Origin of the sequence: Vibrio sp. CAU 1672 (assembly GCF_029223195.1) — a bacterium.
Taxonomy (GTDB): domain Bacteria; phylum Pseudomonadota; class Gammaproteobacteria; order Enterobacterales; family Vibrionaceae; genus Vibrio.
On record NZ_JARHUF010000025.1, the window covers coordinates 1 to 57671 of the forward strand.

The 57671-nt window shown below is 49.6% G+C and carries 58 protein-coding genes (1 of these 58 running past the window's edge); 22 read left to right on the plus strand and 36 right to left on the minus strand.

Features of this window, described 5'->3' with window-relative positions; translation table 11 throughout:
• Nucleotides 1-387: 387 nt before the first annotated feature.
• From P2G85_RS17605 to P2G85_RS17615, 3 genes are all read right to left on the minus strand, one after another.
• Complete coding sequence (locus P2G85_RS17605) at nucleotides 388-1521, minus strand: flagellin (RefSeq protein ID WP_275865377.1); 1134 nt, start codon at nucleotides 1519-1521, stop codon at nucleotides 388-390.
• A 168-nt stretch (nucleotides 1522-1689) separates the two neighbouring features.
• Nucleotides 1690-2592, minus strand: a complete 903-nt coding sequence (locus P2G85_RS17610) for a Dyp-type peroxidase (RefSeq protein ID WP_275865378.1) — start codon at nucleotides 2590-2592, stop codon at nucleotides 1690-1692.
• Nucleotides 2593-2639: 47 nt separating this feature from the next.
• Entirely contained in the window at nucleotides 2640-3119 is a 480-nt protein-coding gene (locus P2G85_RS17615; RefSeq protein WP_275865379.1) for a DUF2919 domain-containing protein, read from the minus strand.
• Between the two features lie 134 nt (nucleotides 3120-3253).
• On the opposite strand from P2G85_RS17615, the gene P2G85_RS17620 reads away from it, so the two are divergent.
• Both P2G85_RS17620 and P2G85_RS17625 read left to right on the plus strand, forming a co-directional pair.
• A complete protein-coding gene (locus tag P2G85_RS17620; protein WP_275865439.1) occupies nucleotides 3254-3610 on the plus strand; it encodes a DUF2956 domain-containing protein in 357 nt (118 codons plus the stop codon).
• Between the two features lie 2 nt (nucleotides 3611-3612).
• The gene (locus P2G85_RS17625) at nucleotides 3613-3945 is read left to right on the plus strand and encodes a DUF4156 domain-containing protein (protein ID WP_275865380.1); all 333 of its coding nucleotides are present in this window, start codon (nucleotides 3613-3615) and stop codon (nucleotides 3943-3945) included.
• 38 nt (nucleotides 3946-3983) lie between these two features.
• On the opposite strand, the gene P2G85_RS17630 is transcribed toward P2G85_RS17625, so the two are convergent.
• Entirely contained in the window at nucleotides 3984-4271 is a 288-nt protein-coding gene (locus P2G85_RS17630; protein WP_275865381.1) for a helix-turn-helix domain-containing protein, read from the minus strand.
• 237 nt (nucleotides 4272-4508) lie between these two features.
• Here P2G85_RS17630 and P2G85_RS17635 point away from each other — a divergent pair, with 237 nt between their 5' ends.
• The 4 genes from P2G85_RS17635 to P2G85_RS17650 are packed head-to-tail and all read left to right on the plus strand — an operon-like array spanning nucleotide 4509 to nucleotide 6933.
• Entirely contained in the window at nucleotides 4509-4859 is a 351-nt protein-coding gene (locus tag P2G85_RS17635) for an ArsC family reductase (RefSeq protein WP_275865382.1), read from the plus strand.
• Nucleotides 4860-4878: 19 nt separating this feature from the next.
• Nucleotides 4879-6015: a succinyl-diaminopimelate desuccinylase gene (gene dapE / locus P2G85_RS17640; RefSeq protein WP_275865383.1), complete on the plus strand. Its 1137-nt coding sequence runs from the start codon at nucleotides 4879-4881 to the stop codon at nucleotides 6013-6015.
• 16 nt (nucleotides 6016-6031) lie between these two features.
• Nucleotides 6032-6730 (plus strand): M15 family metallopeptidase, encoded by a 699-nt coding sequence (locus P2G85_RS17645; protein ID WP_275865384.1) that lies wholly within the window; start codon nucleotides 6032-6034, stop codon nucleotides 6728-6730.
• Nucleotides 6727-6933 (plus strand): DUF2897 family protein, encoded by a 207-nt coding sequence (locus P2G85_RS17650; protein ID WP_275865385.1) that lies wholly within the window; start codon nucleotides 6727-6729, stop codon nucleotides 6931-6933. Before P2G85_RS17645 ends, P2G85_RS17650 begins: the two co-directional genes overlap by 4 nt.
• A 48-nt stretch (nucleotides 6934-6981) precedes the next feature.
• On the opposite strand, the gene bamC is transcribed toward P2G85_RS17650, so the two are convergent.
• Both bamC and dapA read right to left on the minus strand, forming a co-directional pair.
• The gene (gene bamC, locus P2G85_RS17655) at nucleotides 6982-7998 is read right to left on the minus strand and encodes an outer membrane protein assembly factor BamC (RefSeq protein ID WP_275865386.1); all 1017 of its coding nucleotides are present in this window, start codon (nucleotides 7996-7998) and stop codon (nucleotides 6982-6984) included.
• A gap of 51 nt (nucleotides 7999-8049) precedes the next feature.
• Nucleotides 8050-8928, minus strand: coding sequence for a 4-hydroxy-tetrahydrodipicolinate synthase (gene dapA, locus P2G85_RS17660; protein ID WP_275865387.1), 879 nt, complete (start codon nucleotides 8926-8928; stop codon nucleotides 8050-8052).
• Between the two features lie 416 nt (nucleotides 8929-9344).
• Between dapA and P2G85_RS17665 the strand changes: the two genes are divergently transcribed.
• Both P2G85_RS17665 and bcp read left to right on the plus strand, forming a co-directional pair.
• Entirely contained in the window at nucleotides 9345-9887 is a 543-nt protein-coding gene (locus tag P2G85_RS17665) for a glycine cleavage system protein R (RefSeq protein ID WP_275865388.1), read from the plus strand.
• Nucleotides 9888-9902: 15 nt separating this feature from the next.
• Entirely contained in the window at nucleotides 9903-10373 is a 471-nt protein-coding gene (gene bcp / locus P2G85_RS17670; RefSeq protein ID WP_275865389.1) for a thioredoxin-dependent thiol peroxidase, read from the plus strand.
• Between the two features lie 63 nt (nucleotides 10374-10436).
• Here the strand turns inward: bcp and P2G85_RS17675 are convergent, their stop codons facing one another.
• Both P2G85_RS17675 and P2G85_RS17680 read right to left on the minus strand, forming a co-directional pair.
• The gene (locus tag P2G85_RS17675) at nucleotides 10437-11507 is read right to left on the minus strand and encodes an AI-2E family transporter (RefSeq protein ID WP_275865390.1); all 1071 of its coding nucleotides are present in this window, start codon (nucleotides 11505-11507) and stop codon (nucleotides 10437-10439) included.
• A 1-nt stretch (nucleotide 11508) separates the two neighbouring features.
• A complete protein-coding gene (locus P2G85_RS17680; protein WP_275865440.1) occupies nucleotides 11509-11745 on the minus strand; it encodes a sulfurtransferase TusA family protein in 237 nt (78 codons plus the stop codon).
• Between the two features lie 251 nt (nucleotides 11746-11996).
• On the opposite strand from P2G85_RS17680, the gene P2G85_RS17685 reads away from it, so the two are divergent.
• Genes P2G85_RS17685 through P2G85_RS17700 form a run of 4 tightly spaced genes read left to right on the plus strand, consistent with a single transcriptional unit; the run spans nucleotide 11997 to nucleotide 14845 of the window.
• Entirely contained in the window at nucleotides 11997-13448 is a 1452-nt protein-coding gene (locus tag P2G85_RS17685; protein ID WP_275865391.1) for a M48 family metallopeptidase, read from the plus strand.
• A gap of 16 nt (nucleotides 13449-13464) precedes the next feature.
• Complete coding sequence (gene arsC / locus P2G85_RS17690; RefSeq protein ID WP_275865392.1) at nucleotides 13465-13815, plus strand: arsenate reductase (glutaredoxin); 351 nt, start codon at nucleotides 13465-13467, stop codon at nucleotides 13813-13815.
• Nucleotides 13816-14394 carry an NAD(P)H:quinone oxidoreductase gene (wrbA, locus tag P2G85_RS17695; protein ID WP_275865393.1) on the plus strand — a complete coding sequence of 193 codons (579 nt, stop codon included), beginning with the start codon at nucleotides 13816-13818 and terminating at the stop codon, nucleotides 14392-14394.
• Nucleotides 14395-14404: 10 nt separating this feature from the next.
• Complete coding sequence (locus P2G85_RS17700; protein ID WP_275865394.1) at nucleotides 14405-14845, plus strand: DUF2069 domain-containing protein; 441 nt, start codon at nucleotides 14405-14407, stop codon at nucleotides 14843-14845.
• Nucleotides 14846-14891: 46 nt separating this feature from the next.
• On the opposite strand, the gene P2G85_RS17705 is transcribed toward P2G85_RS17700, so the two are convergent.
• Nucleotides 14892-16094, minus strand: coding sequence for a DUF2066 domain-containing protein (locus P2G85_RS17705; protein WP_275865395.1), 1203 nt, complete (start codon nucleotides 16092-16094; stop codon nucleotides 14892-14894).
• 237 nt (nucleotides 16095-16331) lie between these two features.
• Here P2G85_RS17705 and P2G85_RS17710 point away from each other — a divergent pair, with 237 nt between their 5' ends.
• On the plus strand, nucleotides 16332-17585 hold the full coding sequence (locus tag P2G85_RS17710; protein WP_275865396.1) for a uracil-xanthine permease family protein: 1254 nt from the start codon (nucleotides 16332-16334) through the stop codon (nucleotides 17583-17585).
• A gap of 118 nt (nucleotides 17586-17703) precedes the next feature.
• Here P2G85_RS17710 and upp read toward each other — a convergent pair whose 3' ends face one another.
• Complete coding sequence (upp, locus tag P2G85_RS17715) at nucleotides 17704-18330, minus strand: uracil phosphoribosyltransferase (protein ID WP_275865397.1); 627 nt, start codon at nucleotides 18328-18330, stop codon at nucleotides 17704-17706.
• Nucleotides 18331-18510: 180 nt separating this feature from the next.
• On the opposite strand from upp, the gene purM reads away from it, so the two are divergent.
• Together purM and purN are read left to right on the plus strand one after the other, a co-directional pair.
• Entirely contained in the window at nucleotides 18511-19551 is a 1041-nt protein-coding gene (purM, locus tag P2G85_RS17720; RefSeq protein ID WP_275865398.1) for a phosphoribosylformylglycinamidine cyclo-ligase, read from the plus strand.
• A gap of 142 nt (nucleotides 19552-19693) precedes the next feature.
• Nucleotides 19694-20335 (plus strand): phosphoribosylglycinamide formyltransferase, encoded by a 642-nt coding sequence (purN, locus tag P2G85_RS17725; RefSeq protein WP_275865399.1) that lies wholly within the window; start codon nucleotides 19694-19696, stop codon nucleotides 20333-20335.
• 93 nt (nucleotides 20336-20428) lie between these two features.
• On the opposite strand, the gene P2G85_RS17730 is transcribed toward purN, so the two are convergent.
• Together P2G85_RS17730 and lpcA are read right to left on the minus strand one after the other, a co-directional pair.
• The gene (locus tag P2G85_RS17730) at nucleotides 20429-21274 is read right to left on the minus strand and encodes a class II glutamine amidotransferase (protein ID WP_275865400.1); all 846 of its coding nucleotides are present in this window, start codon (nucleotides 21272-21274) and stop codon (nucleotides 20429-20431) included.
• A gap of 59 nt (nucleotides 21275-21333) precedes the next feature.
• Nucleotides 21334-21909, minus strand: a complete 576-nt coding sequence (gene lpcA, locus P2G85_RS17735) for a D-sedoheptulose 7-phosphate isomerase (protein ID WP_275865401.1) — start codon at nucleotides 21907-21909, stop codon at nucleotides 21334-21336.
• A gap of 358 nt (nucleotides 21910-22267) precedes the next feature.
• Between lpcA and fadE the strand changes: the two genes are divergently transcribed.
• Entirely contained in the window at nucleotides 22268-24712 is a 2445-nt protein-coding gene (gene fadE, locus P2G85_RS17740; protein ID WP_275865402.1) for an acyl-CoA dehydrogenase FadE, read from the plus strand.
• 263 nt (nucleotides 24713-24975) lie between these two features.
• On the opposite strand, the gene P2G85_RS17745 is transcribed toward fadE, so the two are convergent.
• Both P2G85_RS17745 and dnaQ read right to left on the minus strand, forming a co-directional pair.
• The gene (locus P2G85_RS17745; protein ID WP_275865403.1) at nucleotides 24976-26226 is read right to left on the minus strand and encodes a TIGR03503 family protein; all 1251 of its coding nucleotides are present in this window, start codon (nucleotides 26224-26226) and stop codon (nucleotides 24976-24978) included.
• Between the two features lie 8 nt (nucleotides 26227-26234).
• Entirely contained in the window at nucleotides 26235-26966 is a 732-nt protein-coding gene (gene dnaQ / locus P2G85_RS17750; RefSeq protein ID WP_275865404.1) for a DNA polymerase III subunit epsilon, read from the minus strand.
• Between the two features lie 60 nt (nucleotides 26967-27026).
• On the opposite strand from dnaQ, the gene rnhA reads away from it, so the two are divergent.
• Nucleotides 27027-27488 (plus strand): ribonuclease HI, encoded by a 462-nt coding sequence (gene rnhA / locus P2G85_RS17755; RefSeq protein ID WP_275865405.1) that lies wholly within the window; start codon nucleotides 27027-27029, stop codon nucleotides 27486-27488.
• On the opposite strand, the gene P2G85_RS17760 is transcribed toward rnhA, so the two are convergent.
• Complete coding sequence (locus P2G85_RS17760) at nucleotides 27485-28240, minus strand: class I SAM-dependent methyltransferase (RefSeq protein WP_275865406.1); 756 nt, start codon at nucleotides 28238-28240, stop codon at nucleotides 27485-27487. The genes rnhA and P2G85_RS17760 overlap by 4 nt on opposite strands.
• A 37-nt stretch (nucleotides 28241-28277) precedes the next feature.
• Between P2G85_RS17760 and gloB the strand changes: the two genes are divergently transcribed.
• The 3 genes from gloB (at nucleotide 28278) to P2G85_RS17775 (ending at nucleotide 31544) form a co-directional block, all read left to right on the plus strand.
• Nucleotides 28278-29036 carry a hydroxyacylglutathione hydrolase gene (gene gloB / locus P2G85_RS17765; RefSeq protein ID WP_275865407.1) on the plus strand — a complete coding sequence of 253 codons (759 nt, stop codon included), beginning with the start codon at nucleotides 28278-28280 and terminating at the stop codon, nucleotides 29034-29036.
• A 256-nt stretch (nucleotides 29037-29292) separates the two neighbouring features.
• A complete protein-coding gene (locus tag P2G85_RS17770; RefSeq protein WP_275865408.1) occupies nucleotides 29293-30861 on the plus strand; it encodes a LysM peptidoglycan-binding domain-containing protein in 1569 nt (522 codons plus the stop codon).
• Nucleotides 30858-31544, plus strand: a complete 687-nt coding sequence (locus P2G85_RS17775) for a YIP1 family protein (protein ID WP_275865409.1) — start codon at nucleotides 30858-30860, stop codon at nucleotides 31542-31544. The genes P2G85_RS17770 and P2G85_RS17775 overlap by 4 nt, the downstream gene beginning before the upstream one ends.
• A gap of 3 nt (nucleotides 31545-31547) precedes the next feature.
• On the opposite strand, the gene P2G85_RS17780 is transcribed toward P2G85_RS17775, so the two are convergent.
• The 21 genes from P2G85_RS17780 to rpsB form a co-directional block, all read right to left on the minus strand.
• Nucleotides 31548-32393 (minus strand): endonuclease/exonuclease/phosphatase family protein, encoded by an 846-nt coding sequence (locus tag P2G85_RS17780; RefSeq protein ID WP_275865410.1) that lies wholly within the window; start codon nucleotides 32391-32393, stop codon nucleotides 31548-31550.
• Nucleotides 32394-32483: 90 nt separating this feature from the next.
• Nucleotides 32484-32822, minus strand: coding sequence for a nitrogen regulatory protein P-II (gene glnB / locus P2G85_RS17785; RefSeq protein WP_005380372.1), 339 nt, complete (start codon nucleotides 32820-32822; stop codon nucleotides 32484-32486).
• A 178-nt stretch (nucleotides 32823-33000) separates the two neighbouring features.
• The gene (locus P2G85_RS17790) at nucleotides 33001-33312 is read right to left on the minus strand and encodes a cytochrome c (protein ID WP_275865411.1); all 312 of its coding nucleotides are present in this window, start codon (nucleotides 33310-33312) and stop codon (nucleotides 33001-33003) included.
• 70 nt (nucleotides 33313-33382) lie between these two features.
• Entirely contained in the window at nucleotides 33383-34693 is a 1311-nt protein-coding gene (gene tilS, locus P2G85_RS17795) for a tRNA lysidine(34) synthetase TilS (protein ID WP_275865412.1), read from the minus strand.
• 94 nt (nucleotides 34694-34787) lie between these two features.
• A complete protein-coding gene (gene accA, locus P2G85_RS17800; RefSeq protein WP_275865413.1) occupies nucleotides 34788-35747 on the minus strand; it encodes an acetyl-CoA carboxylase carboxyl transferase subunit alpha in 960 nt (319 codons plus the stop codon).
• Nucleotides 35748-35791: 44 nt separating this feature from the next.
• Nucleotides 35792-39271, minus strand: coding sequence for a DNA polymerase III subunit alpha (gene dnaE, locus P2G85_RS17805; RefSeq protein WP_275865414.1), 3480 nt, complete (start codon nucleotides 39269-39271; stop codon nucleotides 35792-35794).
• Nucleotides 39272-39361: 90 nt separating this feature from the next.
• A complete protein-coding gene (gene rnhB, locus P2G85_RS17810) occupies nucleotides 39362-40000 on the minus strand; it encodes a ribonuclease HII (RefSeq protein ID WP_275865415.1) in 639 nt (212 codons plus the stop codon).
• A 9-nt stretch (nucleotides 40001-40009) separates the two neighbouring features.
• Nucleotides 40010-41149: a lipid-A-disaccharide synthase gene (gene lpxB, locus P2G85_RS17815; protein ID WP_275865416.1), complete on the minus strand. Its 1140-nt coding sequence runs from the start codon at nucleotides 41147-41149 to the stop codon at nucleotides 40010-40012.
• Between the two features lie 116 nt (nucleotides 41150-41265).
• Nucleotides 41266-42054, minus strand: a complete 789-nt coding sequence (gene lpxA / locus P2G85_RS17820) for an acyl-ACP--UDP-N-acetylglucosamine O-acyltransferase (protein WP_275865417.1) — start codon at nucleotides 42052-42054, stop codon at nucleotides 41266-41268.
• Nucleotide 42055: 1 nt separating this feature from the next.
• Nucleotides 42056-42508, minus strand: a complete 453-nt coding sequence (gene fabZ / locus P2G85_RS17825) for a 3-hydroxyacyl-ACP dehydratase FabZ (RefSeq protein WP_275865418.1) — start codon at nucleotides 42506-42508, stop codon at nucleotides 42056-42058.
• 175 nt (nucleotides 42509-42683) lie between these two features.
• Nucleotides 42684-43715, minus strand: coding sequence for a UDP-3-O-(3-hydroxymyristoyl)glucosamine N-acyltransferase (lpxD, locus tag P2G85_RS17830; protein WP_275865419.1), 1032 nt, complete (start codon nucleotides 43713-43715; stop codon nucleotides 42684-42686).
• Between the two features lie 6 nt (nucleotides 43716-43721).
• Nucleotides 43722-44231, minus strand: a complete 510-nt coding sequence (locus tag P2G85_RS17835; protein WP_275865420.1) for an OmpH family outer membrane protein — start codon at nucleotides 44229-44231, stop codon at nucleotides 43722-43724.
• Nucleotides 44232-44245: 14 nt separating this feature from the next.
• A complete protein-coding gene (bamA, locus tag P2G85_RS17840; RefSeq protein WP_275865421.1) occupies nucleotides 44246-46660 on the minus strand; it encodes an outer membrane protein assembly factor BamA in 2415 nt (804 codons plus the stop codon).
• 44 nt (nucleotides 46661-46704) lie between these two features.
• Nucleotides 46705-48063, minus strand: coding sequence for a sigma E protease regulator RseP (gene rseP, locus P2G85_RS17845; protein WP_275865422.1), 1359 nt, complete (start codon nucleotides 48061-48063; stop codon nucleotides 46705-46707).
• Nucleotides 48063-49268, minus strand: a complete 1206-nt coding sequence (gene ispC / locus P2G85_RS17850) for a 1-deoxy-D-xylulose-5-phosphate reductoisomerase (protein WP_275865423.1) — start codon at nucleotides 49266-49268, stop codon at nucleotides 48063-48065. Before ispC ends, rseP begins: the two co-directional genes overlap by 1 nt.
• A 52-nt stretch (nucleotides 49269-49320) precedes the next feature.
• On the minus strand, nucleotides 49321-50163 hold the full coding sequence (locus tag P2G85_RS17855) for a phosphatidate cytidylyltransferase (protein WP_275865424.1): 843 nt from the start codon (nucleotides 50161-50163) through the stop codon (nucleotides 49321-49323).
• A 12-nt stretch (nucleotides 50164-50175) separates the two neighbouring features.
• On the minus strand, nucleotides 50176-50931 hold the full coding sequence (locus tag P2G85_RS17860) for an isoprenyl transferase (protein ID WP_275865425.1): 756 nt from the start codon (nucleotides 50929-50931) through the stop codon (nucleotides 50176-50178).
• A gap of 96 nt (nucleotides 50932-51027) precedes the next feature.
• Nucleotides 51028-51585, minus strand: a complete 558-nt coding sequence (gene frr, locus P2G85_RS17865) for a ribosome recycling factor (protein WP_275865426.1) — start codon at nucleotides 51583-51585, stop codon at nucleotides 51028-51030.
• Nucleotides 51586-51680: 95 nt separating this feature from the next.
• Nucleotides 51681-52412 (minus strand): UMP kinase, encoded by a 732-nt coding sequence (pyrH, locus tag P2G85_RS17870; protein WP_275865427.1) that lies wholly within the window; start codon nucleotides 52410-52412, stop codon nucleotides 51681-51683.
• Between the two features lie 159 nt (nucleotides 52413-52571).
• Nucleotides 52572-53417, minus strand: a complete 846-nt coding sequence (gene tsf, locus P2G85_RS17875) for a translation elongation factor Ts (protein WP_275865428.1) — start codon at nucleotides 53415-53417, stop codon at nucleotides 52572-52574.
• A gap of 131 nt (nucleotides 53418-53548) precedes the next feature.
• On the minus strand, nucleotides 53549-54277 hold the full coding sequence (gene rpsB / locus P2G85_RS17880) for a 30S ribosomal protein S2 (protein ID WP_275865429.1): 729 nt from the start codon (nucleotides 54275-54277) through the stop codon (nucleotides 53549-53551).
• Nucleotides 54278-54673: 396 nt separating this feature from the next.
• Between rpsB and map the strand changes: the two genes are divergently transcribed.
• Nucleotides 54674-55552: a type I methionyl aminopeptidase gene (gene map, locus P2G85_RS17885; protein ID WP_275865430.1), complete on the plus strand. Its 879-nt coding sequence runs from the start codon at nucleotides 54674-54676 to the stop codon at nucleotides 55550-55552.
• A gap of 98 nt (nucleotides 55553-55650) precedes the next feature.
• Nucleotides 55651-57671, plus strand: partial view of a bifunctional uridylyltransferase/uridylyl-removing protein GlnD gene (glnD, locus tag P2G85_RS17890; RefSeq protein ID WP_275865431.1) — the 5' portion only. The gene runs 604 nt beyond the window's last position; only the first 2021 of its 2625 coding nucleotides appear in the window; its start codon is at nucleotides 55651-55653; the stop codon falls past the right edge of the window.

Here is a 57671-nt window from a genome sequence, read left to right on the forward strand (position 1 = left end):
TCGCTGATACGTTGGTGTTTACATTTACTGCCATGGTGATTTCTCCAATTGATTTTCCGATGGTGCGGTTTCCGACGTCTCGGAAAACCAAGTAGTTCTCTCAAAGTTACTTTTATTAACGACTCAGTTCGTAATTTCTTGAGGAGAAAAATGCATTTTTTTTGAAAAAAGTTCATTTGGCTACGGATTCGTGATGAAACAATTAAAAAAGCAAAAAAACTTAAAATTATCGCTAAAGCTTCGTTTTTAACTGTCGATACAGGCAGGTTTTGCTCTTGTCGTAACTAACATTAAAGCGCCCCGCTCAACGCGAACCAATAAGTAAAATGGTTAAAAGAATGGAGTAATTTGAAAGCTGCCATCGCGGCATGCTGTGGGGATATGACCTTAACCCAACAGGGTCAACGCCAGATTGGGGGCTTGTTTCGCTTGAGCAAGAATAGTAGTACTCACCTGTTGCAAGATCTGCTGCTTGACCATCTGGGTGGTTTCTTTCGCATAGTCGGTATCCTGAATACGGCTGTTCGATGCCGCCAGGTTTTCATGGATGTTATCCAGGTTGTTTATCGCATGGTCAAAACGGTTTTGATACGCCCCCAACTCAGCACGATGACTATCAACGTACTTCATTGCTGTGTCCAGCACGGCCACCGCTCTTTGCGCGCCCCCGACTGACGTGACATCGATATTATCAACCGCTTCATAACCGGCTAAATTAAGATCAAGCTCACCAGCCAGAGCGCCGGAAAATGACAGCGTACCGTTGGTCTCTTCCCCGGGCATAAAGATCTGCAACTGTCCTTTTTCATTCACCGATGCCGATACCTTATCAGTCTGGCCATTAATGTAGGTCGCTAACTGCTCGATATCATCCCCGCCTTTGGCTTGAATGCGGATTTCTTCGGTTTGCCCTACGCGATTGGTAAACGACATGGTCAGTTCATTCGCATTGTCTTTTACTTGCCAGTCTGATCCCGCCGCTGCCCCGGAAACGTAACTGAAGCCGCCCATTTCAAGACGATCAGTACGCATGGATTTCAACTCGACCTGCACCGCCTCGCCAGAAGACGCACCAATCTGAAATGCCGCTTTGCCAAACGTGCCATTTAATAGCTTGCGTCCACCAAATGATGTCGTTTCAGCGATACGATTCAGCTCGTCATTCAGTGCGGTCACTTCTTCCTGCATTGCCACGCGCTCAGCCTTGCTGTTTGAGCCATTCGCCGATTGCAACGACAGATCACGCATACGTTGCATGATATTAGTGACCTCATTCATCGCCCCTTCGGCCGTTTGCATAATGGAAATACCATCGTTGGCGTTACGCACCGCCACATCCAGGCCACGCATTTGCGATTGCAGACGATTGGAAATTTGCAGGCCGGCCGCATCATCTTTAGCACTATTAATCCGCTTCCCTGAAGACAAACGCTCCATGGATTGATTCAGCATATCGGTTGCATTGGTCAAATGACGCTGAGCAACCAGTGCTGAAACATTGGTATTAACGGTAATGGCCATAAGATGAACACTCCATAAGATTAAGGCTCTGGATATTTATCGACCACCCGATACAAAGGTTTAGCGTTTTATCAAAAAAGATCGAAAATGAAACGCCTAACAAGAAAAACGGCCAGATAACAAAAAGCCCTCCGATCATGGAGGGCTTACTGAATCGTCAACGGCGCTTTATTTTATCGTCAACTCTGCCAGCATTTGCTGGGAAGGGGCGAAGAAGTACGCCCCAGTCACGGCTTTGGTGAAACGCAACAGCTGATCGGTTTTCCCGTCGGTTACACCGTACATACTGTCCAGCATCACTTTGATGTTGTGCAGCGTATTACAGTAAGAAATAAACAGCAGACCATGAGCGCCGGTCGCCGTACCATACGGCAGGCTATGACGAACAATTTTCAGCCCCTGACCTTCTTCCTTGATGTCCACCCGCCCCACGTGGGACGCTGCAGGTACATCTTCTAGCTCAACCGAGTCTGACTTGGTACGACCAATCACCTTTTCCTGAGCAGAGATACTTAAACGGTTCCATGCCGGAAGGTTATGTTCAAAGCGCTGAACCATTACGTAACTGCCACCAGCAAACGTACCGTCTTTAACTAACGCCACTTCAGCGCGGGCATCCCCCTGTGGGTTTTCCGTGCCATCGATGAAATCGGTCATATCCCGTGAGTCCAGATAGCGATAGCCATAGGTTTCGTCCACTACCGTGATGTCATCAGCGGTTTCAGCCAGGAACTTACGCAGCAGGTAAAAATGCAGATCGTGCCGTGTCGAGTGGCAGTGGATCAGCACATCAACATCTGTCGCCGGCGCGATCACATCGCCTTCACCCAGCTGAGGAAAGTCGATCAGCTCTTCCGGCATCTCGACATTCAGGTGCTGCCAAAACGCTTTGCTAAAAGCAATCGAGAGCGTCAGTTCGGCGCCCGCCTGGCTGGCATTCAGCTCTTTAACCAGTTCAGGCAACGCCTGCAGTTGCGCCAGCACGTGATCACGGTTCTGGTTGACTTTCAGCTGGGTATAAAGGGCGAACGGCCCGGCTTCAGGCACAATCGCGGTTTGAGCTTGTGACATGTAAAATTCCTCTTGCAGTGCTTCCCTAAGGATAAGCTATTGTTATTTTATGAAGGTTGCTTCTTGCTGCGCGGTATCGCCGGCACATGGAAGCAGTCTTTTACCCATCTTCCATTGAGCAGATAGATCATCAACCAGGCTAACAGCGTGATGGTCAACGCGTTGGCCCAGTTGAAGATGCCATGTTCCAAATAGATATGATACACCGTTTGGCCAGACTGAATGACGCATAAGATCAAAGTCAGGCTCCAGCCACGGCCCATGATCCGGTTAACCCACCCGCGCTCAGGATGGCGTAGACCCATTAACCACATTAACAGCAGACTGGGGGTGCCAATCAGTAGCCCCATGTACAGGGTACTGGTATCCGGATAAACCATACTTAATAGCTTACTGCCACTTTCCCGGCTGACTCCGGCCATGGCAAACACCACCCAAGCCCGCGCCATAAACATCCACCCCAGCCACAACAACAGCGGCGCTTTTAAAAAGCCATGGGCATCATATTGGTCCAGTGAGTAGCGCACGAGCATTTCTTCTTTTGTGATAAAAACGCCACTTTACCCGATCCCCACCTCACTGCAAACCGCTCAAGACGGTTCTCTTCGTTCCCATAGAGCGGTACACTAAACGCAACCATGTGAATCAATCCATTACTATGATGAAAAAGACAAAAACCGCTGCCCCTGCACCATCCCCGGAAACCCAAAATGAAGCGCTGAAGATTGCCCGGGCAACCCAAAAACCCGGCCAGACCAAAGAACAGACCAAACTGATTGCCCAGGGAATCGAAAAAGGCATTGCCCTGTATAAAAAGCAGCAGAAAGAACGCAGCCGCCAAGCCGACAAGCTCAAGAAAAAACAGCAAAAACAAAAACAGCGTTCACACGCTGAAGCATCTCCGGTGCAGGCAGAAACCCCGCCGGCCTCTCAACCGACTAAACCATCATTACTGCCTTGGGTGTTACTGCTGGTCAGCTGGGTTTTCTTTGCTGCCTATTTCATGAGCGGGCATTAACCATGCTACGTTTTTGCATCTGCCTCACCTGCGCTGCGCTGCTGCTCGGCTGTACGACCCCTCATCATGTCGCCGACGCACACAGCCAACAAGTCGAGCTGCGTCTTGATGGCCAGTTCGACGCATCACAGTGTGACTACCTGGGAGACGTGATCGGCAGTGAGGGGCATTGGTACAGCTACCTGTTTTATACCAACGATGCCATGATACAAGGTGCGATCAATCAACTGAAAAACAACGCCGCCATGCTCGGTGCTGATACGGTATATATGGTCGCCCCACAAGATTTTGTGACTTCCTTCAGTGTGCTTGGCACCGCTTACCGCTGTAACTAGCAACCTAAGGGCAAGAAAAAAGCCAGCGAATGCTGGCTTTATGCACGGAATCCAAGGCTACTAGCGATATCTTTTTCGCGCTCCAGCACCCACTGACTGTCAAACGGACCCCAATCCGATAACTGGTAATACCCATCATTATGACGTCGGCCGTCCTGAACAAAGATGAGTTCAATGCCGATTCCAGGTAATGCCTTAAGTACATCTTGAATAGTACGACGAGGCCACCCCGTTTTCTCGATTAATTTAGGTACATTCGGCCTTTCCAGGCTTTCAACCAATAAGGCTAAATACAGCCGCCTTGCAAAAACAGGACTCAAATCCATTGACACCTCCTAAAATTGTGCTACTTCATTATTTCGTTTTTGCTCGGTAAGACGTTGAGTTTGATCAATATCTGGCTCTTTCCGGCCCATTTCGGCATGATTTTTTCATCAAGTAAATTATTCCTCTCATGATTTTGTCAGTTTGGTTGCTTCTTGATAGGATGCCTTTACAGCCAAAAATATGTCTCTGTGCGTTTTGCTACCGCGCTGAGACAAATAAAAACAAAAGGAATCATAATGACCATCACCATGTATGGAATCCCCAACTGCGACACGATTAAAAAAGCCAGAAAGTGGCTTGATAAAGAAAACATCGCCTACCAGTTTCATGACTACCGTAAGCAAGGTATCAACACTGCCATGGTGCAGGAGTTCTGCCAGCAACTGGGGTGGGAACAGGTGCTGAACAAACGTGGCACCACCTACCGACAGTTATCCCAAGAGCAGAAAGAGTCACTCAATCAGGAAAATGCCATTGCCCTGCTGGTTGAGCAACCCGCGATGATCAAACGCCCGATCCTCAAGGTAAACAGCCAGTTCCACCTCGGCTTTAAAGCGGAACAATACACCACAATTTTTCATTCATAATGATAAGGAATTCTCAAGGATGACAGACAGTCCCGTACTGGCACTTGCCAAAGACTTACTCAGTCGCCAGTCAGTAACGCCTGAAGATGCAGGCTGCCAGGAAGTCATGATCGAGCGCCTGAAAGCGCTTGGCTTTGATATCGAAGTGATGGTGTTCGAAGACACCACCAACTTCTGGGCTCGGAAAGGAAGCGAAGCGCCTCTGTTTGCCTTCGCCGGACACACCGATGTGGTGCCCGCAGGCCGGCTGGATCAATGGCATACCCCGCCGTTTGAACCAACCGAAATCCATGGTTACCTGCATGGCCGCGGTGCCGCTGACATGAAGGGCTCGCTGGCCGCAATGGTGGTGGCCGTAGAACGTTTTCTTTCCCAGCACCCGGACCACCAGGGCTCGATCGGCTTTTTGATCACTTCCGATGAAGAAGGGCCGTTTATCAACGGCACCGTGCGGGTGGTCGAAACTTTAATGGCCCGTGGCGAGCTGATCGATATGTGCATTGTCGGTGAACCTTCGAGCACCGAGATTGTCGGAGATGTGGTGAAAAACGGCCGCCGCGGCTCGATCACCGGTGATTTAACCGTTAAAGGCACCCAGGGCCATGTGGCCTACCCACACCTGGCCAATAACCCGGTTCATGAATCCCTGCTGGCCATTCACGAGCTGGCGAGCACCGAATGGGATCAGGGCAACGATTACTTCCCTCCCACCAGTTTTCAAATCCCCAATGTTGCGGCGGGTACCGGCGCTTCAAATGTGATTCCGGGAGAGTTTCACGTTCAGTTTAACCTGCGCTTCAGTACCGAGTTAACCAACGATATCATCGTGGAGCGGGTGACCAAGATCCTCGATAAACACCAGTTGGATTATGATCTCAAATGGACGTTTAACGGCGACCCGTTCCTTACCGACACCGGCGCTTTACTTGATGCTGTCGTGACCGCTGTCAGCGATGTTAACCACACCAAGCCCGCGCTGCTCACCACCGGCGGCACGTCAGACGGCCGCTTTATCGCACGCATGGGTGGACAAGTGGTGGAACTGGGGCCGGTCAATGCCACCATCCATAAAGTGAATGAGTGTGTCAAAATTGACGATCTGGAAAAACTGACCGATATGTACCAGTACACGCTTACTCATTTATTAGCCAAATAAACTGAGACCAGCCACCATGACGCCAGAGCAACTCACAGGCCAGACTGACTCACATCTCGTGACAACGCTGATCGGGCAAAAATCGTTTTTGATCCATCCGGATGTTGTCGAAGACCTGACCAATCTGGTTAACGCCGCCGCTGAGGCCAGGTTTAAACTCGAGATCGCCAGTGGCTTTCGCGATTTCCGGCGTCAGAGCGCGATCTGGAACGGCAAGTTTGCTGGTGAGGCTCCGATTCTGGATTCCAGCTCCAAACGTTTAAACAAGGCAGAGTTGAATAATGAACAAAAGCTCATGGCAATTCTGCGTTGGTCTGCATTGCCCGGAGCCAGCCGCCACCACTGGGGATGTGATTTTGATATCTATGCGCGAAACTGCCTTCCCCACGCCACCCAGCTCCGGTTAGAGCCCTGGGAATATCTGGATGGACATCAACAGCCATTTTACACCTGGCTTAAGGATAACCTGAACCAGTACGGTTTTTTCTTTCCCTACAGTAAAGACTTAGGTGGTGTGGCCATTGAGCCTTGGCATATCAGCCACCGGAACGTCGGGCAACAGTGTCTTCAAGCGTTGAGCACTAAACTGCTGCGCGAGCAACTGCTACAACAGAACCAAAGCCAAAACATTGCAGGGATAAACTGCATACTAAATAATCTAGATAGCATTTACGCGACCTACATCAGTAACATCACCGCGCCGGAGGCAGCATGATCGAATTTCTGACCAATCCCTGGGTTATCATCATCGTAGTGCTGAGTGTCATTATCGGTAATATTGCAGCACTGAAATACACCGCTAATATGAAAATTGGCCAAATGGACAAGCAGCGCAAGAGCGATCTTGACAAGCTAAATGAACTGGATCAGGCACGTCATCAACCAACTGACAAAGATAAAAACTCAAAACGCGATTAATACCAGCAGTATACCGATCATAAAAAAGGGACCGGCAGGTCCCTTTTCTTATTGCTTGATAACTTCCGCCAATATTGGCACTAATGACATCAAAAACGCTTCCTCCACCGGCTTACCGCTGGAATCGGTGATATTGATTGAGGTACGGTTACCCAGATCACCCAACAGGAAGGTATACTTACCCGCTTTGAGATCCAGTGGTGTTACGCCAACTTTTTCCCAAAATTCATCATCCGGCGCAGCGTAAGTCGTGGCAACCGTGCCTTGAGACTGGTTACGCTCATCCAGGCTGAAGCCCATTTGCGGCAGGGTATTAGGTAATCGCTGCCAAAGCACATCATATTGCGCGCGGGCAATAATAACCGGAAGTCCGCCGCGATCAGTGCCCATTGTCACCGGGATCTGTTTAACCAGTTGTTGGGCTTTAAGACGGGCTTCTTCACGCATTTGCTCATCATAACGCGCGGTCACTAAGTTGGTCATGAAAACATTGTAGCGCTCACGGTTAGTACGTGTGACGGCTTTAACCTGTTCACCCTCGCGCCAGTCAATCAGGTTAACGGTAAATCCATGACGGTTATTCAACTCACGTCGAGAAATAGTGTAGCGACTGCCAATCTCAATATTCTCGTCGGCAGAATTCCATGTCACCCAACCGGTCTCAATGTCAGACTCGGACTGACTGACTACGGGGATGTTGTTTTCTTCCAACATCGCCACGGCATTCTGCCAAACCACGTCAAGTTGATCTTGTTGCAACAACCAAAGCGTAATTGCACCGTTATTACGCTCCAGCCTTGCGCCGGGGATCAACTCCAGCACCTGCTGTGGCGGACGAATATCAACTTGAGTACCAATCCCACCTGAATATTCCCCTTGAGGGATATCAAAGTTCGGATAAAAGTTAGGCTCTGCACCCTGAGGAACATTCCATTCCGTCAGAGGCGTAGCCTCCAGATATTCAAAGTCATCTTTAGCCTGACGACGTCGGTCTGCACCACCTGAACAGGCAGTCAATACGAAAACAGCTAGTGAACTTAGCACCAACTGGCTTGAAAGCTTCATTTATTCTCCTAAAACACTAAGGGCTAACCGCCCCCAGTACCTACTCCAATCCTAATAAATCCCGGCGTCTGACATCGCTTTTGCCACCACTGGCTGCGCAGACTCCGACAAGATAGTGAGAGGTAAACGCAAACTGCCGTCTTCAATCAGGCCAAGCTTGTGCGCCGCCCATTTTACCGGAATCGGGCTTGATTCAATGAAGAGATTTTTATGCAGCGGCATCAGTCGCTGATTGATGCTTTCCGCCTCTTCAAAGTTACCTTCACTTGCTAATCGGAACATGTCCGCCATGTCTTTCGCCGCGACATTGTTGGTGACAGAAATCACACCTTGGCCACCAAGTTTTACAAACTCCAGCCCCGTCGCATCATCACCACTTAATAAGATAAAATCTTCACCACAAAGTTCACGGTGAATTGCAACTCGGCTCAAATCACCGGTCGCATCTTTTAATGCCACGATATTATCAAGCTTCGACAAACGTGCCACTGTCTCTGGTAGCAAGTCAACTGCCGTACGGCCAGGTACGTTGTATAAAATCAAAGGAACGTCACTGGCTTCTGCAATCGCTTTGTAGTGTAAGAATAAACCTTCCTGGGTCGGCTTATTGTAGTAAGGGGTCACACTCAGGAAACCAGCAATACCGGAATCGGCTAACAATTTGCTGAAAGTGACCGCTTCATGGGTTGCATTAGCACCGGTGCCTGCAATCACAGGGATACGACCGTTGGCAAACTCTACAGTTTTATTAACGACCTTCACATGCTCTTCGATGGTAAGAGTCGATGACTCTCCCGTCGTGCCTACCGCAACAATACCGTCGGTACCTGCTTCAATATGGTACTCCACCAGCTTTTGCAGACTATCAAAATCTACTTCACCATCTGGTTTAAATGGTGTAATCAACGCTACGATACTTCCTGAAAACATGTCTATCTCCCTCATTCTACTCTTTCTGCATGGTACTGTAATGCGATTCAAAAACACAAGAGTGTAAAGTCGCTTATAAAGTACAAATGAATGAATAATTACCAGTTGTTAGAGATCTAACAACATAAATCGTTACTGACCCGCCTCACGGCTGTAAAACGATGCCGGGTTCCATATGATCCGGCTTGATAGCTTTAAAGCATGAATGCGCACGGCGAAGCCGATGGATACAACGAATATACGCCGTGTTGCCGGCGGCTAAGTCAGCCTCGGGTGAAATCCCCACTTGGCCAAAATTGTTGATTACTAAATCAGCAACACCTTCAAACAAGCTGAAAAATACCACCGACTCAACATTTCTGAATCCTATCTGTGCTACCATCACTCTAACTGAACAAAGGATAAGAAGCTCATTTATGACGCAACAATTAGTTCTTACTGCGGTGGGTACGGATCGCCCGGGCATATGCAATCAAGTAGTTAAGCTGGTCTCGAAAGCTGGCTGTAATATTGTCGATAGCCGCATTGCTATTTTTGGCAATGAGTTCACCTTAATCATGCTGTTATCAGGTAACACCAATAACATTACCCGTGTGGAAACTGAATTACCACTACTCGGGCAAGAACATGAATTGATTACCATAATGAAGCGAACTTCCCAACACGAGCTCATCGACAACAGCTACACCATGGAAGTGTTTATTGAATCGGAAGACCGTATCGGCCTTACCGAGCAGTTCACCCAGTTCTTCGCCGACAAGAAAATCGGTCTGAACTCGCTCAGCGCCCAGACCATCAGTAAGTCAAAAGTCGGTCTTGATACGGATCAGTTCCATATCGCCATCACCGCATCGGTCCATGCCGACTGTAACCTGATGCAATTACAAGAAGATTTTGATGAACTTTGTCATCAGCTCAACGTACAAGGTTCACTGAATTTCATAAAAAACACACTATAAATAAAGGAAAATAAAATGAAAACGCTGACTGCAGGCACGCCAGCGCCAGCCTTCTCTTTGCTCGATCAGGACGGAAATACCGTCACCCTAGAGGACTTCAAAGGTAAAAAGGTCCTGTTTTATTTCTATCCCAAGGCGATGACGCCAGGGTGCACCACCCAAGCCAAAGGACTGCGTGACGTTAAAGCCCAGCTTGATGCGCATAACCTGGTGGTATTGGGGGTCAGTATTGATCCGGTTAAACGCCTGGGCAAATTCATTGAACGCGATGAGTTAAACTTCACCCTGCTGTCCGATGAAGATCACGCCGTCGCAGAACAGTTTGGCGTATGGGGTGAAAAACAGTTCATGGGTAAAGTGTACGATGGCCTGCACCGTATCAGTTTCCTAATCAATGAAGATGGCGTTATCGAGCACGTGTTCAATAAATTCAAAACCAAAGATCACCATGAAGTGGTATTGAACTACCTTAACGAGCAGGAATAACCAGCAGAGACTTTTGGCCGTAAAATGAAAAAGCCCAGTGTTTACTGGGCTTTTAACTAGATGTTACTCTTCTGCCGGCTCTTGCTCTTCAGCACTTGGCAGAGCATTCCATACCGCTTTGACCAGAGTGGCCAGAGGAATCGCAAAGAATACCCCCCAAAAACCCCACAATCCGCCAAACACCAGTACCGCAACAATGATCGCCACCGGATGAAGGTTTACCGCCTCAGAAAACAACACCGGCACCAGTAAGTTACCGTCCAAAGCTTGTATAACGCCATACGCGGCCAACAACCAGTAAAACTCCGATGACACTCCCCACTGGAACAAGCCGACAATCGCAATCGGCACCGTGACTGCCGCAGCGCCAATGTATGGGATCAGCACAGAGAAACCCACCGCCACTGCCAACAGCACCGAATAGCGCAGATCCAAGATAGCGAATGTCACGTAACTGACACCACCAACAATCAGGATCTCAAGCGCTTTACCGCGAATGTAGTTGGAGATCTGTTCGTTCATCTCATGCCACACTTTGTTCGCCAGCCTGCGGTTTTTGGGCAAAATACCACTGGCCATACCGAGCATTTGTTCCTTATCTTTAAGCAGAAAAAAGACCAGCAATGGCACCAGGATCAGGTAAACCGCTAAAGTCGCAATACTGACCAGTGACGCCAGTGAGCCTTTCACTACGTTCTCACCCAATACAATCGCCTGGTTCTTGGCGTTGTTCATCACGGTTTCAACAATTTGCAGATTAGCCAGTTCTGGGTAGCGTTCAGGCAAAACAGTAATAAACTGCTGGAGCCCAGCATACATGTTGGGGATGTCATTGATCAGGTTACCAATCTGAGTCCAAATGGTCGGTACCAGACCAAACAGAGCGATCAGCATCAGGCTGAGAAACAGCAGAATGACCGCCACCACCGCCAAGGTCCGTGGGATCCCCAAACGACACATCTTACTCACTGGCCATTCAAGCAAGTAAGCCAGTACTATCGCGACCAGCAACGGAGCGATCAAATGCCCGAAAAAATAGATAGTGATAAAGCCGAACAGCAGGATCGCGACAAGGCTCACGGCATGAGGATCAGAAAAGCGTCGTTTGTACCAACGAATTACCATTTCAAGCATCTTATAAGGATTCCTTATTTAAAACGGTCAGGCTGAAGTAGTCTACCTGCGACTCGCAATGAACAACATAGCCTTGGGAGTGCAAATACTTCACGATATCTTGCTTAGAGCTGCTGTCCGTCACTTGTATAACAAGCTCATGATAATGCTGAACTTTTCCCTTAAAAGCCTTAGCCAGGTGACGTTTTGCCAACAGCAAAGCCATCGGGCACCGCTGCATACGCAAATCAACTAACATCGATTCCATTGTATTGCTCTGTACTTATGATAGGGTTGTATTGTAATCGCTTTTCAAGCAGGTGCCAGCATTTCCAATGAGATTTAAACTCAACAATTTACGAAACCAATTCGTTTATCGCGAGTCTTATTGTTAACATAATCATACTATCCGTTGCGGATATCACCGAACACAGTGGTCATAGTAAGTAACCGGGGATCATCCACCGGCTGAACTGGACAACTCGCCATTTTGGAGAATTTTAAAGCCGTATGTTAAAACGCACTCGCTCGCTTGTTTGTCTTTGCATCGCTGCTGCGTTAAGCACACCCACGACCTGCGCCAATACGATCAATTTACCGGATATCGGTACGGCTGCAGGTGCGACATTATCTATTGACCAAGAGCTCATTTATGGCGATGCCTACATGCGTATGTTGCGTGCCAGCCAGCCAATTGTCGGCGATCCGGTCATCAATGAGTACATCAACTCACTTGGCCACCGTTTGGTCGCAAATGCCAACGATGTAAAAACCCCATTTCACTTTTTCATGATACGTGACCGGAACATTAACGCCTTTGCTTTCTTCGGTGGTTATGTGGCATTGCATTCTGGTCTGTTCCTCCATGCCCGAACCGAAAGTGAACTGGCTTCTGTGGTCGCCCACGAAATAGCCCACGTCACCCAGCGGCATTTGGCGCGTAGTATGGAAGAGCAGGCTCGCCGCTCTCCGGCCACCTTAGCTGCACTCGCCGGCGCCCTGTTGATCTCGATAGCCGCACCGGAAGCGGGTATGGCTGCCATCACTGCCGCCACTGCCGGCAGCATGCAAAGTGCGATCAACTATACGCGTAGCAATGAAAAAGAAGCGGATCGTTTTGGTATTTCAACCCTGGCAAAAGCCGGATTTGACGTTCAGGCAATGCCACGTTTCTTTGGCCGCCTGGCTGATGAATACCGCTATGCCAGCAAACCACCACCGATGCTGCTGACGCACCCATTGCCTGAAGATCGCATCACCGATACCCGGCAGCGGGCCCAGGCCTACCCACCCTTACGCATCATGCCTTCGCTGGATTACCATTTAACCCGCGCACGCATCGTTGCCCGTTATGCCGGGATTGACGCCGATGCGGCGCTGGGCTGGTTCGAACGTACCGAGAAGAAAGCCAGTACCGATCTGATCCCATCTTTTGAGTACGGGCGGGCATTGGTGCACCTCGACAACAAACGCCTTGATCAGGCCGAACCGTTGCTGAGCAAACTACTAAAACAAGACCCCTACAACCCCTTCTATCTGGATGCCATGACCGATCTTTATCTCGCCCAGAAACAGGCCGAGAAAGCGGTCAACATGCTGGCGAAAGCGCTCACCCATAATCCCAACAATCATGTGCTGACCATTAACTATGCCAACGCACTTTTGGAAACCGGCAACAACGAACAGGCCGTCCGGATTCTTCAGCGCTACACCCATGACAATCCAGAAGACACCAATGGCTGGCACCTGTTATCAAAAGGTAACGCCGCCTTAGGTCACAATGATGAAGAACTGGCCGCACGCGCTGAAATTCTGGCGCTGCGAGCCAACTGGAACAAAGCCATCCAGTACTATACCGAAGCCAGCAACCTTGCTGACTTGGGCAGCTTAAAACAAGCGCGCTACGATGCCCGAATCGACCAACTGATGATCCAAAGAGATCGCTTCCTAGCATTACAATAAAGAAATGGAGAAACTTATGTCAGTCGTGATTTATCACAACCCTCGCTGCTCAAAGAGCCGCCAAACCTTAGAATTACTTGAACAGAACGGCATTCAACCCGAGATTGTCAAATACCTGGACACCCCACTCAGCGTTGACCAGCTAAAAGCCCTGTATGCTCAACTTGGCTTTAGTTCAGTACGCGAGATGATGCGTACCAAAGAAGAGGTTTATAAACAGCTTAACCTCAGTGACGCCTCTGTCAGTGACGAGCAGCTGTTTGCCGCTATGGCTGAACACCCCAAACTGTTTGAGCGCCCGGTTGTCGTCGCCAACGGTAAAGCCAGGATCGGTCGCCCACCCGAGCAAGTGCTGGACATTGTATAAATGGTTTGCCAGATCCTTATTTTGTACTACAGCCGTCATGGCTCAACAAAACAACTGGCAAGACAGATAGCAAGAGGGGTCGAGTCGACTCCTCATTGCGAGGCAGTTCTTCGTACAGTTGAAGAATTGTCAGCTGACTCACAAACACCTTCCGATCCAATTGTTACTCTGGATACTCTGAAAAACTGCGATGGTCTGGCATACGGCAGCCCGGTCTGGTTTGGCAATATGGCTGCGCCACTGAAACACTTTTGGGATCAGACAACCCCACTGTGGCTAAATGGCGATCTGATTGATAAACCGGCCTGTGTGTTTACCTCTTCTTCATCTATGCACGGCGGCCAGGAGACCACGCTACACAGCATGATGACGCCTCTGCTTCATCATGGAATGATGGTGTTGGGTATTCCGTACTCGCAGCCACTGTTGCACCAAACGCAGTCAGGGGGCACGCCATACGGGGCGAGCAGTGTCGGTCACGAAGCAACCTTAACTGCCGAAGAGGTTCACCTCGCCCAGCAACTAGGTAAACGACTGGCTACCACGGCTTATAAGCTCAAATATGGCCCGCAAGTTTAAGGAGAAATCGATGTCGGACTCTGTAACTCAACCGCCTCTGGGCTCCCAAACCCAACAGTTTCGCTATCTCGCTTTATTTGGCAACCTGGCTCTGCTCGGCTGGGTTGCGATATGGCAACTGGCACTGTCTCCTCATCCGCATTTAAGCAGTACCACGCTGGCCATAGCCTGGTGTATTCCGCTGCTTTTGCCTCTGCCGGGTATTTTAGCAGGTAAACCTTATACCCATGCCTGGGCCAACTTTGTACTGATGCTGTACTTCCTGCACGCTTTAACGATTCTCTATGTAGATGGCGGAGAGCGCTGGCTGGCTGCCGTGGAGTTGATTCTGACGACAATGGGATTTATCGGCAACATACTGTTTGCCCGCGCACGTGGCAAAGAGTTGGGACTTAAACTCAAAAAGTTATCCCAAGTGGAAAAGGAAGAAAAAGGTAAATTTAGACAGTAATATTAAAAAAACAGCCGCATCATGTGCGGCTGTTTTTTTACCTTGGTTATGAGCGCAAAGCTGAGGCACTCCACTCATAGATCAGGTCAACACGGTCTTTCACCGGTGGCGTTACCACCGGTTCAGCCATCTTCTCCAGTGGTTGGTCCTGCTGTGCGGTAGTATCCAGCGGCTCAGGTTCAACTGCCGCGACAGGTTCTGCTACCACGGAAGTTTCCGCCATTGGTACGGGAGCCGGGGCAAACTCTTCTTCACCAAGCGGATCTGCCAATACGCCTAACTCAGCAATGGCCGCAGCCTCATGCTCAAAAGCTTGCTGTGAGGCAAGAAGGTGTACTTTCAACGTCACTTCATTGCCCTGAACCCGGTTGATTTCCGTCGAAGCAACCGAATTTAAGCCAATGAGCCTCTGCTCTAAGACAAAGAAGTCCCGTGCAGTATTGATATTCAGTACTTTCACCGTAATTGCCTGCGATGATTCATTTGATACCACCACCGCATTTTTGTTTGCATAGTAGTCAGCAATCGCATCCACCATTTCGCTGATCGCCTCATTTCCTGATGCAGTTCCGCTCTGCGGTGACTGGTGTGAACCCACAATGCTGGTGGGTTGTTGGTCATACAAAGTCCAACGCAGCTGATCGTTCCGCGCACGTACAACGAGTACCGAATCAGCCGGATAACGTTGGCTCGCCTGGCTAATCGGCTCAATAAAGCCCCCCCATAGATCCGACACATTGACACCCGTCACATCATCAAAATCGCCAACAGGGATAATGACCGGTAAACCACGCAATGTTGTTGCTTTATGCAGCTCAGCCAGTTTATCCGATTCCGAGCGCTCCCAGGTAATGCTGCGGTCATAGTGCTGCTCTTCGATCATCCAAACCAAAATATTGCTTCGATTCGGCGACCAATACGGAAGTTTTGCCTGGGTTAATAACGAGCGAATCTGGCCACTGTTAAACAGCATTTTCAAACTACTTTGGTCATCTAACTGACCATAGCTCATTTGCGAAACGTAACGTGCACTGGAACCGAGTGCTTTTTTAACTACCGGGTTACTCAAGGAAGACGCATCGCCCGTCGCACGAACAATCACCTCTTGCATGCCTTGTTGACGAGCCAATGACTCACCGTCTTGCTGCTCACTGTCGATCGCCACTTCCGCACGAAAGATATCGACTTGAGTGGATGCGTTGACCGGCAGGCACAACCAACCAATCAGTAACAAAGCTAAATAGCGCATAGTTTCTCATAATCCTCAATACAACAACCCGCATGATAAGCAACTATCAAACCTTGGGCAAGATAAGTACCAGCAAACTCGCCGATATTTTGACCGCAATAACGATGTTCTATTGAGCAACCTCTCGATTTAGGTGGCAAATCCGCACAAAAATTTGATCTAGATAACATTGCAAACGATTGCTGGGTGGTAATATTCGCCGGATTTGTCTGCGTAGTTATAAATGGGAACCTAATTATGAAAAATGCCTTACAAGGCGCACAGATGCTTTTTGTCGCTTTTGGCGCTCTTGTGCTTGTGCCGCTGCTGACCGGGCTGGATCCAAACGTTGCTCTGTTTGGTGCCGGTGTCGGTACTCTCCTCTTCCAACTGATGACTAAACGTTCTGTTCCAATCTTCCTTGCCTCTTCTTTTGCGTTTATTGCTCCTATCATGTTCGGTATCCAGACCTGGGGTATCGGCGCGACGATGGGTGGCTTAATGGCAGCCGGTTTGGTTTACGTTGCACTTGGTGCAATGATTAAGGTTCGCGGCGTTGGTTTTATCCATAAAATTCTGCCTCCTGTGGTTGTAGGCCCGGTGATCATGGTGATCGGTCTTGGCCTGGCACCAACGGCTGTAAACATGGCAGTAGGTAAAACTGGCGACGGTGCGGTACAACTAGTGAATGGCGATGCGGCAATCATCATCTCTGCCGTTTCCCTGCTGACAACCATCACACTAAGCGTATTTGCCAAAGGCTTCTTAAAGCTTGTCCCTATCGTGGGCGGCATTTTGGCAGGTTACTGTGTCTCACTCGCTTACGGCGTAGTCGATTTTACTCCTGTCGCTCAAGCTGCTTGGCTGGCGATGCCAAACTTCACCACACCAGAGTTCAATATCAATGCAATTCTATTCATGATCCCGGTGGCGATTGCTCCTGCGGTCGAGCACGTGGGTGACATGCTGGCGATTTCAAACGTAACCGGTAAAGACTACCTGAAAAAGCCCGGCCTGCACCGCACTATCGCTGGTGACGGGATCGCGACGATTGCTGCTTCTATGGTTGGTGCGCCACCAAACACCACTTACAGTGAAGTAACCGGTGCGGTAATGCTGACCAAAGCGTTCAACCCAGTGATCATGACATGGGCAGCCATTACGGCAATCGTCCTTGCTCTAGTGGGTAAGCTTGGCGCGATTCTTCAAACGATTCCAGTTCCAGTGATGGGCGGTATCATGATCCTGCTGTTTGGTTCTATCGCGACAGTTGGTCTGAACACACTCATCAAGAACCACGTTGACCTACACAAGTCGCGTAACCTGGTTATCGTAGCGGTAACGCTGGTATTTGGTATCGGCGGTATGGCTTTCGGTATTGGCGAGTTCAGCCTGCAAGGGGTGAGCCTGTGTGGTATCGTGGCAATCATGCTTAACCTGGTACTTCCGCACGACCTGGGTGAAAACCACGTGGTTGATAATGCACAAATGGAAGAAGAGAACGCGAAGTAATTCGTCTGCGCGGCTTTAACGCGGCGCTCTCTATCCTACTTAAGTAACAGATACAAAAAAGGCTTGGTAAAACCAAGCCTTTGCTTTTTCTATTCAGTAGTCAAGCGCACAATATTGCTTACTTAGTACCGAAGATCTTATCACCCGCGTCACCCAGACCAGGAACGATATAGCCTTTGTCGTTCAGTTTCTCATCGATCGCTGCGGTAAACAGCTCAACATCCGGGTGGGCTTTTTCCAGCGCTTCGATACCTTCAGGAGCCGCTACAAGTACAAGTACTTTGATTGCCTGACAACCTTTCTCTTTTAGAAGGTCGATAGTCGCGATCATCGAGCCACCAGTTGCCAGCATTGGGTCAACAACTAGTGCGATACGCTCATCAATGTTAGAAGCAAGCTTGTTGAAGTAAGGAACTGGCTCAAGTGTTTCTTCATCACGGTAAATACCCACAACGCTGATTCGTGCGCTTGGCATGTGTTCTAGTACACCGTCCATCATCCCCAGGCCTGCACGTAGGATTGGCACTACGGTTACTTTCTTACCCTTGATTTGATCAACTTCGACAGGACCGTTCCAACCGTCAATGGTTACTTTCTCTGTTTCAAAGTCTGCTGTCGCTTCGTAAGTAAGTAGGCTACCGACTTCTGTCGCTAACTCACGAAAACGCTTAGTGCTGATGTCACCTTCTCGCATTAGACCGATTTTATGTTTTACTAGAGGGTGTTTTACTTCAACAACTTTCATGTCCATCTCCGGCTATAATTGGCAATATTTAAACAAACCTTCAGATTATACATGATTTTTACTGACATTTCAGGATATATCACTAAAGAAAAAAACTGACGCAAACGTTTGCTATCTCTGTTTAACCACTGGTAGAATAGCGCCGTTTTCATATCCAACTTTAAACCCGAGGACTTCCCTGTGAGTGGTAACAACTCTTCTCTTAGCTATAAAGACGCTGGTGTAGATATTGATGCAGGCAATGCGCTTGTAGATCGTATTAAAGGTGCGGTTAAGCGTACTCGTCGCCCTGAAGTGATGGGTGGTATCGGCGGTTTTGGCGCATTATGTGAACTACCAACTAAATACAAACAGCCTGTACTGGTTTCTGGTACTGACGGTGTAGGTACAAAACTTCGCCTTGCGCTGGATATGAACAAGCACGACACCATCGGCGTTGACCTGGTGGCAATGTGTGTCAACGACCTAATCGTACAAGGCGCTGAGCCGCTATTCTTCCTTGATTACTACGCGACAGGCAAACTGGACGTGGACACAGCGGCAGACGTAGTTTCAGGTATTGCTGATGGCTGTGTTCAAGCAGGTTGTGCACTTATCGGTGGCGAAACGGCTGAAATGCCGGGCATGTACGAAGGCGAAGACTACGACGTTGCTGGCTTCTGTGTTGGCGTAGTAGAAAAAGAAGACGTGATTGACGGCACTAAAGTAGCAGCGGGCGATGCACTTATCGCAGTTGGCTCAAGCGGTCCACACTCAAACGGTTACTCTCTGATCCGCAAGATCCTAGAAGTGTCTGGCGCAGATAAAAACGAAGAGCTGGCCGGCCGCACTATCGGTGAACACCTTCTGGAACCAACTAAGATTTACATCAAATCAGCACTTAAGATGATTGAGGAGCACGACATCCACGCGATTTCTCACATCACTGGTGGTGGTTTCTGGGAAAACATCCCTCGCGTACTGCCAGAAGGCAGCAAAGCGGTTATCGACGGTAACAGCTGGGAATGGCCAGTGATCTTTAAATGGCTACAAGAGCAAGGCAACGTTGAAACCCACGAAATGTACCGTACCTTCAACTGTGGTGTTGGTCTGATTGTTGCCCTGCCAAAAGATCAGGCAGATGCAGCGGTTGCCCTTCTTAAACAAGAAGGCGAAAACGCATGGGTGATTGGTGAAATCGCTCAGGCACAAGCAAACGAAGAGCAAGTTGAAATCCAATAACTTGTGAGTTTTGCTACAAAACGTTAGGAATGAGGGCACATTGCCCTCATTCTGCTATCTGGCACAGTGAAAACCATTCTAATAGTAGGTAATTTAGCAGCTACGCAGCTCAAACCTACAACAGCAAGGCAATCTCAACATCATGAAAAACATAGTGGTCCTTATTTCCGGTAACGGCAGTAACCTGCAAGCAATTCTGGAAGCTTGCGAAGCGAACATGCCAGATGCTCAAGTCGCAGCCGTGTTCTCCAACAAAGCCGATGCTTATGGGTTAGAGCGGGCAAAACAGTTTGATGTTGATGGCCATTTTGTCGATCCAAAAGCGTTCACATCACGTGAGGCATTCGACTCTGAGCTGATGCGGCAAATCGATGAGTACCAACCAGATGTAGTCGTACTTGCCGGTTACATGCGCATTCTGAGCAATGAGTTTGTCCAACACTATCTGGGCAGAATGATCAACATTCACCCCTCTCTGCTGCCGAAATACCCCGGCCTGCATACCCACCAGCGCGCGATTGATGCCAAAGACAAAGAGCACGGCACCAGCGTTCACTTTGTCACCGAAGAGCTGGACGGCGGCCCTGTCGTACTACAAGCGAAAGTGCCGGTGTTTGAAGACGATGATGCCGATGTACTTGCGGCGCGTGTTCAGACTCAGGAACACAAAATCTATCCAATGGTCACTAAGTGGTTGGCAGAAGAACGCTTGATCATGCAAGATGGCAGAGCCTATTTAGATGGTGTAGAGCTTGGCATACACGGCTACGCGGCTGACGAGTAGCTCAGAGCACGACATCCCAGACCTAAAAAAGGCAGTCTTATGACTGCCTTTTGTTTCTAATAGATTTGCTTTCAGAGGTTACAAACGAAACCGTTATTCCAGCGGCGCTGTTGGCGCTTGGTTGCCCGGCTTCGGTGCAGCAAACGGCACCTCCTTCAGCGCCTCGGCATTATTCAGCACCAGTTCACCAACATGAAACAAGCCATACTCCCCCGGTTTCATTCGCTGCCAGGTTTCATTGCCGGTCAATGGCTGAGTGGCGATCACTGACACCACATCATTGGGGGTTGTCTCTTCCTGAAAATTGATTTCCACATCCTCATCCAGCAGCGCCGCTTTGCCAAACGGCGCCCGGCGGGTGATCCAATACAGGTGGTTGGTGCAATAGGTCATCACAAACTCACCATCACTGAGCAGCATATTGAACACACCTTTCTCTCGCAGCTGATCACAACATTCGGCCACATAGACAAACACTGATTCCATATCCTGAGGCGGCTGTGGATAGCGGTCTTCCATCTGTTTGAGCAACCAACAGAATGCCATTTCACTGTCGGTTTGGCCCACAGGACGGTGTCGGCCGGTGTCAAAGTTCTGGTAATCAGTTAACTGGCCGTTATGGGCGAAGGTCCAGTACTTGCCCCACAATTCACGCGTAAACGGGTGGGTATTCTCCAGATTGACACCACCTCGGTTAGCCTGACGAATATGGCTGACCACGGCGCGGCTTTTGATTGGGTAATTTTGTACCAACTCGGCAATCTTAGACTCACTGCTCGGCGCGGGGTCTTTGAAGTTACGAAAGCCGAGCCCTTCATAAAAGGTAATACCCCAGCCGTCGCGGTGCGGCCCGGTCCGACCGCCACGTTGCATTAACCCGGTAAAACTAAAACAGATATCTGTTGGTACATTTGCGCTCATTCCGAGCAATTCACACATGACCTGCTGAACTCCCTAATAAACCTTTCCTCTCAAGCACCAAGCCGAGACGATATCGATTATGCCATCTCTTTTTCAATAAGCTGGATAACGATATGGATAATTTTAATGTGCACTTCCTGAATACGGTCAGCGTAACCAAAATGCGGCACCCGAATTTCGATGTCAGCCAAACCGGCCATTTTGCCACCATCTTTACCGGTCAGGGCGATGGTTTTCATTCCTTTCGCTTTTGCCGCTTCAATAGCCTTCAGGATGTTGCCAGAGTTACCCGAGGTTGACAGGCCAAACAGCACATCACCCTGACGACCAACGGCTTCAACATAACGGGAAAAAACATGATCGTAACCAAAATCGTTACTCACACAAGACAGGTGGCTAGGATCCGATATCGCGATACCGGCATAACCCGGACGGTTTTCACGGTAACGGCCGGTCAACTCTTCGGCAAAATGCATCGCATCACAATGGGAACCACCGTTACCACAAGACAACACTTTGCCATCTTGCTTAAAAGAGTCAGCGATCATTTTCGCTGCCGCTTCAATCTGAACGATATTATGCTCGTCACTCAAAAATTTGTTCAGAACATCAGCGGCTTCAGTTAATTCACTTTTAATCAGATCTAGGTACATATCGCGTTCTCTTTTTTATTTCGTCCGCAGTGATGAATGATGTCCACACTGCCACTGGATTCGGTTGCTTCGGAAAGCACCTGACTTTGCAATACCCTGAGTTTACCCACAAACGAGAATTAGTGTCGATAGCGAAACCCAATAATTAGATTCCCGCCAGTAAGAAACCACCCAATTTGACCGTAAAAGCACCACCAGCCGCACAACTTTAGTATTTTTGCTCTACTTAGATCACTTTTTGCTCAGTTGCGGGTTTTACATTTATTTAATAATTTGATTACACTTACAGGAACTGGTTAGACCTCTTACCAAAAATCCAGACGTACAACGCTTAGAAAGTCTGAAAAGGAAAACACATATGGATATCTTGCTCTCAATCATCACACTGACAGTTGTGCTGGGCATAACGCTCTATCACAGAATGTCACTGGTGAAATCTGTCGGCCTCCTCACGGCTGCCATGCTGCTACTGACGCTGGCTGGTTATGTCGGCTTTACCGGCTGGACACTCTACGTGCTTGCTCTTGCCGTTTTCACCCTCTCCGGCATTCGCCAGTCTCTGATCAGCCGCAAGGCCCTCGCGCTGTTCAAAAAAGTCCTGCCCGCCATGTCGCAAACCGAAAAAGAAGCGCTCGACGCTGGCACTGTCTGGTGGGAAGCCGAACTGTTCAAAGGCAAACCTGACTGGCAAAAGCTACATGCCATCCAGGCGCCGAAACTGAGTGCCGATGAGCAAGCATTTCTTGACGGCCCGGTAAATGAAGTGTGTGCCATGGTCAGTGACTATCAGGTGACACATGAACTGGCAGACCTGCCCCCTGAAGTGTGGCAATACCTGAAAGGCAACAAGTTTTTTGCCATGATCATCAAGAAACAGTACGGTGGTCTGGAGTTCTCTGCCTACGCGCAATCCCTGGTCCTGCAAAAACTGACCGGGGTATCGGGCGTGCTCTCTTCGACAGTCGGGGTGCCTAACTCATTAGGCCCGGGTGAGCTTTTGCAACACTACGGTACCGAAGAGCAGAAAAATTATTACCTGCCTCGCCTGGCGGAAGGCAAAGAAATCCCCTGTTTCGCCCTCACCAGCCCTGAGGCCGGTTCTGATGCTGGCTCCATTCCAGACTTTGGTGTGGTGTGCAAGGGTGAATGGGAAGGCAAAGAAGTCCTGGGGATGCGCCTGACCTGGAACAAACGCTACATCACCCTGGCACCGGTCGCGACCGTACTCGGCCTGGCGTTCAAACTGCGTGATCCGGAAGGCCTGCTTGGCGATAAGGAAGATTTGGGCATTACCTGTGCGCTGATCCCAACCAACCTGAAAGGGGTGGAAATTGGTCACCGCCACTTCCCGCTTAACGTCCCGTTCCAGAATGGCCCAACACGCGGTCAGGACATTTTTGTACCAATCGATTTCATCATCGGCGGTGAAAAGATGGCCGGACAGGGCTGGCGTATGCTGGTTGAGTGCCTGTCGGTCGGCCGGGGAATCACCCTGCCTTCCAACTCAACCGGAGGTATCAAAACAGCGGCGCTGGCAACCGGAGCCTACGCGCGCATCCGCCGCCAGTTCAAACAACCTATCGGCCATATGGAAGGGGTGGAAGAGCCACTGGCCCGCCTGGGTGGAAACGCCTACGTGATGGATGCTGCCAGCAACCTGACCGTCGCCGGCATCGACCTGGGTGAAAAACCATCGGTGATCTCGGCCATCGTCAAATACCACTGCACCCATCGCGGCCAGCAAAGCATCATCGATGCGATGGACATTGTCGGCGGCAAAGGCGTCTGTTTAGGCCCTTCTAACTTCCTGGCGCGCGGTTACCAGGGTGCGCCGATTGCGGTGACGGTCGAAGGTGCCAACATTCTGACCCGTTCGATGATCATCTATGGTCAGGGGGCGATCCGCTGCCATCCTTACGTGCTGGCAGAGATGGACGCGGCCTACTCCGACCATAGTGATGCATTAGACAAATTCGATGCCGCGCTTGTCGGCCATGTCAGCTTTACCATGAGTAACCTGATACGCAGTATCTGGTTTGGTTTAAGTGACGGCTTAGGCTCATCGGCACCAACTAAAGACGCCACCAAACGCTACTACCAGCAGCTTAACCGCTATAGTGCCAATCTGGCGCTACTTTCAGATATTTCCATGGCCGTTCTGGGTGGTTCACTGAAACGCAAAGAGCGCTTGTCTGCCCGCTTGGGGGATATTTTAAGCCAGCTCTACCTCAGCTCCGCGACGCTGAAACGCTTTGAGCAAGACGGACGCCCGGCAGAAGATTTACCTCTGGTTCACTGGGGCTTACAAGACAGCTTGAAACAAACGGAAGCAGCGATTGATGAGTTTCTGGCGAACTTCCCGAACAAACTGGTGGGTAAAGTACTGCGTGTATTGATCCTGCCATTTGGCCGCGTACGTAAAGCGCCAAGCGATAAGCTAGACAGTAAAGTTGCCCGCATTCTACAAACGCCAAGCGCCACCCGTTCACGCATTGGACGTGGCCAGTACTTAGCGCCGACAGAGCATAACCCGGCGGGCAAAATTGAATTAGCACTCAAGGTGATCCTGCAGGCAGAGCCGGTATTCGACAAAGTATGTAAAGCCCAAGGGAAACGCCGTCCGTTCTTAGCTTTGGACCGGATTGCTCTGGATGGATTAGAGCAAGGCATTATTTCCCCGGAAGAGGCGGATCTACTAACTGAAGCCGAACAGCACCGTCTGGCCACCATCAATGTCGATGACTTTTCACCGGAGCACCTCGCTGCAAAGCCACAGTATCCACAGATGGGAAACGTCGCTTAAACGATAATCTGTAATAGCAAAACGGGAGCACTTGGCTTCCGTTTTGTTGTTTCCAGCCAACGTTTATGGCTAACAAAACAGTCTCCCCCTAGTGTGGAACATATCCGGACACCTGAGAGTTATTACACCAAACGACTTCAGGGTACAGGTTTCAAGCGAGGTTATTGGAAGGATGTTATTACTAATGACTAGCCAGGTTACGTGGAACCAACTTTAGATCAACCAATAAAAAACGGAAGCACTTGGCTTCCGCTTGATATACGTTATTTTTTCGGTACCGACAACTGCATTTCAGGCAGCGCTTCACGCTTGGCTTTGATTTTGCGCCACACTACCCATACCAGCACACTGAGCAACAGTGCCAGCACATTGCCGGCGGCAATGATCATCAGGCTGCGTTTACGCGCCGCTTCACGTTCTGCAATGATCCGCTTCTCCAGCTCGATCCGGCGTTGCTCGGCCAGCTCAGCTTCTTTTGCAATCCGTGCTGCTTCAATGTCGACTTCATCAACCACACTGAACGTCTGCTCTCGGATCGGAAATACCAACGGCCGTCCGGAGGCGAGATCCGTAGCAAACACCTCTCCCTGCCAGGCGTACTTACCCAACGAGGCGTCGCCAGCCATCATAAGGGTAGTTTTCAGCCCCTCTTCACTGACCTGCCCCTGGCTGTACGTAATAAAGCCATCCGGTGCCTGTTGCTTGACGTGAACCGCAATACTGCCAGGCTTGATCATGCCTTGTTCACCGCTTACCACGAGCTGATGCGGCTCATCAGGCTGACGTGACTGAATAAAAGTGCGCGCTATCGGATTTGGATACACCAGTACAACTTGCTCCTGAGCACGCAGGAATACCCCATTACCGGAAGTGATGCGTGCACGATATTTACCCGGCTCAACCTCCATTGGCAACTGTACAGTGAACACTCCATCCCCGGCCTGTTCATCCAGACCACGGCCGTCATCGGCAAATTCCCCTAATACCAACGGTACCGGACGGGCTTCTTTGATCAACTCCTGTTCATTCTCAACAAATTTGGTCAGCGTGACCCGCAAGTTGACCCGGTCCAAAAAATCTCTCAGGTTCAAAAGCTGGCCATCCGCTGTCAGTCGCGCGGTAAATTTCAGGCTTTCGTTTTGATATAAGCGATTGGGAAACTGGTCTGTGCTGAGTTTCAGGTGGGATATCAGGCGAATGTTGTTGCTGGGGGTCACTTTGCCCACCGCCTGCCAGGGGCCGGCCATCGGTTGATCAACCGAGATAATGTCCAGTGAAGGCTCCTGGTACCAGCGCACATTAGGGTAGGTACCCCAGGCGTAGTATTTTTTGCCATCCGGACGAACCAGCACCACCGGTTGAGAGCTCTGCTCGCGATACACCAGAAAGGTAATTTGTTCGATAGTGGGGTCCACCCTGAAACGATTATCCAATAAAGACATCGTCGACTCATCTGCCGCCACGGCCAAACTGCTCAACACCGCCAAAGCGGCGACCAACCACGCCCTCACCATAGTTTCTCCTATTGACGCCAGAGGCAAGCGCCACTCTTTTCAACCAAATCCAATCGAGATTGGTGTGCTTCTAATTCATCGGCCGTTGCCTGTAAAACCTTTAACACTTTTTGACCTTGTACGCGACGAATACTCTCTACGCCACCTTCCTGCTTATTGGCATTGAACTCCAGGCTCGTTTGCCCGCCGGTCATCAACAGATAAACATCAGCGAGGATCTCCGCATCGAGCAATGCTCCGTGCAAAGTACGATGGGAGTTATCAATACCGTAGCGGTCACACAACACATCAAGGTTATTCCGCTTGCCCGGGAAAATCTTCTTCGCCATGGCAAGGGTATCGGTCACCTTACAGTAATCATCGGTTTTACCCGTGCCCGGAGCGAGCATCTCAAACTCGTAGTCCATAAAGCCGGTATCGAAGGGCGCATTGTGCGCCACCAGCTCGGCACCTTTAATAAAGTCTAAAAACTCATGGTGAACCTGAGCATATTCCGGCTTATCCAGCAGAAACTCGTCGGTAATACCGTGGACTTCAACCGCATCGGGCTGAATTTCACGATCCGGTTTTAGATAGACATGGAAGTGGCGTCCAGTCAGCTTTCGGTTAACGATTTCCACCGCACCAATTTCAATGATGCGATGCCCCATGTAATGCGGACCGCCTTCACGGTTCATACCGGTGGTTTCGGTATCGAGAACGACAATACGGCTATATTCAGAATTGCTGCTGGTATTCATAAGGTTATGTGTGTCAGACTATGCTTCAATAAAATGTTTCGGCTAATAGTACCAAAAAATATGACCAAACACGTTGAGATTTTCACAGACGGATCTTGTTTAGGCAACCCCGGCCCCGGTGGCTACGGCATCGTCTTACGCTATAAGCAGGTGGAAAAAACGCTGGCAAAAGGTTATACGCTAACCACCAACAACCGCATGGAAATGATGGCTGCGGTAGTCGCGCTGCAAACACTTAAAGAACCTTGCCACGTATCACTCACCACCGACAGCCAATATGTGCGCCAGGGGATCACCCAGTGGATTCACAACTGGAAAAAACGCGGCTGGAAAACCGCAGACAAGAAGCCGGTTAAAAATGCCGACTTATGGCAGGCGTTAGATAAAGAAACCGCCCGTCATCAAGTTGACTGGCATTGGGTAAAAGGCCACGCCGGCCACCGCGAAAACGAAATTTGTGACGAACTGGCCCGCACTGCCGCCGAAAACCCGACCGACGAAGATACCGGCTACCAGGCTTAACCTTTATCGCCGGAAACCTTGCGCATGACATTCCGTTCACGATGCATCACCCCCAGTGGGGTAAGTTTTTTCTTCAAACGCCAATGAGGCTTAATCAACTTGAGTGGGTAGGTGCGTTTCCGGGCCACAATAAAATATAAACTGCCTGCTGGCGAGGCCCATTCGCCCAGGCTGTTCTCCAGCCAGGTCCACATGGTTTGATAGCGCTTCATCGGAAACAACGCATAGCGGTCACAATGAATCACCTGATAATTGAGTAACCCCAGCCAGTCGCGAATACGGTTAGAGGTAAACATACGCCCGCTCCAGGGCAAGTTTTTCTTCCGCCACGGCAACAGACTGGCAAGGCCGGTGAGGCTGATAGGATTAAAACCGGTAATCACCAGATAGCCATCATCCATCATCACCCGGTCCACTTCACGCAGCAGGCGATGCGGGTCATTCGCATAATCGAGTTGATGAGCCAGTATCACCACATCAAAACTCTTTTCCAAAAAGGGTAAATCGTAACCATCTGCAATGACATTATGCAACGGGTTCTGGATATCTAGGTTGACTTGGTGTTGAATGGTACAACTACAGCTGGACAGCTCACAGCTCAGTCCCCCCAACTTTAACATATGGTAGCCAAACAGCTTTGGGCACCATTCATCAAGGCGGGTTTGGATTGACTCCAGCACCCATGGACCATTGTTCAATTCTGTCCATGACGATGGGTGTTGTATAGTTTTACTGGTGAGTGCTGGTTTCATGAACCACCTGACTAATTAGGGTAACGGAGAACGAATCGTGTTAGAGATCAAAAGCATACCCGCATTTAACGACAATTACATCTGGCTGATACAAAATAGCGACCAGCGCTGTGCCGTGGTCGATCCCGGTGATGCTCAACCGGTGCTCGACTACCTGCAGGCTTACGGGTTAACTTTAGATGCGATCTTAATTACCCACCACCACAATGATCACATTGGCGGCGTTGCCGATCTGGTCCGTACCTTCCCCCAGGTCACGGTCGTCGGGCCAAAAGCGGAGCCAATCCCGACCTTAACTCATCCTATCGAAGAGGGTGACAAACTGGAACTGTTTGGTGAGGTTTTTCTCGTACTCGGCCTGCCAGGCCATACACTGGGTCATATCGGCTATGTCGGTGCAGGGAAACTGTTCTGTGGTGATGTGCTGTTTTCGGCCGGATGCGGGCGCATCTTCGAAGGTACGCCAGAGCAAATGTTCCAGTCTCTGAGCAAAATTGCAGCGCTGCCTGACGACACTGAGGTGTATGCCGCCCATGAATACACCGCCAGTAACATTGCTTTTGCACTGGCAGTCGAGCCGGATAACGAGCAACTCCGTCAATACCGTGATGATGTTAACCGCTTGCGGGCACAAAATATAGCCACGCTGCCAACCACAATTGGCCGTGAAAAATGGATCAACCCTTTCCTGCGTACCACCCACGCCGATGTGGTCAAGTCCGTGGCCAAACGCATCGAAAATAGCGATCCAGTCTCGGTTTTTACAGCTTTGCGTGAGTGGAAGAACGGATTTTAACCTTTTTCTGCTTGTAACTTTACACGACGCAAGTATTATCGTGAGCTGTTTTGTAGAAGCGCTTTGTGCGCTTCTAATGCGTTTAAAGCGAATATAAAACTATTTGTATTTCACGCTGATTGAATGCATCGGTGAAAGTATCTCTATTTCACCGCATTGTGAGTATTAAAGATGTCTATTATCTTTCAACCTGCCACGTAGCCGGGTCTGCGCGACAGGCAGGAGGAGATAACCAGGCCCTAACTAGGCTGAATCCATGCGTTTAAAGTACAGTTGGGTGTTGGTATTGTTATTATCTGGCTGTCAACTAACCCAGCCAGATCCAACAGTTTCAGCACCTGAAACCAATAATCCAGTGCAAACAGAGCCCCAACCGGCTCAAGCGGATACTCAATTACCGTCAAGCGAAGAACCCGTCAAACCCAAGCCGCTCTCTCCTCAGGAGCAACAAGATGTATGGCAGCGTATCGCAATGCAGCTTGAGATGGATATTCCCAACCACCGAAAAGTTGACTATTACCGCACATGGTATTTGAAACACCCGAGCCATCTACGCACTGTCTCCCAACGTGCCCAGCCTTTCTTATACCTGATCACCGAGAAAATTGAACAACGGGGACTGCCATTAGAGCTGGCTCTTTTGCCGGTGGTAGAAAGCTCCTTTGATGCTTTCGCTTACTCACACGGCAGTGCGGCCGGCCTGTGGCAGTTTGTGCCTGGTACCGGCGAGATGATGGGGCTGGAACAAAATTTCTGGTATGACGGTCGGCGCGATGTAGCCGCCGCAACAGATGCCGCGCTGGAATATCTGGTCCGGTTAAACAAACGCTTCGATGGTGACTGGCACCATGCGATTGCCGCCTATAACAGCGGTGGTGGCCGGGTTTCAAGTGCGATTCGCAAGAATAAAAAACAAGGCAAACCGACAGACTTCTTCTCTCTGGATTTACCCAAAGAAACCAGCGGCTACGTCCCAAAACTGTTAGCCCTGGCCGACGTTATTGCGAATCAAGATAAGTACGGCATCAGTATTCCTGCGATACCGAACCAACCGGCGCTGGCTTTGGTTGATCCGAAAGAACAGCTCGATCTTGCCATTGCGGCAAAATATGCCGGCATTAATGTCAAGGAGCTGCAAAGCTATAACCCGGCCTACAACCAGTGGTCAACCGCACCGGACGGCCCACACCAGTTACTGATCCCTATTGAAAAGAAAGATGCATTTCTGGCCAACGTTGAGCAAAACCGCGGCAGAGGTGTGAAAGTCGCGCGCTACAAAGTCAAATCAGGCGATTCACTGAGCGTATTGGCCCAAAGGTACGGCACCACCACCAAAGTCATCCGCCGGGCTAATGGCTTAGCCAATAACAACATTCGCGCAGGACAGTACTTATTGATCCCAACCTCAACCAAAGATGATACGGCTTATGCCCTCAGTGCGCAGAACCGCCTGGAAAAAACCCAGTCACGGGCCCGTGGTCAGTATAAACTGACCCATGTCGTGCAATCCGGAGAGAGTTTGTGGACCATTGCCAGGAAGAACAATGTCTCCCACCAATCGTTGGCAAAATGGAATGGTATGGGACCGAAAGACACCCTGCGTATCGGACAAAAACTGGTCATCTGGAAAAAGGCCGACCAGGGCGCGATTATCCGCACCGTGTTCTATCAGGTTCGCTCCGGTGATACCATCAGCGGTATCGCGAGTAAATTTAAGGTCAAAAGCAAAGACATCGTAAAATGGAACTCTCTGCAAAACCAGAAGTACCTCAAACCGGGTCAAAAGCTAAAATTGTATGTTGATGTAACCAAGGTAAGTGTATGAACCCATCCAGTAACCCTCTCGTAATGTTGTTGGATATTTTCCGTTCCCCAACCGCATGTTTTCTGGCGCTATACCAACGTGGCGCATGGGGCTGGCAGCCCTTCGTCGTCCTGTTGATCAGCCCGTTTTTGTTCTGGGGGGCCTATTTCTCCAATGTCGACTTCGCCTGGCTTAGTAGCCAGCTGAGCGTTCAGCTGCAGCAAATCAATCCTGATCAGATCGAATTGCTGGATAAAAATACCCTGATGGCCAGTGCGATCATTAACGATGTGTTTAACCGCTTTGCCACGCTTTTGGTACTGGCGCTGTGGTTTTTCCTCGCCACCAAATCAAGCCAGCACCAGCATGGTTACTGGAAATGGTTTGCCGCAGCGTGCGCGATTATGTTTCCTGCAGTACTGGGTGACATCGCCAGCTACGTGAGTCTGTTACTCAAACATGGCCAGGTTATGACCTATGCTGCTGACCTCAACAGTTTAAACGGTCTGCTAAAGCTGCCACTCACCAGTGAATGGTCTCAGTTCGCCAGTTCATTGCCACTGTTACTGCCCTGGTATGTGGTACTCGGCTACGCGGCCATCCTGACCTGGACCGAATTTGAGCGAGGACAAGCCCTGGTAATTGCCGGCTTACCTTGGATTGCGTTTTATCTGATTTGGGCGCTGTATTTACTGATTTTCTAACGGTTACTGCTCCAGGCGAAAACGCACCAAAAGTGGGTTATGATCGGAAGCGTCGCTTTGCGGCGCTTTCGCATATTCCACCTTTAATCCCCGATAATAGACGTGATCCAATGCCAGCCCGGTAACAAACTGCGTGCGGTAGTCGGGATTAAACCGGACCTCCTCAAGGCCAGCCAGCTTTAATACCGAAGTCATCGTCACCAGACGCTCTTCACTCCAGCTGTTAAAATCACCGGCAAACACCACCGGCCCCTCATGCGACTGCAGCGCCTGTTGCAGAGTAGCAAGCTGCGCGCGGTACTCTTTCGTCCCCCAGGTAAAATTGATCGCATGAATATTAAACACCGCCAGAGTGGTTCCATCACTCAACAAATATTCACTGTACAGCGCCGATTTCGGCAAACGCAACCATGGCTCTGTCGCGGTATACGCACAGGCTCGAACCGGCTCAGGCCGGGCAATGCTGATCACACCAGCAGCATGGTCGAAAGCTTTGAAAGCGGTCACCCGGTTACTGACCCACAAGCCGTTAATTAGCCACTTCTTCAGTTCATCGGTCAAACTGGCTTCCTGCAGCAGCAATAATTGACTCTGGTCGGCCAGCGTATCCAAAGCCGTTTTCCAGCCAGTGCGGCCTTGCTTATAGATATTCCATATCAACAGGTTAAGCTCACCATGATGATCTAATGCCTGTGGTGCATCAAACTCAAGGCAGTTGACTTCCTGGCGAACTAGCGCCCCCGACTGTGACACAATTTGGGGCTGTTCTGGGATACTGAATATCAGTTGAAAACCGATCAAGACACCTGCAATTGTGGCAACCACCATAAGAGTTAAGCGCTTAACCATCGCATTCTCCTGGATTAATTGAATAGAAAAAGGAGCCGCAGGGCTCCTTTACAGTTTACTCGTCTTTGTACTGGCTTCCGCGCTGCCGCTTTAAATCGCGTCTTCGTCTTCTTCGCCGGTACGAATCCGCACCACACGCTCAATGTCCGTGACAAAGATTTTACCATCGCCGATCTTGCCGGTTTGTGCCGTTTCAATAATGGTTTCCACGCATTTATCCGCTACGTCTTCAGTAACCACTATTTCTAACTTCACTTTAGGCAGGAAATCCACCATATATTCTGCGCCACGGTAGAGTTCCGTATGGCCTTTCTGACGGCCAAAGCCTTTAACCTCTGATACGGTCATCCCTGTAATACCGACTTCTGCCAGCGCCTCACGCACATCATCCAACTTAAATGGTTTGATAATCGCTTCAATTTTTTTCATGTTCATCCCTTAAGCTTCAATCGTTTGCGACTATTATCGGTTAGCCCTAATCAACATTCAATGTTTCTTACCGTTCAGCTGGTTAAAAAACTCATTTATCACTCAATAGTAAATCTTCACCTGCAAATAAGCCAGGGACATCCCTGGCTTATTAATTCATTCAGCTTCCAAGTGGTGCTTACAGGCTGGAATAGTAGGCGGCGAGATTGGCAATATCCTGATCGCTCAATAACGATGCTTGCGCCTGCATTACGGCAGCAAGCGCGCCACCGCGCTCCTTATTCTTATAGGCTTTGATAGAACTGATGATGTACTGCTCATTCTGCCCTTTGAGGTTTGGATAACCGGGAATGGTCGCGATGCCATCAGCACCATGACAAGCGGCACAAACTGCGGCTTTCGCTTTACCAGCCGCCGCATCACCTGCTGCCAGCGCCTGACCACTGATCAGGCCAAGAGCGACTACCGTCCCTATCACGACTTTCTTCATTGCTTCTCCTTATCATTCCTTTTGATGGATTTTATTGCTGTTATTTTTACGATTGTGACATGCATTAAGATTACTTGCGCCAAATCAGCTCACAATCTTGACCACTAAAAGCCTGATCAACAAACAAATCTGCAACTGCCACAACCTGATCTTGATACATCAAAATCGGGATACGACGACGTAGCCAGCTGGGGACGTGATACTCCTGGAACAGTTTTTTCAGCTTCCGGCGGTGGCCCCGCGTGGTAGGATGGGCCATTAATCCTTCGGGATTGAATGCCACCAGTAACCGTTCTGGATGCGCTGGCAGGGCAATCGCCGGGTGGGCTGTCCCCGTTTGCAGGGTTAAACTGCCGAGATGATCCGGCAGGTTAAGCGGAACATCTACCTCAAGATGAGCCATCCAGTCTGTCACATCAAGCGTTTTTGTCACCCAATAAAGCCGGTTCTGAAAGCGCCTTATCTGACCGTCAGCCAGATTCAACTGCGGATTGGCATCCGGCTGTGCCAGTGCCACCTCATGCCACAACAACTCCAGCTGTTTCTGGCTGGGCATTTTTGCATGTAGCCGGGCTAACCACATGCGTAGCAGGCGGTTACGTGCCGACTTACTGTGTTCCTTCAGCGGGGCCAGTTGTAAACTCATATCAATGTGTAATGCCTGCTGCAGGGCGCCATCCAACAGCTCATCAAGCAATGCCTCCTGCTCGGCGCACAATGAAGCACTGCGCTGTGCCGCCTGACGGATCGATGGCCATCGCTTGGTCAGCTGGGGAACGATCTGGTGACGGATAAAATTGCGGTCATAGCGGGTATCCTGGTTGCTTTCATCTTCCACCCACTCCAGCTCCAGCGTTAACGCTTCGCACTCTATCTGATTGCGACTGACCCCAAGCAGTGGCCGCACAATCTGACCAGGACCAAATGACATAGCTTCAGCCATTGAGGACAAGCCCTTTGGACCACTACCACGCTTTAATGCCAACAGAAATGTTTCTAGCTGATCATCCGCATGCTGCCCGGTCAGCAATAATCCGCCTTTACCGAGGTACTTGGCCAGCGCTGCATAACGGGCTTCACGCGCCTGGTGCTCGATGCTGTCACCACCCCCCATATCAAGCGTGACGTATTCGATCGCACAAGGAACGCCGGCCTGTTTTGCCCATTGCTGACACTTTTCTGCCCACATATCGGCGTTAAGGCTTAATCCATGGTGCACATACACCGCCTGACACGGCATCGACTTAGTCAGCTGATAACGACGGAGAAACTCAAGCAGTAAACGGGAATCGACCCCCCCACTGAGCGCAAGCACAACTTGCTTGCCGGATTGATGATATTTATCCAGAACTTGAGTGAAGTGAGTGTAAATGGTTTCCATAGCGTTACTTATCAATGCATAAAAAAAGGGTTGGATATCCACCCAACCCTTTCTAGTTTATCGGTTCTTTGACCAGAGTTCAGCAAGCAAACGCTTAACAGTAGCCGTAACTCATCAGACGCTGGTAACGACGCTCCAGCAACATATCCTGTTCAAACTGCTCCAGCTCTTCAAGCTGGCGCAGCAAGGTGGCTTTCATATTGGCCGCCATTTGCTGGTGGTCACGGTGCGCACCGCCCAACGGTTCTTCAATGATTTCATCGATCAGCTCCAGCTCTTTCAGACGCGGAGCCGTCAGGCCCATCGCTTCGGCAGCTTGAGGGGCTTTATCTGAATCACGCCACAGGATAGATGCACAACCTTCTGGCGAAATCACCGAGTACGTCGAGTACTGCAGCATGTTCACGTAGTCACCTACACCGATGGCCAGCGCGCCACCAGAGCCGCCTTCACCGACAACGTTACAGATCACCGGCACTTTAAGGCCTGACATGACTTTGAGGTTTTTCGCGATCGCCTCAGACTGGCCGCGTTCCTCAGCCCCAACCCCAGGGTAGGCACCGGCAGTGTCGATGAAAGTGATGATTGGCATATTGAAACGTTCTGCCATTTCCATCAAACGTAGCGATTTACGGTAACCTTCCGGTTTTGGCATACCAAAGTTACGCTTCACTTTTTCTTTGGTTTCCCGTCCCTTCTGGTGACCAATAATCATTACCGGGCGACCTTCCAGGCGGGCAATACCACCCACAATGGCTTTGTCATCGGCAAACGCACGGTCACCCGCCAGTTCGTCAAACTCTTCAAACACGTGTTCCACGTAATCCAGGGTATAAGGACGTAGAGGATGACGAGCCAACTGAGCTGTTTCCCACGCGCCCAGATCGCTGAAGATCTTCTTCTTCAGTTCCAGACTTTTCTTCTCAAGCTGTTCGATTTCTTTATCAAGGTCAATTGCAGAATCACCGCCGTGACGAGACACATCACGCAATGCTTCGATCTTTGCTTCCAGTTCAGCAATTGGCTTTTCAAATTCAAGAAAGTTTAGGCTCATCGATGAATCCTTGTTGACTCAGCGTCTGATACAGACGCTGAATTTTAGTTAAATTCGAGTTCTACCTGGCCTTTGCCAAGTAACTGTTTTAAATCGTCGAGTAATGTATCGCTTGGCGTCACTCGCCATTCGGTGCCCAATGTTAACCGCGCTCTGGCGTCGGCACGTTGATAGTATACATTGACTGGTACGGTTCCGGCTTTATGCGGCGCTAATATGTGACTGAACCGCTCAAAGAACGTGTCATCAACTTGACTTGCGTCTATCGATACTGACAAGCCACGAGCGTATTTTTCACGCGCAGAACCGAGATCCATAACTTCACGCGCCGACATTTTAAGCCCACCGTTGAAGTCATCAAAGCTGACCTGTCCCGAAACCACCAAAATTCTATCTTTTTCCAACAGCTCTGCATACCGATCTAACGCATCAGAGAACAACATCACTTCCATTCGGCCACTGCGGTCATCCAGGGTCATGATGCCGATACGGGTACCACGCTTGGTGGTCATGACGCGGGCAGCAATGACCAAACCGGCCACCGTCACCGATTGATCCCGGCGCGTTGGCGTGGCGTCTTTAAGTCGACAACTGGTGTACTTATTTAGTTCCTTGAGGTATGCGTTAATCGGGTGCCCGGTCAAGTATAAGCCTAGCGTCTCTCGCTCCCCTTCCAGCCAGACTTTTTCCGGCCAGGCAGGCACCTGGGTATACTTGTGCTCAACTTCTTCCGGCGCATCAGTCAGTACGCCAAACATGTCCGTCTGACCAAATGCTTCAGCCTGGTGATGCTGGCTGGCGGCTTTAACCGCATCATCCAATGACGCCATCATCGCCGCACGGTGGGGCCCGAGACGATCCAGCGCCCCTGCATAGATCAGCTTTTCAATCACGCGTTTATTGACTTTCTTGACATCGATACGTGCACAAAAATCAAACAAATCTTTAAAGTGACCGCCTTTGTTGCGCGCTTCCAAAATGGCATCAATTGGGCCTTCACCAACCCCTTTGATCGCACCGATACCATAAACAATCGCACCATTATCATCGACATTAAACCGGTACAGGCCGGAGTTAATGTCCGGTGGCAGCACGGTGAGCTTCATGCGGATACACTCATCCACCAGCCCGACCACCTTCTCGGTGTTGTCCATATCGGCTGTCATTACGGCCGCCATAAACTCTGCCGGGTAATGGGTTTTTAACCACAGTGTCTGGTAAGACACCAACGCATAAGCAGCAGAGTGTGACTTGTTGAAACCATAACCGGCGAATTTTTCTACCAGATCGAAGATCTTCATTGCCAACTCGCCGTCGACACCGTTCTTTACCGCCCCTTCTTCAAACGTAGCCCGCTGTTTGGCCATTTCTTCGGGCTTTTTCTTACCCATTGCACGACGCAGCATATCCGCCCCGCCCAACGTATAGCCGGACAATACCTGTGCGATCTGCATCACCTGCTCCTGATAGAGGATGATGCCGTAGGTCGGTTCGAGGATTTCCTTTAACGAATCATGTTGCCACTTTTCATCAGGGTACGAGACCGCTTCACGCCCGTGCTTACGGTCGATGAAGTTATCCACCATCCCCGATTGCAACGGCCCCGGACGAAACAACGCCACCAGTGCGATAATGTCTTCAAAACAGTCCGGCTGAAGGCGTTTGATCAGCTCTTTCATACCGCGCGATTCAAGCTGGAATACCGCGGTAGTCTCGGAATTTTGCAACAGCCGGAAAGAGGCCGGATCATCCAGCGGAATGGACTCAATCCGGACCGGCTCTTGCCCCTCTCGCGCTAAACGTGGGTTAATCAGGCCCAACGCCCAGTCGATGATGGTCAGGGTACGCAGCCCCAAGAAGTCGAACTTGACCAGACCGGCGGTTTCCACGTCGTTTTTATCAAACTGAGTAACCGGGAAGTGGCCTTCGGCATCCGCATAAATCGGTGCAAAATCAGTGATCGTGGTTGGTGATATCACCACCCCACCAGCGTGCTTACCGGCATTTCGCGTACAGCCTTCCAGAATACGGCACTTGTCGATGAGTTCTTTGACTTCCTCATCAGCCTCATACAGCTCCGGCAGCGCAGGCTCAGCTTTAAACGCTTTTTCCAGGGTCATCCCCGGATCGGGCGGCACCAGCTTTGAAATCCGGTCAACAAACCCAAACGGATGGCCCAGCACCCGGCCGACGTCACGGATCACCGCTTTGGCCGCCATGGTACCGAAAGTAATGATCTGCGATACCGCATCGCGGCCATACATTTCTGCGACGTGGTCGATCACCCGGTCGCGTTTATCCATACAGAAGTCGACGTCGAAATCGGGCATGGACACCCGTTCCGGGTTCAAGAAACGTTCGAACAGCAGATCATATTCCAATGGATCAAGGTCGGTAATTTTCAGCGCGTACGCAACCAGAGAACCGGCGCCAGAGCCCCGCCCGGGACCCACCGGTATATCATTGTCTTTCGACCACTGAATGAACTCCATTACGATCAGGAAGTAACCGGGAAAGCCCATATTGTTGATCACTTCAAGCTCAACTTTGAGTCGTTCATCGTACTCCGGACGACGTTGGGCGCGCTCTTGTGGATCGGGGAATAAGAACTCCAGGCGATCTTCGAGGCCCTCTTCCGATTTCTTGATCAAAAATTCGGTTTCTTCCATCCCTTCGGTCGGGAAAGCAGGCAGGAAGTACTCGCCCAAGCGGACAGTCACGTTACAGCGTTTGGCGATCTCGACGCTGTTCTGCAGTGCCTCCGGAATATCTGAGAACAGCTCACACATCTCGTCTTCGCTGCGCAGGTATTGCTGAGGACTGTAATTTTTAGGCCGGCGCGGATCTTCCAATGTATAACCATCGTGGATCGCCACGCGGATTTCATGAGCATCAAACAGCTCTTCACTGATGAAGACGACTTCATTGCTCGCCACAACCGGCAAATCCACTTGCTCTGCCAGCTCAACGGCGAAATGCAGGTAAGTTTCTTCATCCGGGCGGCCGGTGCGGATCAGTTCAAGGTAAAAGCGGTTGGGGAAATGTTGCTTATAGAATTCAACACAGCTTGCAACCAGCTGGTTGTTGCCTTTTAGCAGCGCCTGGCCTATTTCACCATTTTTAGCCCCGGACAAGACGATCAAGCCTTCCGACAGCTCTGCTAACCAGGCTTTGTCTATCACCGGGTGATGCTGAACATGGCCGCGCAAATACGCTTTAGAAATCAGTAGGGTTAGGTTTTTATACCCAACATTATCTGCAGCCAATAAGGTTAACTGTGTTAGCTCTTCGCCAAATTCATCGGACTGCATTTTGAAATCGGCACCAATGATAGGCTTAATACCGCTCCCATGCGCTGCGCCATAAAACTTCACCAGGCCACATAGGTTAGTAAAATCGGTCAGGGCCATGGCCGGCATACCGAGTTCCGCGACTTTCTTGACCAGTGGTGGAACTTTATTGATACCATCCACCATCGAAAAATCACTGTGGATTCGCAGGTGGATGAACTTGGGATCTGACATTAACAGCTACCGTATTACTAAATCTTGTTTGGAATTCTAACCAAAGGAGCGCCGTTATAACACTGTTGAACGGCCATTGCTATGGATTGTTTATTCGCTGATGCCAAGCGCTTTTTTGACTGGTTTGAAACTCTTGCGGTGCTGGTCAATCACCCCGTGTTGCTCTATCGCAGCAAAATGCGCTTTGGTCGGATAACCTTTGTGCTTGGCAAAACCAAATTGTGGATACTGTTTATCCAGTTCTTCCATTTCTTGATCACGCACCACTTTAGCAATGATCGATGCTGCACTGATTTCCGCGACGCGCAAATCGCCTTTCACCACGGCCTGAGCATCCATCGGCAGCTCAGGCGTGCGGTTACCATCAATCAACGCTAAATCCGGCTGTACCTGCAATCCGGCAATCGCCCGTTGCATCGCCACCATCGTCGCTTGCAGAATATTAAGCTGGTCAATCTCTTCCGCAGAACAACGCCCCACCGACCACGCCAACGCTTTTTGTTTGATCTCCGGCAGGAGTGCCAGACGTTTTTTTTCACTGAGTTTTTTCGAATCGTTCAACCCGGCGATTGGATTATTGGGATCCAAAATCACCGCCGCAGTGACAACATCTCCGACTAGTGGACCTCGTCCTACCTCATCCACGCCCGCCACCAACTGGTAGCCTTGCGGGTATTCGAACGGTGGTAGCTCAACTTTTGCTTTGGTCGTCTTTGCTTTCGCAGCCATGGAATATCTCTATTTCTCAATCAATTTTAATACCGCATCTGCGGCTTGTTGATCCGCATTTTTTCGGATCCAGTGATGCATTTCGGTAAACTTATTCAACATTTCACTGTTATCGCTTTCAAGCAAGCGCGAGACTTCGTTAAATAATTTTTCCGCGGTACAGTCAGCTTGCAGGTATTCTTTAACCAGTTCGTCATCGGCAAGGATGTTAGGCAAGGAGACATATTTGGTTTTCAACAGGCGCTTGGCCAAGAAGGCGGTCAAGGCGTTGACGCGATATCCCACCACCATAGGTCGTTTAAGCAGCATACATTCTAACGCAACAGTCCCCGATGCCAGCATGACAGCATCAGAAGCGGTAATCACATTGCGAGCCGTATCATCCACCAGTTTAAAATCTAGCTCAGGAGCGTGCTGCTGCCAGGCTTGCTCAAACTGTTCACGGCGCTTGTGGTTCACCAGCGCAACCACAAAACCTAAGCCGGGGAATTTCTGGTGCAGCCGTTTGCAGGTTTCAATAAAAGGTTGCGACAGCATTTTCAACTCACTGCCGCGGCTGCCCGGCAGGACCGCCAGCCACTTTTTGTCTTGCTCTAACCCAAGTAATTCACGCGCTGCAGCCTGATCTGACTGCAGTGGGATCGCATCCGCTAAGGTATGGCCGATGAACTCACAAGGCACATTGAACTTATCGTAAAACGCTTTTTCAAACGGCAGGAAAGCCAGCACTAGATTGGTGGCCGCTTCAATCTTAAAAATACGCTTCTGACGCCACGCCCAGACCGAAGGGCTGACATAATGGACAGTTTTAATGCCGGCGTTTTTCAGATCCAGTTCCACGCGCAAATTGAAGTCTGGCGCATCTATCCCGACAAAAACATCGGGTGGGTTTTGGGTGAAGTATCTGACCAGCTCAGCTTTGACCTTAAGCAGCCGAGGCAAGCGACCCAGCACTTCCACCAGCCCCATCACTGCTAACTCTTCCATATCAAACAGCGACTGACATCCCTGGGCGATCATTTTAGGCCCACCGATACCGACAAACTCAGCGTCTGGGTAACGTTGTTTGATCGCTTTAATGAAGCCTTCGCCCAGAGTGTCACCGGACAGCTCACCAGCAATGATGCCGATACGTAATGGTCTTTGCATATTTATTCCGCTTCTGTCTATGCGCTATGGATAAGGGCATACCTTATCCATAAAACACAAAAAGACCGCAGCCCTATTTGGGCGCGATCTTTTCCAATCACCAGCTCATTCGTCAATTAACGAATGATGCCACGTTCGGTTTGTTCCAGCATAGCTAAGAAGCGCTGAACTGCCGGCCACTCTTGCGCCATTTCAGCGAGAACGGGTTTGACTTCTTCCAGCGTTTTACCCGAACGGTAAATCTCTTTATAAGCTTTCTGCAATGCACGGATTTCTGGTTTCTCAAAACCATTGCGCTTTAGGCCAACCAAGTTCAGACCAAATGGTGTGGCATGGTTACCTTGAGCCAGAACATATGCCGGTACATCCTGAACGACAGCAGAACAACCGCCAATATAAGCGTAAGCACCAACGGTACAGAATGGATGGATCGCAGAGAGCGCCATCACCCCAGCGTAGTCCTCAACCGTAACGTGGCCACCCAAAATCGAGTTGTTACCGATATGGGTATGGTTGCCCACAACGACATCGTGCGCAATATGTGCATTAACACACAGCAGATTATCATCGCCAATTACGGTAGTGGCTTTGTCTTGAACCGTACCACGGTGAACCTGTACCGCTTCACGAATGACGTTCCGATCCCCGATCACTACCGTGGTTTCTTCACCACCATATTTCTTATCTTGGTTCTCTTCACCAATTACGGCGTGAGGAAATATCCGGTTGTCTTTACCAATCTTGGTATGACCTTTGATGACAACATGCGACATCACTTCGGTTCCTTCACCGATTTCCACTCCGGAAGTAATGTAAGTGAACGGACCGACGGTCACATTGGCACCAATTGTCGCGCCTTCTTCTACCACCGCAGCAGGGTGGATTTTGGCGGTTTCATGAATCATATTAAAACTCTCGACGAGCACACTTCAGCTCTGCTGAACAGACGACTTCACCGTCAACTTTTGCCACACCTTTAAATGCAGCAATGCCACGGCGCTCTTTCAAAAATTCGACTTCAATGACCAGCTGATCACCTGGTACAACCGGTTTGCGGAATTTGGCACCATCAACGCTGGCAAAGTAGTACAGTTCATTGCCAGATGGCGCTCCAAATGATTTGAATGCCAACAGACCCGTTGCCTGAGCCATGGCTTCAAGGATCAATACACCAGGAAAAACTGGCAGCTGAGGAAAGTGACCTGTGAACTGAGGTTCGTTAACCGACACATTTTTAATCGCGTGCAGGTACTTCTCTTCTTCGAAGTCTGTCACACGGTCGATCAATAAGAATGGGTAGCGATGAGGCAAAAGCTCTTGGATCTCAGAGATGTTCATCGTTTTCTTTTCAGTAGTCAAAGTCGTATTCCTATTTAAATGCGTACACCAACATAGAAGATTAGAGAGTAATAAAACTGCCCGCCCCAATCCTGACAGGGTTTAACTCCTGTGTGGTGTGAAATCTGTTATCTATAGCGCGTCATTATAGAAGAAAAAGACTCGCAATTCGCGAGTCTTGGTGCAGAAAGTGGAACTAAGATTCGTCTTTCTTTTCCAGCTGCTTTTCAACGGCTTTCAAGCGTTTGTTCATTTCATCAATGCGATGAACTCGCGCCGCCGTTTTACGCCACTCGCGGTTAGTTTGCAGCGGAATGCCCGATGAATACATGCCTTTTTCTTCTATGCTGCGCATAACCATACCCATACCGGTGATGGCAACACCATCGGCAATGGTGATATGTCCGTTAATAACCGACGCGCCGCCAATCTGGCAGTACTTACCTATTTTGGTACTACCGGCAACAATAGTACCACCCGGCATCACAGTACCATATCCGATCTGCACGTTGTGAGCGATTTGCAGCTGGTTATCCAGAATCACATTATCTTCGATAATAGTGTCTTCCAGTGCGCCGCGGTCAATCGTAGTGCATGCTCCGATTTCAACCCGGTTGCCGATCCGAACCGTCCCCAGTTGTGGGATTTTGATCCATTCACCCTTATCGTTGGCGTAACCAAAGCCATCCGATCCAATCACCGCGCCCGACTGTACCAGGCAATCTTCACCGATGCTGACTTCATGATAGACAGTTACATTTGCCCACAACTTGGTGTTGCGGCCCAACTTGGCGTTTTTACCGATAAAACACCCAGCACCGATAATCGCATTATCACCCAGTTCAACACCGGACTCGATCACCGCATTGGCCCCAATGGCGACATTTGCCCCCATTTTTACATCCGCCGCAATCACTGCACTAGGTGCAATGTTTTCTGCCGGTTTTGGAGTGGTATCCAGCGCCTGAACAACCCGGGCAAAAGCAACATACGGATCAGCCACCACAAGAGCGTTGCCGCTACATTGCTCCTGTTGTCCGGCTTTCACCATCACTACCGTTGCCTGACACTCAGGCAAATGCTTTGCGTATTTCGGATTAGACAGGAAGGTTACGTCCCCTTCCTGTGCTTTATCCATCGGAGCGACACGGCGAATTACCTGAGTTTCATCGCCAAACAGTTCCCCACCAGTAATTGTTGCCAGTTCGGCCAATGTCAATGTCTTCATATATTCTTATTTTAGGGCTTTAATTACGTCTTCAGAAATATTGTATTCTGGCTTCGCATACTGCAGCGCAGTAATATCAATAACTAAGTCGTAGCCATCCTTTTCTGCAATTTTCTGTACTGCATCTTGAATCGATTTAAATAGTTTGGCTTTCTCTTGCTGTTCACGACGCGCAGAGGCTTTTTCCAGCGCTTGCGCCTTCACCTTGTATTCGCTGTCCAGACGCGCGATGTCCAAACGCAGTTTTTCGACTTCTTCCTGACCCAGCAGTTCGCCATCGCGTTGAAGCTTTTCAATTTTTGTCTTAGCCTGAGCTTCAATAGACTTAAGCTCATCGGCTTTACCTTTAAAATCATCCTGCATTTGTTGCAGAACTACTTCGCGCTGAGGAAGGGCTTGAAATACCTGTGCTGTATTGATGTACCCAATTTTCTGTGCCGCTTCTGCCACATTGGCAAACACAGACGAGCTAAGTACAAGAAGGCCAATTCCAGCCGCTTTGATCATGTTATTCAAAATATTTTCCTCTTTTAGAAGGTTCTACCGATGGTGAATGTGAAGAACTCTTCATCATCACCGTCGTATTTCTTAATTGGTTTCGCTAGTGAGAAGACCAGCGGCCCCATTGGAGACATCCATTGCAACGCCGCACCGTAAGAAGCGCGGTAGTTGGTTGGATCAGAATAATCGTAATAATACCGGTCACCGTAATCCGCCCCTGACTCACGGTAGTCAAACTCGGTGTCCCAGACGCTCGCCACATCAACAAACAGGCTGGTGCGGATCTGGCTGCGCGCTTCATCAGAAGCAAATGGCGTTGGCACGATCAACTCCATACTCGCCAGTGCGACCGCGTTACCACCCACGGAGTCGTCCGTTGCCGTGTCAGAGCCGTTATTGGAGCCGGAGTAATCACGGTACACCGCTTTTGGACCGACCGAGTTAGAGCCGAAGCCGCGCAATGAAGTAAAGCCACCGGCGTAGTAGTTCTCATAAAACGGGTATAAGTTGTCATTACCATTGGTTTGACCATAACCGTTGCCGTAGCCCAGTCGCCCGCGGAACAACAAGGTGAACTCATGCTTCTTGGTCAACGGGACATACTGGCGCACATCGTACTGCATTTTGAAGTACTGCACGTCAGAGCCAGGTACGGTCATCTTATAGAACGCACGCTGGTGGTTACCGGCCGTCGGGAAATAACCCCGGTTAAGGTTGTTACGTGTCCATGAGATGCTGAAATCGAAGTCATTGGTGTTGAGTGCACCGCTCGAGTCAATATTATCGACTTGTGCCTGCAAGAACTGCTCAACCTGCAGGTAAGGAGAAAGGTTACCGATCTTGTTGTGGGTATAGCCGACACCAAACTCAAACCGGTTCAGCTCATCGAACGGGAAGCCCCATGTCAGGTTAGCACCATAACTTTCATTGGTATAGTCGACAATCCCCGCTTCCGATGCTTCAAACTCATTGTAGAACATCTTACCACCCAGACTCACACCGTCCAGATTCCAGTACGGGTCGCGATAGTCCAGACTGACGTTTTTCTGGTAGTCATTCATCATCGCGCTGATACCAACCCGGTTACCGCTACCGATGAAATTATCTTGCTGCAAGCCAACCTGGAAACTGACACCTGACTCTGTGCCGTAGCCGACACCAAAGTTAATGCTACCCGAGTTGGCCTCTTTCACTGAGTAAACCAGGTCAACCTGATCATCACTACCCGGCACCCGTACCGTCTGTACATCAACGTTTTCGAAGTAACCTAAACGGTTTAAGCGGGTTTTACCGGTTTCTATCGATTTTGAGTTCAACCAACTGCCTTCCATCTGGCGCATTTCGCGACGCAGAACTTCATCTTTGGTGGAATTGTTACCGGTAAAGCGAATATCACGCACATAAATGCGGTTACCCGGCTCAACGTTGACAATTAAAGAGACCTCTTTCTTTTCATCATCAAACTCAGGAATCGTGTTTACCTGCGGGTACGCATAACCAGACTCACCCAGGACGCGCTTAACGCTCTCTTCCAGGCCGGTAACCAAAGAACCATTGTAGGTATCACCGGCTTCAAACGGCACCAGACGCTCAAAACTGTCCCCTTCCCCGATAAGATTCCCACGGAATTTGACGTTTTTTACGCTATAGACGTCGCCTTCTTCCAGGCCAAGAGTAATATATACCCCTTTTTTGTCGGGAGAGATCGCAACCTGGGTTGAATCAACATCAAACTTCAGGTAACCACGGTCAAGGTAAAAAGATTTCAGAGCTTCAATATCACCGGCCAGAACCTGCTTTTGATACTTTTCGTCGGCCAGGAAATTCCACCAAGGCACATCCACGTTTAGGTTAAAACGGGACAACAGCTCATCATCATTAAAGACTTCATTGCCGATAAAGTTAATTTGCTGGATTTTTGCCGACACCCCTTCGGTGAAAACAAATTTCAGATCAGAACGATTACGCGGCAAAGGAGTCACGACCGCTTTTACGCTGGCGTTATATTTACCCACGCTGTAATAAAAATCTTCCAGGCCTTTTTCAATATTACTCAAGGTAGTGCGATCGAGTGCTTCACCCGCACGAATACCTGAAGCGTTCAGGTTTTCCTGCAGTTGTTCATCTTTGATCGCTTTATTGCCTGAGAATGAGATATTGGCAATGGTCGGACGTTCTTTGACCTGAACTACCAGCACTTCATCATCGCGCAGTACTTTTACATCCTCAAAGTTACCCGAGGCGTATAATGCCCGGATGATGTCCGCGACATCTTTCTGGTCAACCGTGTCACCGACACGTACGGGCATTTTTAACAACGCGGCACCGAGGGCAACACGCTGTAATCCTTCGATCTTAATATCCTGAACTACGAAGTTCTGTGCTCCGTTTGCAGATACACTGGTTGCCAGTAAACTTGCAAACAGAATTCGCTTAATCGCCATACTTGTTCTAATTATTCCTTGCTACTGCTTTTGTCTCTGAACTATCACAGACGAGCAAAATCATTAAAGAGTGCCAACGCCATAAGAGAAAAGATAATGGCCCCGCCGATACGGTATCCCATTTCCTGAACCTTCTCCGGCACCGGGCGACGAATGATCGCTTCAATGGCGAAAAATAACAGATGTCCGCCATCTAACATCGGTAACGGGACTAAATTAATAATCCCCAAATTAACGCTGATCAGCGCCAGAAAGCCCAAAAAGTACACCAAGCCGTAATCGGCTGTAGCGCCTGCCCCTTTGGCAATCGAAATAGGGCCGCTCAGGTTATTCAGGCCAACATCACCAACGATCAGCTTTTTCAGCATACTGATGGTCAGGCCGATCACCTGGCCGGTTTTATCGATCGCTTTGCCAATGGACTCGAATACACCAAACTGCAACTCGAAGCGATAACTTTCTGGCCAATCTGCGACTTCCGGTGCGATACCAGCGAAGCCAATCACTTGTTTGTTAGCCAGCTCACGGCTGGCTGGTGTCATCGGCACACTCAGTTGTGCGTTGTCACGCATGACAACAACTTCTATCGGCGCGTTCGGGTGACTACGAATAACGTCAACCACTTGCTGCCATTCGGTCACTGGTTCGCCGTTAATGGCCTGGACAGTATCACCAGCCAGAAGCCCGGCTTTATCAGCCGCACCTCCTTGAGTAATTTGAGCCAGTCGGGTGTATATCTCCGGCGTAAAAGGGGTGAAACCCAACGACTGCATCGCCGATTCACTTTCCGGTTCAAACTGCCAATCACGAAGATCCAAAGTCCGGGTAACTTCAAAGCCGACTTCGTCAGCCGGCGACACAGTCATGGTCATTGAGTCATCGCCAATATGCGACACTAACCCCATGTTAACTGATTCCCAGTCCGGTGTTTTGATACCAGAGATGGCTTTTAGTTCCATCCCAGGCTCAATTCCTGCCTGCGCCACAATCGAGTTGGGCACAACTTGACCAACCACAGGTTTGACCGCAGGTACACCAATTAAGAAAACCAGCCAATATGCGACGATGGCAAACAGAAAATTAAACACCGGCCCGGCCGCGACTATCGAAGAACGTTTCCACAACGGTTTTTGGTCAAAAGCCCGTTCTCTTTCATACTCTGGTATCTGATCAACACGGCCGTCGAGCATTTTCACGTATCCACCAAGTGGAATCACGGAAATACTGTATTCGGTGCCATCTTTACCGACTTTCGTCCAGATAGAGCGGCCGAAACCAATTGAAAACTTTTCAACCTTGACCCCACAACGTCGAGCCACCCAAAAATGGCCGAACTCATGAACGGCCACTAAAATGCCAAGGGCAACGATAAACGAGATGAGATTCCACAAAATGCCAGTCATTAGCTACGCTCGCGTATAAAATCAAATGCCATGCTTCGCGCCATTCTATCTAGCTCGAGCAAGCTTTCCAAGCTATTCACATCGTTTGCTCTGTGACTTGCGTTGATTTTATTCAGCACAGACTGATTGATTTGAGCAATCTGGGTAAAACCAATCTGATTATTAAGAAACGCGTCGACCGCTATCTCATTGGCAGCATTGAGTGCCGTGGTGGCATGCTGGCCTTCATAACACGCTTCGATGGCTAATTGTAAGCAAGGGTAACGGGCAAAATCTGGTTGCAAAAAGGTCAGCTCACCGACTTGGGTAAAATCAAGCGGTTTAACTCCGGCATCCACACGCGCCGGATAAGACATCGTCAGTGCAATCGGCGTGGCCATATCCGGCTCGCCCATCTGTGCCAGCACCGAACCATCTTTATATTGCACCATTGAATGGATTACCGATTGCGGATGGATGATCACCTTAAGCTGCTCGCGCGCGGCGTTGAACAGCCATCTGGCCTCAATGTACTCCAGCCCTTTGTTCATCATGGTGGCCGAATCAACCGATATTTTGGGTCCCATTGACCAGTTAGGATGTGCAATCGCCTGGGCTGGTGTAACCCTCTCAAGCTCTGCGATATCAGTGTAGCGGAAGGGGCCGCCGGAACCGGTCAGCAAGATGTGCGAAATACCATGCTCATGCAGATGGCAGCGACCAAGCTGGGTTTGCACCTGCGCAGGTAAGCACTGAAAAATCGCATTGTGCTCACTATCAACCGGTAACAGTTCAGCACCGTACTGCTCTACCGCATCGATGAACAGCTGACCAGACATAACCAGGGCTTCTTTGTTAGCAAGCAGGACACGTTTTCCCGCTTTGACTGCTGCCATGGTCGGCAACAGTCCGGCAGCACCAACAATAGCGGCCATGACACTGTCCACTTCCGGTAACGCCGCGACATGACACAGCGCCTCCTCGCCTCCCAAGACCTGAGTCTGCGAGGATAGCTTAGTAAGCTCCGTTTCTAACCTGCGTGCCGCCTGCTTGTCCGCCATTACTGCGTATTGAGGTTGCCACTGGCGGCATAACGCGACCATTTTTTCCACATTGGTACTTGCCGCCAACGCTACCACAGAAAACAGCTCTGGATTCTGTTCCACTACCTTTAAAGTACTTGCGCCAATAGAACCTGTCGCACCAAGAATGGTTAACTTTTGCATGATGTAAGACCGTTAAGAAAAGCGAGGAGCGACAAAAGTCACTCCTCTTACATTAGAGTACGTAATAAAGAAGAGCAAACACAGGAAAGGCTGCGGTCAAACTGTCAATCCGATCTAGGATCCCGCCGTGGCCGGGAATCATGTTACTGCTGTCTTTGATACCCGAAACCCGCTTGAACATACTCTCGACCAAATCGCCCAGCACGGAGATAACCACGGTGCATAGGGTAATGAACATCATATGCATCGGACTGGAGAAGGTAATATCAAACCAATCGGCAAATAACCAGCTGATGATAAGCGCTGCGATGATCCCACCGAACAGGCCCTCAATGGTTTTGTTGGGGCTGACTTGAGGAGCCATTTTACGCTTACCCAAGCTTTTACCGGCAAAATAGGCACCGCTGTCTGCCGCCCAAACCAAAGAACAGACGTATAACACCAGCTTGGCACCATGGTAGGGATCGACCTGAATTTCTGCGGCACGCAATAAAATCACGCTCCACATAAACGGGATTAAGGTCAAAAAACCGAACAAATGTCGCAAGAGGTGGTTACTTTGCCAAAGTGGTGTTGATTTGGGGTAAGTGATCGCCAACCCACTGGCAATCAGCCACCAAACCAAGCCTATCGTCAAAATGAGGTAATGCGATGAGCTCAGGTTATTTAAACTTTGCGCATCTGGAGAAATGAATAGAAAACTAAGTCCGGTAACGACAACTGCGGGAATCAGGGCAGTCACTCGAGAACGGCTCTCGGTGAACTGAGTCCACTCCCAAAAACCCAACAAAGTAATCGCGGTCAGCGCGATAATGAACCCCATTAGGGGCAAGTGGAAAATACCTAAAATAACAAGGGGAGCTAAAATTAGTGCTGTTATTATTCTCTGTTTCAAACTAACCAGTCCTTATTGAGCACTCATCAATGCCTTTACTTGCTCACCAGTACAGCCAAAACGCCGTTCCCGGTTGATAAACCAAGTCACCGCTTCAACCAAACTGTCTTCGTCAAACTCAGGCCAGTACTGTGGCGTAAAGTACATTTCAGCATAAGCTATCTGCCACAACATAAAATTGCTGATCCGACATTCACCACTGGTGCGGATCAACAGATCCACTTCCGGTAAGTCTGCCATAGTCAGATGCTGAGTGATCATGTTTTCGTCGATGTCCTCTACGCGAATCTCGCCATTGCGAGCTTTCAACGCCAGCGCTTTAGCCGCCTGAGTGATGTCCCATTTACCGCCGTAGTTTGCGGCAATGTTGATCACCATACCGGTATTACCTACCGTCAGCGCCTCCGCTTCCGCAATTTTACTTTGTAAACGTTGATTAAATCGGCTGGTATCACCCACTACACGTAAACGTAAGTTATTTTTATGTAGCTTTTTGACTTCACTCGACAGGACAGAAATGAAAAGCTCCATAAGCAATCCGACTTCTTCTTCTGGTCGACGCCAGTTCTCACTACTGAATGCGAATAGGGTAACGGCTTGAATACCGAGCTTAGAAGCAGCGGCTACGGTCTTTCGTACGGCGACAACGCCTTTCTTGTGACCAAAAACGCGAGGCTTTCCTTTGGATTTCGCCCAGCGTCCATTACCGTCCATAATGATGGCAATATGCTTGGGAAGGGCGTCAGAGAAGGCTTGAGAATTTTGCATAGGGAATTAATTGAGTTCCATCAGTTGGATAGAATAACACAAAAAAACGCTGAGCTGTGAGCACAGCGTTTTCCAACAGTGATGTGTCTGGGAGTATTAAACTTCCATCAACTCTTTTTCTTTTGCCGCAAGCACTTCATCAATTTTCTTCACCGCAGCGTCAGTCAATTTTTGAATATCTTCTTGTGCTTTGCGATCTTCATCTTCAGAGATCTCTTTGTCTTTAAGCAGCGCTTTCAGATCGCTGTTTGCGTCACGACGGATGTTACGAACCGCAACACGAGCGCCTTCAGCTTCACCGCGAACGATTTTAACCAGGTCTTTACGACGCTCTTCGGTTAGCGGTGGAAGTGGAACGCGAATGATTGTGCCTGCAGACATTGGGTTTAGACCAAGGTCAGACATCAAGATCGCTTTCTCAACTTTTTGAGTCAGCTCTTTGTCGAAAACTGTGATTGCTAAAGTACGAGCGTCTTCAGCAACAACGTTTGCTACTTGGTTAAGGGGAGTAGCAGCACCGTAGTATTCTACAGAGATACCAGATAGTAGGCTTGGGTGCGCGCGGCCAGTACGAACTTTAGCAAGGTTGTTCTTTAGCGCTTCAACGCTTTTGTCCATACGCTCTTGCGCGTCTTTATTGATTTCGTTAATCACGGTTTCACCTTAAAAATGTCATCTTTCCTGAAGAAAGCCTAAAGGGTTTGGGCAAAGTGAAACGCCATCCAATACTTCTTGAATGGCGTTGAGATTTACGCGTCAGTGCAGATCAGCGTACCTTCAGCTTCACCCATTACCACGCGACGTAGTGCGCCTGGCTTGTTCATGTTAAATACGCGGATTGGCATTTTGTGGTCACGAGCAAGTGTGAACGCAGCCAAGTCCATTACTTTCAATTCTTTATCCAGAATTTCAGCGTAAGATAGCTTATCATACAGCTCTGCGTCTGGGTTTGCTACTGGGTCAGCAGTAAATACACCATCAACTTTTGTGGCTTTTAGAACCACATCAGCTTCGATTTCAATACCACGCAGACACGCTGCTGAATCTGTAGTGAAGAATGGGTTACCCGTACCTGCAGAGAAGATTACTACGCGGCCTTGACGAAGTTCACGGATAGCGTCTGCCCAGTTGTAATCGTCACACACACCTTTCAGCGGGATAGCTGACATTACGCGAGCATTAACGTAAGCACGGTGAAGGGCATCACGCATGGCCAAACCGTTCATAACGGTTGCCAGCATACCCATGTGGTCACCCACGACGCGGTTCATACCCGCCTCAGCAAGGCCGGCACCACGGAACAGGTTACCACCACCAATTACAACACCAACTTGAACACCCAGTTCAACCAGCTCCTTAACTTCTTGAGCCATGCGATCCAAGACCGCCGGATCGATACCAAAACCGTCTTCGCCTTGAAGAGCTTCACCACTCAGTTTTAACAGAATTCGTTGATACGCTGGTTTAGGGTTCGTAGTCATGGAGTATACCTTCCAAAAGAGAGTTGTTGATTAACAGTCATGAATGCAGACTGATCACTATCAAGCAATCCGTATTCATCACAGCTAATCGTTTAACCGTTGGTCATAAAAAGACCGCAGCCATGGCTACGGTCTAAATTTTATGCGCTTCTCTAAGGATTAACCTTTCTGAGCAGCTGCAACTTCTTCAGCGAAGCTCATTTCTTCTTTCTTCTCGATGCCTTCACCCACTTCCAGGCGAACGAACGTAGCAACTGAAGCGCCTTTTTCTTTCAGCATTTCGCCTACAGATTTCTTCGGCTCCATGATGAACGCTTGACCAGTTAGAGAGATTTCGCCAGTGAATTTCTTCATGCGGCCAACAACCATCTTCTCTGCGATCTCAGCAGGCTTGCCTTCGTTCATAGCGATTTCAACTTGAACTTCTTTTTCTTTAGCAACTACGTCTGCTGGTACGTCTTCTGGGTTAACGTACTCTGGCTTAGAAGCAGCAACGTGCATTGCAACGTGCTTAAGAGTTTCTGCATCGCCTTCACCAGCAACAACTACACCGATTTTCTCGCCGTGACGGTAAGAAGCTAGTGCTGCACCTTCAACGTATTGAACGCGACGAATGTTGATGTTTTCACCAATTTTAGCAACTAGAGCAACGCGCTCTTCTTCGAATTTAGCTACTAGCTCTTCAACAGAAGCTTTAGTCGCCAGAGCGTCAGCTGCTACTTTTTCTGCGAATGCAGTAAAGTTACCGTCTTTAGCAACGAAGTCAGTTTGGCAGTTAACTTCTAGAAGAACAGCAACGCCGTTGCCTTCTTTGATGATGATTGCGCCTTCAGCTGCAACGTTACCAGCTTTTTTAGCTGCTTTCGCTGCGCCTGATTTACGCATGTTTTCAATTGCTAGTTCGATGTCAGCGTTTGCTTCTACAAGCGCTTTCTTACATTCCATCATGCCAGCGCCAGTGCGCTCGCGAAGTTCTTTAACTAGAGCAGCAGTTACAGTTGCCATTCTCTATTCCTCGTTTGATTCGAAATAAGGTAAAAAACAGGGGCCTACATTGTCGGCCCCCATTGCTAACTATAACTCAGTCTATGCTACAACAAGGTTTCACATAGACTAAGTGTGACACAGAGCCGCTATTATTCAGCTTCTACGAAACCGTCTTTTTCAGCAACTGCTGCAACGTCTTTGTTGCGACCTTCAGTTACTGCAGATGCAACAGCGTTTAGGTACAGCTGTACTGCGCGGATCGCGTCATCGTTACCTGGGATGATGTAGTCAACGCCGTCTGGGTTAGAGTTAGTATCTACCACAGCGTAAACTGGAATACCTAGGTTGTTAGCTTCTTTAATTGCAATGTGCTCGTGATCAGCGTCGATTACGAATAGAGCGTCTGGTAGGCCGCCCATATCTTTGATACCACCAAGAGATTTCTCTAGCTTCTCCATTTCACGAGTACGCATTAGAGCTTCTTTCTTAGTTAGTTTGTCAAAAGTACCGTCTTGAGCTTGAGCTTCTAGGTCTTTTAGACGCTTGATTGACTGACGAACAGTTTTGTAGTTAGTTAGCATACCGCCTAGCCAGCGGTTGTTAACGTAGTACTGGTTGCTTGCGATAGCAGCTTCTTTAACAGCTTCAGATGCAGCGCGCTTAGTACCTACGAATAGAACTTTACCTTTTTTCTCGCCAACTTTAGCTAGTTCAGCCAGAGCGTCGTTGAACATTGGTACAGTTTTTTCTAGGTTGATGATGTGAACGCGGTTACGAGCACCAAAGATGAATGGCTTCATTTTTGGGTTCCAGTAACGAGTTTGGTGACCAAAGTGAACACCAGCTTTCAGCATATCGCGCATTGATACAGTTGCCATTTTAAAATCCTCTACGGGGTTAGGCCTCCACATCCCCCATAATTCCGACCAAGCTTCTGCTCAGCACCCCGGAACATGTGACGGAATGTGTGTGATTTAAAGATAAATGTGTTAGTCGGAAGAAGCGTGCTTCGCCATTGGCTTGTGCCCAACAGAGAGAACAGTCCTCGATTCCGGCGCGCTTTATACCATATTTTAGGTCATATTGGCTAGTAAAAAATGTGTTTACTCTGGCTTTCGCCGCGTAATTCTCTGCTGCTCGTAACACACACGCCCCATATGCCAACACCGAATATGAAAGACTCATGTTTGTTATGCGCTTGGGTTAACGCGCGCATCTCTGGTAGAATGCGCGCTATCGCACTCTGAGTGTTTAAGAATTAGTAGAGAAAGCCAATGTCCATCAAGATTAAAACAGCAGAAGAAATCGAACGTATGCGAATCGCGGGTAACTTAGCCGCAGAAATTCTGGAAATGATCGAACCGCATATCGCCGTCGGCGTAACGACAGAAGAGTTGAACAAAATCTGTCACGACTATGCGATGGAAAGAGGCGCGTACTCAGCTCCGCTAGATTACCACGGTTACCCTAAATCAATCTGTACCTCTATCAACCACATCGTATGCCACGGTATTCCGGCAGAGCAAGATGAGATTGGCAGCAACGGTCAGCTCAAGCCAGCCGTACTTAAAGACGGCGACATCATCAACGTCGACATCACCGTGATCATCCCTGATGATGAAAATGCCGATCTTAGCGTCCGCCCTCAGGGCTACCACGGCGACACCTCTAAGATGTTCTTTGTCGGAGACGTATCACCCGCCGACAAGCGCCTTTGCATGGTGACACAAGAGGCATTGTATGTGGGTATGCGTAAAGTCAAGCCTGGCGCAACCGTGGGAGATATTGGTACCGCGATTGAAAAGTACATCAAAGACAACAACAAAAAGAATCCACGTAATAAATTCTCTATCGTGAAAGATTTCTGTGGCCACGGTATCGGCAATGAGTTCCACGAAGAACCACAGGTAGTGCACTACAAAAACAACGACCGCCGCGTGCTTAAGGAAGGCATGTGCTTTACCATCGAACCGATGATTAACGCGGGCAAATTTGGTTGTAGTGTTGATGCACAGGACGACTGGACGGTTTACACCGGCGATGGCAAAAAGTCGGCTCAGTATGAGCACACGATTTGCGTCACCAAAGACGGCTGTGAAGTATTAACTTTGCGCAGCGACGATACCATCCCCCGCCAGATGAAGAACGCGTAAAACCAATCAAGTTACTATCCCCGCCAATGCGGGGATATTTTTTATCTTCGTCAGATTTGTTAAATTGCTTTTAGTTTAAGCTTGCACGGATAGCAAATATGCCTTTTCAGTCCCCTCTTACCTTTACTGACGATCAGCTCACCATCAGTGAACTGAAACACCAACTTGAACAGTTCAGCCACTACCAGCAACGACAGTTCCTCGACCATCAGCCAATCACAGACCTTGTGCTGCTGCGCGCCGAATACATGGATCTGCTCCTTACCCGACTGTGGCAACACTTTGGTTTTAAAGATATTTACAACATCTCGCTGGTAGCGGTCGGTGGCTATGGCCGCGGAGAACTGCACCCGTTATCTGATATTGATATTCTGGTGTTGTCCAACAACAAACTACCACCTGCGCTGGAGAGCAAAATCAGCGAGTTCATCACCCTGCTGTGGGACTTAAAACTCGAAGTTGGCCACGCCGTCCGCACGGTCACAGAGTGTGCCGAAATCGGACGGGCTGATCTGACGGTCGCCACTAACCTGCAGGAAGCGCGCCTGCTTTGCGGCAGCGAAGATACCTTTCAGGCGCTGAAAAAAGTGGTGCTTTCCGACTCCTTCTGGCCCAGCGAGACGTTTTATCAGGCAAAAATCCAGGAACAACGGCAACGCCATGCCCGCTATCACGATACCACCTATAACCTGGAGCCAGACATCAAATCGACCCCAGGCGGACTGCGCGACATCCATACCCTGAGCTGGGTCGCGCGGCGTCATTTTGGTGCCACCTCGCTGCTGGAAATGAGCCGCTATGGTTTTTTAACCGATGCCGAATACCGGGAGCTGGTCGAGTGCCAGGACTTTTTGTGGCGGGTACGTTTTGCCCTGCATATGGAACTAAAGCGTTACGACAACCGCCTCACCTTCGCCCATCAAGCGCAGGTTGCGGAACACCTGGGCTACACCGGCGAAGGTAACCGTGGCGTTGAAATGATGATGAAGGAATTCTATCGCACCTTACGCCGCGTCGCCGAACTGAACAAAATGCTGCTCAAGCTGTTTGATCAGGCGATCCTCAATGGCGGCGACAGTGAGGATGCGCAAATCATTGATAGCGATTTTCAGCGCCGCGGCGCGTTAATTGAGGCACGGAAACCGGCGCTGTTCCAGGCACGGCCGGAAACCATTCTGGACATGTTCCTGCATATCGCCAATGATTCGACGATTGACGGCGTCAGCCCGCCAACCCTGCGCCAGTTGCGTACCGCCCGTCGCCGCCTGAACAAATTTCTGCATGACATTCCCGCCGCCAGGGAAAAATTCATGGCACTGTGCCGCCACCCCAACGCCCTGCACAGAGCCTTCAGTTTAATGCACAAACTGGGCGTACTGGCGGCGTACCTGCCCCAGTGGAGCCAGATTGTCGGCCAGATGCAGTTTGACCTGTTTCACGTCTATACCGTGGACGAGCACAGCATTCGTTTACTCAAGCATATCAATACCTTTGCCGACCCCGGTAATCACAGTAAGCACCCCATCTGCTGCGAGCTCTACCCGAGAATCCAGAAAAAAGAACTGTTGATCCTGGCTGCGATTTTCCACGACATCGGTAAAGGACGCGGCGGTGACCACTCAGAAATCGGCGCGGAAGAGGCGTACGAATTTTGTATCGAACACGGTTTATCCAAGCCTGAAGCAAAACTGGTCAGTTGGTTAGTCCGCCATCACCTGCTGATGTCGGTTACTGCCCAGCGGCGTGATATTTATGATCCAGACGTGATCACCGAATTCGCCAAACAGGTGCGCGATGAAGAGTATCTGGAGCTGTTGGTTTGTCTTACTGTAGCGGACATCTGCGCGACTAACCCTGAGCTGTGGAACAGCTGGAAGCGTACCCTGCTGGCTGAGCTGTTTTACTCGACCCAGCGGGCACTGCGCCGTGGCCTGGAAAACCCGGTAGATGTTCGCGAGCGAATCCGCCACAACCAGCAACTCGCCTCTGCTCTATTGCGTAAGGAAGGTTTCAGCGCCCGGCAAATCGAGGTGCTGTGGCAACGCTTCAAAGCCGATTACTTCCTGCGTCACACCCATAAACAAATCGCCTGGCATTGTGAGCACCTGCTGCGCATGGA

Excerpts from the sequence above, each read along its gene's own strand:
- upp (WP_275865397.1), bottom strand. The coding sequence starts at position 18,330 with ATGAAAGTTGTTGAAGTAAAACACCCTCTAGTAAAACATAAAATCGGT.
- P2G85_RS17630 (WP_275865381.1), bottom strand. The coding sequence starts at position 4,271 with ATGGATTTGAGTCCTGTTTTTGCAAGGCGGCTGTATTTAGCCTTATTG.
- P2G85_RS17665 (WP_275865388.1), top strand. The coding sequence starts at position 9,345 with ATGACGCAACAATTAGTTCTTACTGCGGTGGGTACGGATCGCCCGGGC.
- tilS (WP_275865412.1), bottom strand. The coding sequence starts at position 34,693 with ATGGAAACCATTTACACTCACTTCACTCAAGTTCTGGATAAATATCAT.
- P2G85_RS17650 (WP_275865385.1), top strand. The coding sequence starts at position 6,727 with ATGATCGAATTTCTGACCAATCCCTGGGTTATCATCATCGTAGTGCTG.
- ispC (WP_275865423.1), bottom strand. The coding sequence starts at position 49,268 with ATGCAAAAGTTAACCATTCTTGGTGCGACAGGTTCTATTGGCGCAAGT.
- purN (WP_275865399.1), top strand. The coding sequence starts at position 19,694 with ATGAAAAACATAGTGGTCCTTATTTCCGGTAACGGCAGTAACCTGCAA.
- accA (WP_275865413.1), bottom strand. The coding sequence starts at position 35,747 with ATGAGCCTAAACTTTCTTGAATTTGAAAAGCCAATTGCTGAACTGGAA.
- P2G85_RS17760 (WP_275865406.1), bottom strand. The coding sequence starts at position 28,240 with ATGAAACCAGCACTCACCAGTAAAACTATACAACACCCATCGTCATGG.
- arsC (WP_275865392.1), top strand. The coding sequence starts at position 13,465 with ATGTCAGTCGTGATTTATCACAACCCTCGCTGCTCAAAGAGCCGCCAA.
- map (WP_275865430.1), top strand. The coding sequence starts at position 54,674 with ATGTCCATCAAGATTAAAACAGCAGAAGAAATCGAACGTATGCGAATC.
- P2G85_RS17605 (WP_275865377.1), bottom strand. The coding sequence starts at position 1,521 with ATGGCCATTACCGTTAATACCAATGTTTCAGCACTGGTTGCTCAGCGT.
- P2G85_RS17705 (WP_275865395.1), bottom strand. The coding sequence starts at position 16,094 with ATGCGCTATTTAGCTTTGTTACTGATTGGTTGGTTGTGCCTGCCGGTC.
- P2G85_RS17645 (WP_275865384.1), top strand. The coding sequence starts at position 6,032 with ATGACGCCAGAGCAACTCACAGGCCAGACTGACTCACATCTCGTGACA.
- lpcA (WP_275865401.1), bottom strand. The coding sequence starts at position 21,909 with ATGTACCTAGATCTGATTAAAAGTGAATTAACTGAAGCCGCTGATGTT.
- P2G85_RS17685 (WP_275865391.1), top strand. The coding sequence starts at position 11,997 with ATGTTAAAACGCACTCGCTCGCTTGTTTGTCTTTGCATCGCTGCTGCG.
- bamC (WP_275865386.1), bottom strand. The coding sequence starts at position 7,998 with ATGAAGCTTTCAAGCCAGTTGGTGCTAAGTTCACTAGCTGTTTTCGTA.
- P2G85_RS17780 (WP_275865410.1), bottom strand. The coding sequence starts at position 32,393 with ATGGTTAAGCGCTTAACTCTTATGGTGGTTGCCACAATTGCAGGTGTC.
- lpxD (WP_275865419.1), bottom strand. The coding sequence starts at position 43,715 with ATGAAGACATTGACATTGGCCGAACTGGCAACAATTACTGGTGGGGAA.
- P2G85_RS17620 (WP_275865439.1), top strand. The coding sequence starts at position 3,254 with ATGAAAAAGACAAAAACCGCTGCCCCTGCACCATCCCCGGAAACCCAA.
- glnB (WP_005380372.1), bottom strand. The coding sequence starts at position 32,822 with ATGAAAAAAATTGAAGCGATTATCAAACCATTTAAGTTGGATGATGTG.
- P2G85_RS17625 (WP_275865380.1), top strand. The coding sequence starts at position 3,613 with ATGCTACGTTTTTGCATCTGCCTCACCTGCGCTGCGCTGCTGCTCGGC.
- rseP (WP_275865422.1), bottom strand. The coding sequence starts at position 48,063 with ATGACTGGCATTTTGTGGAATCTCATCTCGTTTATCGTTGCCCTTGGC.
- lpxB (WP_275865416.1), bottom strand. The coding sequence starts at position 41,149 with ATGCAAAGACCATTACGTATCGGCATCATTGCTGGTGAGCTGTCCGGT.
- P2G85_RS17730 (WP_275865400.1), bottom strand. The coding sequence starts at position 21,274 with ATGTGTGAATTGCTCGGAATGAGCGCAAATGTACCAACAGATATCTGT.
- lpxA (WP_275865417.1), bottom strand. The coding sequence starts at position 42,054 with ATGATTCATGAAACCGCCAAAATCCACCCTGCTGCGGTGGTAGAAGAA.
- bamA (WP_275865421.1), bottom strand. The coding sequence starts at position 46,660 with ATGGCGATTAAGCGAATTCTGTTTGCAAGTTTACTGGCAACCAGTGTA.
- wrbA (WP_275865393.1), top strand. The coding sequence starts at position 13,816 with ATGGTTTGCCAGATCCTTATTTTGTACTACAGCCGTCATGGCTCAACA.
- rpsB (WP_275865429.1), bottom strand. The coding sequence starts at position 54,277 with ATGGCAACTGTATCAATGCGCGATATGCTGAAAGCTGGTGTTCACTTT.
- tsf (WP_275865428.1), bottom strand. The coding sequence starts at position 53,417 with ATGGCAACTGTAACTGCTGCTCTAGTTAAAGAACTTCGCGAGCGCACT.
- P2G85_RS17635 (WP_275865382.1), top strand. The coding sequence starts at position 4,509 with ATGACCATCACCATGTATGGAATCCCCAACTGCGACACGATTAAAAAA.
- P2G85_RS17790 (WP_275865411.1), bottom strand. The coding sequence starts at position 33,312 with ATGAAGAAAGTCGTGATAGGGACGGTAGTCGCTCTTGGCCTGATCAGT.
- rnhA (WP_275865405.1), top strand. The coding sequence starts at position 27,027 with ATGACCAAACACGTTGAGATTTTCACAGACGGATCTTGTTTAGGCAAC.
- P2G85_RS17860 (WP_275865425.1), bottom strand. The coding sequence starts at position 50,931 with ATGCAAAATTCTCAAGCCTTCTCTGACGCCCTTCCCAAGCATATTGCC.
- dapA (WP_275865387.1), bottom strand. The coding sequence starts at position 8,928 with ATGTTTTCAGGAAGTATCGTAGCGTTGATTACACCATTTAAACCAGAT.
- P2G85_RS17700 (WP_275865394.1), top strand. The coding sequence starts at position 14,405 with ATGTCGGACTCTGTAACTCAACCGCCTCTGGGCTCCCAAACCCAACAG.
- P2G85_RS17710 (WP_275865396.1), top strand. The coding sequence starts at position 16,332 with ATGAAAAATGCCTTACAAGGCGCACAGATGCTTTTTGTCGCTTTTGGC.
- dapE (WP_275865383.1), top strand. The coding sequence starts at position 4,879 with ATGACAGACAGTCCCGTACTGGCACTTGCCAAAGACTTACTCAGTCGC.
- P2G85_RS17775 (WP_275865409.1), top strand. The coding sequence starts at position 30,858 with ATGAACCCATCCAGTAACCCTCTCGTAATGTTGTTGGATATTTTCCGT.
- P2G85_RS17770 (WP_275865408.1), top strand. The coding sequence starts at position 29,293 with ATGCGTTTAAAGTACAGTTGGGTGTTGGTATTGTTATTATCTGGCTGT.
- dnaQ (WP_275865404.1), bottom strand. The coding sequence starts at position 26,966 with ATGAATACCAGCAGCAATTCTGAATATAGCCGTATTGTCGTTCTCGAT.
- pyrH (WP_275865427.1), bottom strand. The coding sequence starts at position 52,412 with ATGACTACGAACCCTAAACCAGCGTATCAACGAATTCTGTTAAAACTG.
- P2G85_RS17675 (WP_275865390.1), bottom strand. The coding sequence starts at position 11,507 with ATGCTTGAAATGGTAATTCGTTGGTACAAACGACGCTTTTCTGATCCT.
- bcp (WP_275865389.1), top strand. The coding sequence starts at position 9,903 with ATGAAAACGCTGACTGCAGGCACGCCAGCGCCAGCCTTCTCTTTGCTC.
- rnhB (WP_275865415.1), bottom strand. The coding sequence starts at position 40,000 with ATGGCTGCGAAAGCAAAGACGACCAAAGCAAAAGTTGAGCTACCACCG.
- P2G85_RS17745 (WP_275865403.1), bottom strand. The coding sequence starts at position 26,226 with ATGGTGAGGGCGTGGTTGGTCGCCGCTTTGGCGGTGTTGAGCAGTTTG.
- fadE (WP_275865402.1), top strand. The coding sequence starts at position 22,268 with ATGGATATCTTGCTCTCAATCATCACACTGACAGTTGTGCTGGGCATA.
- P2G85_RS17680 (WP_275865440.1), bottom strand. The coding sequence starts at position 11,745 with ATGTTAGTTGATTTGCGTATGCAGCGGTGCCCGATGGCTTTGCTGTTG.
- dnaE (WP_275865414.1), bottom strand. The coding sequence starts at position 39,271 with ATGTCAGATCCCAAGTTCATCCACCTGCGAATCCACAGTGATTTTTCG.
- P2G85_RS17610 (WP_275865378.1), bottom strand. The coding sequence starts at position 2,592 with ATGTCACAAGCTCAAACCGCGATTGTGCCTGAAGCCGGGCCGTTCGCC.